General features: G+C 62.4%; 54 protein-coding genes, 2 tRNA genes, 1 pseudogene and 1 riboswitch (1 of these 58 only partly in view). Of the genes and pseudogenes, 17 read left to right on the plus strand and 40 right to left on the minus strand.

The window, feature by feature from the left end:
* On the plus strand, positions 1-273 hold a 273-nt coding region (locus AC56LV_RS22980), incomplete at its 5' end, for an IS30 family transposase (protein WP_499561109.1).
* Positions 274-756: 483 nt separating this feature from the next.
* Here AC56LV_RS22980 and AC56LV_RS22985 read toward each other — a convergent pair.
* From AC56LV_RS22985 to AC56LV_RS23015, 7 genes are all read right to left on the minus strand, one after another.
* On the minus strand, positions 757-933 hold the full coding sequence (locus tag AC56LV_RS22985) for a hypothetical protein (RefSeq protein WP_499561111.1): 177 nt from the start codon (positions 931-933) through the stop codon (positions 757-759).
* Between the two features lie 109 nt (positions 934-1,042).
* Positions 1,043-1,396, minus strand: a complete 354-nt coding sequence (locus tag AC56LV_RS22990) for a DUF6404 family protein (protein ID WP_258834981.1) — start codon at positions 1,394-1,396, stop codon at positions 1,043-1,045.
* Between the two features lie 309 nt (positions 1,397-1,705).
* Positions 1,706-2,116, minus strand: a complete 411-nt coding sequence (locus tag AC56LV_RS22995; RefSeq protein WP_499561112.1) for a hypothetical protein — start codon at positions 2,114-2,116, stop codon at positions 1,706-1,708.
* A 234-nt stretch (positions 2,117-2,350) separates the two neighbouring features.
* Positions 2,351-3,070: an arsenical resistance protein ArsH gene (arsH, locus tag AC56LV_RS23000; RefSeq protein ID WP_499561113.1), complete on the minus strand. Its 720-nt coding sequence runs from the start codon at positions 3,068-3,070 to the stop codon at positions 2,351-2,353.
* A gap of 15 nt (positions 3,071-3,085) precedes the next feature.
* Positions 3,086-4,366 (minus strand): arsenic transporter, encoded by a 1,281-nt coding sequence (locus AC56LV_RS23005; protein ID WP_499561115.1) that lies wholly within the window; start codon positions 4,364-4,366, stop codon positions 3,086-3,088.
* A gap of 56 nt (positions 4,367-4,422) precedes the next feature.
* Positions 4,423-4,902, minus strand: coding sequence for an arsenate reductase ArsC (locus AC56LV_RS23010; RefSeq protein ID WP_499561117.1), 480 nt, complete (start codon positions 4,900-4,902; stop codon positions 4,423-4,425).
* A 56-nt stretch (positions 4,903-4,958) separates the two neighbouring features.
* On the minus strand, positions 4,959-5,285 hold the full coding sequence (locus tag AC56LV_RS23015; RefSeq protein ID WP_499456810.1) for an ArsR/SmtB family transcription factor: 327 nt from the start codon (positions 5,283-5,285) through the stop codon (positions 4,959-4,961).
* A gap of 267 nt (positions 5,286-5,552) precedes the next feature.
* Between AC56LV_RS23015 and panB the strand changes: the two genes are divergently transcribed.
* On the plus strand, positions 5,553-6,440 hold the full coding sequence (panB, locus tag AC56LV_RS23020; protein ID WP_499455807.1) for a 3-methyl-2-oxobutanoate hydroxymethyltransferase: 888 nt from the start codon (positions 5,553-5,555) through the stop codon (positions 6,438-6,440).
* Positions 6,441-6,464: 24 nt separating this feature from the next.
* On the opposite strand, the gene AC56LV_RS23025 is transcribed toward panB, so the two are convergent.
* Positions 6,465-7,616, minus strand: coding sequence for an MFS transporter (locus AC56LV_RS23025; RefSeq protein ID WP_499561119.1), 1,152 nt, complete (start codon positions 7,614-7,616; stop codon positions 6,465-6,467).
* A gap of 185 nt (positions 7,617-7,801) precedes the next feature.
* On the opposite strand from AC56LV_RS23025, the gene AC56LV_RS23030 reads away from it, so the two are divergent.
* The 3 genes from AC56LV_RS23030 (at position 7,802) to AC56LV_RS23040 (ending at position 11,113) form a co-directional block, all read left to right on the plus strand.
* Entirely contained in the window at positions 7,802-8,857 is a 1,056-nt protein-coding gene (locus AC56LV_RS23030) for a sensor histidine kinase (RefSeq protein WP_499561121.1), read from the plus strand.
* Positions 8,858-8,859: 2 nt separating this feature from the next.
* Positions 8,860-9,594, plus strand: a complete 735-nt coding sequence (locus tag AC56LV_RS23035; RefSeq protein WP_499561122.1) for a LytR/AlgR family response regulator transcription factor — start codon at positions 8,860-8,862, stop codon at positions 9,592-9,594.
* A 76-nt stretch (positions 9,595-9,670) separates the two neighbouring features.
* On the plus strand, positions 9,671-11,113 hold the full coding sequence (locus tag AC56LV_RS23040) for a high affinity choline transporter 1 (RefSeq protein WP_499561124.1): 1,443 nt from the start codon (positions 9,671-9,673) through the stop codon (positions 11,111-11,113).
* 106 nt (positions 11,114-11,219) lie between these two features.
* Here AC56LV_RS23040 and AC56LV_RS23045 read toward each other — a convergent pair whose 3' ends face one another.
* Positions 11,220-12,590 carry a glutamine synthetase family protein gene (locus AC56LV_RS23045; protein WP_183556091.1) on the minus strand — a complete coding sequence of 457 codons (1,371 nt, stop codon included), beginning with the start codon at positions 12,588-12,590 and terminating at the stop codon, positions 11,220-11,222.
* Between the two features lie 55 nt (positions 12,591-12,645).
* A complete protein-coding gene (locus AC56LV_RS23050; protein WP_499561126.1) occupies positions 12,646-13,416 on the minus strand; it encodes a gamma-glutamyl-gamma-aminobutyrate hydrolase family protein in 771 nt (256 codons plus the stop codon).
* 252 nt (positions 13,417-13,668) lie between these two features.
* Between AC56LV_RS23050 and gabD the strand changes: the two genes are divergently transcribed.
* Complete coding sequence (gabD, locus tag AC56LV_RS23055) at positions 13,669-15,123, plus strand: NADP-dependent succinate-semialdehyde dehydrogenase (protein ID WP_499561128.1); 1,455 nt, start codon at positions 13,669-13,671, stop codon at positions 15,121-15,123.
* A 13-nt stretch (positions 15,124-15,136) separates the two neighbouring features.
* Here the strand turns inward: gabD and AC56LV_RS23060 are convergent, their stop codons facing one another.
* The 10 genes from AC56LV_RS23060 to AC56LV_RS23105 form a co-directional block, all read right to left on the minus strand.
* On the minus strand, positions 15,137-15,490 hold the full coding sequence (locus AC56LV_RS23060; protein WP_499561335.1) for a nucleotide pyrophosphohydrolase: 354 nt from the start codon (positions 15,488-15,490) through the stop codon (positions 15,137-15,139).
* A gap of 4 nt (positions 15,491-15,494) precedes the next feature.
* Complete coding sequence (gene can, locus AC56LV_RS23065) at positions 15,495-16,193, minus strand: carbonate dehydratase (protein ID WP_499504271.1); 699 nt, start codon at positions 16,191-16,193, stop codon at positions 15,495-15,497.
* 173 nt (positions 16,194-16,366) lie between these two features.
* Positions 16,367-17,494, minus strand: coding sequence for a molecular chaperone DnaJ (gene dnaJ / locus AC56LV_RS23070; protein WP_332533169.1), 1,128 nt, complete (start codon positions 17,492-17,494; stop codon positions 16,367-16,369).
* A gap of 120 nt (positions 17,495-17,614) precedes the next feature.
* Positions 17,615-19,567: a molecular chaperone DnaK gene (gene dnaK / locus AC56LV_RS23075; RefSeq protein ID WP_183556084.1), complete on the minus strand. Its 1,953-nt coding sequence runs from the start codon at positions 19,565-19,567 to the stop codon at positions 17,615-17,617.
* Between the two features lie 93 nt (positions 19,568-19,660).
* Positions 19,661-20,224 (minus strand): nucleotide exchange factor GrpE, encoded by a 564-nt coding sequence (gene grpE, locus AC56LV_RS23080; protein WP_499561130.1) that lies wholly within the window; start codon positions 20,222-20,224, stop codon positions 19,661-19,663.
* A 196-nt stretch (positions 20,225-20,420) separates the two neighbouring features.
* A complete protein-coding gene (gene hemH / locus AC56LV_RS23085) occupies positions 20,421-21,530 on the minus strand; it encodes a ferrochelatase (RefSeq protein ID WP_499561132.1) in 1,110 nt (369 codons plus the stop codon).
* Between the two features lie 147 nt (positions 21,531-21,677).
* Positions 21,678-22,106: an organic hydroperoxide resistance protein gene (locus AC56LV_RS23090; RefSeq protein ID WP_183556081.1), complete on the minus strand. Its 429-nt coding sequence runs from the start codon at positions 22,104-22,106 to the stop codon at positions 21,678-21,680.
* A 77-nt stretch (positions 22,107-22,183) separates the two neighbouring features.
* A complete protein-coding gene (recN, locus tag AC56LV_RS23095; protein WP_499561134.1) occupies positions 22,184-23,848 on the minus strand; it encodes a DNA repair protein RecN in 1,665 nt (554 codons plus the stop codon).
* Positions 23,849-23,924: 76 nt separating this feature from the next.
* Entirely contained in the window at positions 23,925-24,827 is a 903-nt protein-coding gene (locus AC56LV_RS23100) for an NAD kinase (protein WP_499561135.1), read from the minus strand.
* 130 nt (positions 24,828-24,957) lie between these two features.
* Positions 24,958-25,845, minus strand: a complete 888-nt coding sequence (locus AC56LV_RS23105; protein ID WP_499561137.1) for a DUF3667 domain-containing protein — start codon at positions 25,843-25,845, stop codon at positions 24,958-24,960.
* Positions 25,846-25,989: 144 nt separating this feature from the next.
* On the opposite strand from AC56LV_RS23105, the gene AC56LV_RS23110 reads away from it, so the two are divergent.
* The 4 genes from AC56LV_RS23110 to ribB all read left to right on the plus strand — a co-directional run bounded on the left by AC56LV_RS23110 (position 25,990) and on the right by ribB (position 28,249).
* Positions 25,990-26,331 carry a hypothetical protein gene (locus tag AC56LV_RS23110; protein WP_499561139.1) on the plus strand — a complete coding sequence of 114 codons (342 nt, stop codon included), beginning with the start codon at positions 25,990-25,992 and terminating at the stop codon, positions 26,329-26,331.
* Between the two features lie 3 nt (positions 26,332-26,334).
* Positions 26,335-26,766, plus strand: a complete 432-nt coding sequence (locus AC56LV_RS23115; RefSeq protein WP_183556076.1) for an OsmC family protein — start codon at positions 26,335-26,337, stop codon at positions 26,764-26,766.
* A gap of 93 nt (positions 26,767-26,859) precedes the next feature.
* A complete protein-coding gene (gene gloA / locus AC56LV_RS23120; protein ID WP_258835858.1) occupies positions 26,860-27,273 on the plus strand; it encodes a lactoylglutathione lyase in 414 nt (137 codons plus the stop codon).
* Positions 27,274-27,344: 71 nt separating this feature from the next.
* Positions 27,345-27,497: riboswitch (FMN riboswitch) on the plus strand.
* Between the two features lie 104 nt (positions 27,498-27,601).
* The gene (gene ribB / locus AC56LV_RS23125) at positions 27,602-28,249 is read left to right on the plus strand and encodes a 3,4-dihydroxy-2-butanone-4-phosphate synthase (RefSeq protein WP_499561141.1); all 648 of its coding nucleotides are present in this window, start codon (positions 27,602-27,604) and stop codon (positions 28,247-28,249) included.
* Positions 28,250-28,309: 60 nt separating this feature from the next.
* On the opposite strand, the gene AC56LV_RS23130 is transcribed toward ribB, so the two are convergent.
* The 4 genes from AC56LV_RS23130 to AC56LV_RS23145 form a co-directional block, all read right to left on the minus strand.
* Positions 28,310-29,668, minus strand: coding sequence for a TolC family outer membrane protein (locus AC56LV_RS23130; protein WP_499561143.1), 1,359 nt, complete (start codon positions 29,666-29,668; stop codon positions 28,310-28,312).
* 39 nt (positions 29,669-29,707) lie between these two features.
* Positions 29,708-30,031: a rhodanese-like domain-containing protein gene (locus AC56LV_RS23135; RefSeq protein WP_499503944.1), complete on the minus strand. Its 324-nt coding sequence runs from the start codon at positions 30,029-30,031 to the stop codon at positions 29,708-29,710.
* 10 nt (positions 30,032-30,041) lie between these two features.
* Complete coding sequence (locus tag AC56LV_RS23140; RefSeq protein ID WP_499561145.1) at positions 30,042-30,695, minus strand: protein-L-isoaspartate O-methyltransferase family protein; 654 nt, start codon at positions 30,693-30,695, stop codon at positions 30,042-30,044.
* 183 nt (positions 30,696-30,878) lie between these two features.
* Entirely contained in the window at positions 30,879-31,529 is a 651-nt protein-coding gene (locus tag AC56LV_RS23145; protein ID WP_499561146.1) for a TetR/AcrR family transcriptional regulator, read from the minus strand.
* Between the two features lie 183 nt (positions 31,530-31,712).
* On the opposite strand from AC56LV_RS23145, the gene AC56LV_RS23150 reads away from it, so the two are divergent.
* Entirely contained in the window at positions 31,713-31,997 is a 285-nt protein-coding gene (locus AC56LV_RS23150; protein ID WP_499455824.1) for a YkgJ family cysteine cluster protein, read from the plus strand.
* A gap of 10 nt (positions 31,998-32,007) precedes the next feature.
* On the opposite strand, the gene AC56LV_RS23155 is transcribed toward AC56LV_RS23150, so the two are convergent.
* Complete coding sequence (locus tag AC56LV_RS23155; RefSeq protein WP_499561148.1) at positions 32,008-32,415, minus strand: hypothetical protein; 408 nt, start codon at positions 32,413-32,415, stop codon at positions 32,008-32,010.
* Between the two features lie 183 nt (positions 32,416-32,598).
* Between AC56LV_RS23155 and AC56LV_RS23160 the strand changes: the two genes are divergently transcribed.
* Entirely contained in the window at positions 32,599-33,432 is an 834-nt protein-coding gene (locus AC56LV_RS23160) for an undecaprenyl-diphosphate phosphatase (RefSeq protein ID WP_258835866.1), read from the plus strand.
* A gap of 58 nt (positions 33,433-33,490) precedes the next feature.
* Positions 33,491-35,335 carry a DNA helicase RecQ gene (gene recQ / locus AC56LV_RS23165; RefSeq protein WP_499561150.1) on the plus strand — a complete coding sequence of 615 codons (1,845 nt, stop codon included), beginning with the start codon at positions 33,491-33,493 and terminating at the stop codon, positions 35,333-35,335.
* A gap of 2 nt (positions 35,336-35,337) precedes the next feature.
* Here the strand turns inward: recQ and AC56LV_RS23170 are convergent, their stop codons facing one another.
* The 3 genes from AC56LV_RS23170 to trmB form a co-directional block, all read right to left on the minus strand.
* Entirely contained in the window at positions 35,338-36,087 is a 750-nt protein-coding gene (locus AC56LV_RS23170) for a LytR/AlgR family response regulator transcription factor (protein ID WP_499561152.1), read from the minus strand.
* Positions 36,084-37,298: a sensor histidine kinase gene (locus AC56LV_RS23175; RefSeq protein ID WP_499561154.1), complete on the minus strand. Its 1,215-nt coding sequence runs from the start codon at positions 37,296-37,298 to the stop codon at positions 36,084-36,086. Before AC56LV_RS23175 ends, AC56LV_RS23170 begins: the two co-directional genes overlap by 4 nt.
* Positions 37,299-37,412: 114 nt before the next feature.
* Positions 37,413-38,093 carry a tRNA (guanosine(46)-N7)-methyltransferase TrmB gene (trmB, locus tag AC56LV_RS23180; RefSeq protein WP_499561156.1) on the minus strand — a complete coding sequence of 227 codons (681 nt, stop codon included), beginning with the start codon at positions 38,091-38,093 and terminating at the stop codon, positions 37,413-37,415.
* A gap of 154 nt (positions 38,094-38,247) precedes the next feature.
* Here trmB and AC56LV_RS23185 point away from each other — a divergent pair, with 154 nt between their 5' ends.
* Positions 38,248-39,363, plus strand: a complete 1,116-nt coding sequence (locus AC56LV_RS23185; protein WP_499561158.1) for a succinylglutamate desuccinylase/aspartoacylase family protein — start codon at positions 38,248-38,250, stop codon at positions 39,361-39,363.
* On the opposite strand, the gene AC56LV_RS23190 is transcribed toward AC56LV_RS23185, so the two are convergent.
* Positions 39,335-40,018 (minus strand): DUF6064 family protein, encoded by a 684-nt coding sequence (locus tag AC56LV_RS23190; RefSeq protein WP_499561160.1) that lies wholly within the window; start codon positions 40,016-40,018, stop codon positions 39,335-39,337. The two genes, AC56LV_RS23185 and AC56LV_RS23190, sit on opposite strands and share 29 nt — an antisense overlap.
* Complete coding sequence (locus AC56LV_RS23195; protein WP_499561162.1) at positions 40,015-40,944, minus strand: aldo/keto reductase; 930 nt, start codon at positions 40,942-40,944, stop codon at positions 40,015-40,017. The genes AC56LV_RS23190 and AC56LV_RS23195 overlap by 4 nt, the downstream gene beginning before the upstream one ends.
* Before the next feature lie 12 nt (positions 40,945-40,956).
* Here AC56LV_RS23195 and AC56LV_RS23200 point away from each other — a divergent pair, with 12 nt between their 5' ends.
* Entirely contained in the window at positions 40,957-41,292 is a 336-nt protein-coding gene (locus AC56LV_RS23200) for a hypothetical protein (protein WP_499561164.1), read from the plus strand.
* A gap of 27 nt (positions 41,293-41,319) precedes the next feature.
* Here AC56LV_RS23200 and AC56LV_RS23205 read toward each other — a convergent pair.
* Positions 41,320-41,401, minus strand: a tRNA-OTHER gene (locus AC56LV_RS23205).
* A gap of 727 nt (positions 41,402-42,128) precedes the next feature.
* On the opposite strand from AC56LV_RS23205, the gene AC56LV_RS23210 reads away from it, so the two are divergent.
* The gene (locus tag AC56LV_RS23210) at positions 42,129-42,782 is read left to right on the plus strand and encodes a PEP-CTERM sorting domain-containing protein (protein WP_499561166.1); all 654 of its coding nucleotides are present in this window, start codon (positions 42,129-42,131) and stop codon (positions 42,780-42,782) included.
* Positions 42,783-43,044: 262 nt separating this feature from the next.
* Here AC56LV_RS23210 and AC56LV_RS23215 read toward each other — a convergent pair.
* Positions 43,045-44,130, minus strand: a pseudogene (locus tag AC56LV_RS23215) (IS3 family transposase).
* A 77-nt stretch (positions 44,131-44,207) separates the two neighbouring features.
* On the opposite strand from AC56LV_RS23215, the gene AC56LV_RS23220 reads away from it, so the two are divergent.
* Positions 44,208-44,660: a tyrosine-type recombinase/integrase gene (locus AC56LV_RS23220; RefSeq protein WP_499561168.1), complete on the plus strand. Its 453-nt coding sequence runs from the start codon at positions 44,208-44,210 to the stop codon at positions 44,658-44,660.
* Between the two features lie 170 nt (positions 44,661-44,830).
* On the opposite strand, the gene AC56LV_RS23225 is transcribed toward AC56LV_RS23220, so the two are convergent.
* The 8 genes from AC56LV_RS23225 to AC56LV_RS23260 all read right to left on the minus strand — a co-directional run.
* The gene (locus AC56LV_RS23225) at positions 44,831-46,300 is read right to left on the minus strand and encodes an ATP-binding protein (RefSeq protein WP_499561170.1); all 1,470 of its coding nucleotides are present in this window, start codon (positions 46,298-46,300) and stop codon (positions 44,831-44,833) included.
* 112 nt (positions 46,301-46,412) lie between these two features.
* Positions 46,413-46,486: transfer RNA gene (locus AC56LV_RS23230), tRNA-Gly, on the minus strand.
* A 93-nt stretch (positions 46,487-46,579) separates the two neighbouring features.
* Complete coding sequence (locus AC56LV_RS23235; protein ID WP_499561171.1) at positions 46,580-47,797, minus strand: TraB/GumN family protein; 1,218 nt, start codon at positions 47,795-47,797, stop codon at positions 46,580-46,582.
* Positions 47,775-49,310 carry a UdgX family uracil-DNA binding protein gene (locus AC56LV_RS23240; protein ID WP_499561173.1) on the minus strand — a complete coding sequence of 512 codons (1,536 nt, stop codon included), beginning with the start codon at positions 49,308-49,310 and terminating at the stop codon, positions 47,775-47,777. Before AC56LV_RS23240 ends, AC56LV_RS23235 begins: the two co-directional genes overlap by 23 nt.
* The gene (locus AC56LV_RS23245; protein WP_332533217.1) at positions 49,307-50,536 is read right to left on the minus strand and encodes a putative DNA modification/repair radical SAM protein; all 1,230 of its coding nucleotides are present in this window, start codon (positions 50,534-50,536) and stop codon (positions 49,307-49,309) included. Before AC56LV_RS23245 ends, AC56LV_RS23240 begins: the two co-directional genes overlap by 4 nt.
* Positions 50,537-50,644: 108 nt before the next feature.
* Positions 50,645-52,195, minus strand: a complete 1,551-nt coding sequence (locus tag AC56LV_RS23250; protein WP_499561175.1) for an SEL1-like repeat protein — start codon at positions 52,193-52,195, stop codon at positions 50,645-50,647.
* Positions 52,196-52,202: 7 nt separating this feature from the next.
* The gene (locus AC56LV_RS23255) at positions 52,203-54,425 is read right to left on the minus strand and encodes a GGDEF/EAL domain-containing response regulator (protein ID WP_499561177.1); all 2,223 of its coding nucleotides are present in this window, start codon (positions 54,423-54,425) and stop codon (positions 52,203-52,205) included.
* Positions 54,426-54,433: 8 nt separating this feature from the next.
* On the minus strand, positions 54,434-56,055 hold the 3' portion of the coding sequence (locus tag AC56LV_RS23260) for an HDOD domain-containing protein (protein WP_499561179.1). The gene runs 550 nt beyond the window's last position; 1,622 of the gene's 2,172 nt are visible here — the last part of the coding sequence; its start codon lies beyond the right edge, outside the window; its stop codon occupies positions 54,434-54,436.

Below are 56,055 nucleotides of genomic sequence, written 5' to 3' on the forward strand. Positions count from 1 at the left end.
CGGGGCAAGGAAATGGCTGACCACAAGCGTTTTACTATGGCCACTGACATCGATGTCTACTTCTGTGACCCACACAGCCCTTGGCAACGCGGCAGTAATGAAAATACCAATGGGCTAATACGCCAGTATTTTCCTAAAGGCATCGACATCTCCGCGTACTCGCAGGCTCAACTTAACGAAGTAGCTCGCAAATTGAACGAACGGCCAAGGAAGACTTTAGAATACCAAACGCCCGCTGAACGATTCAGCAAACTTGTTGCATCGACCGGTTGAATCCAAGACCCAAAGCAGACAATGGTAATGAAGACCGCTTCAAATCCTCGATTGTCTTGGGCACGACGTTTTGGCTACTTGGTTCGCTCCAGTGCCTTGCTTTGTGGCGACAGGCTAAGAACGAGAAACCAACCGATGAAAGAAAGCCCGCGCTGTAGTCCTGTGAAGCACATTGCGCACAGTATCCATTGCGAAAAATTGAAAGGATACGTGATGCCAGCACTGCTTAAAAAATGTAGGGTCAAGATTGCCGCTAGGGCACCAACTGGCAGGGCGAACCACCATTTGCGTTCAAGCTTTGATGTCATATTTCCGTATCAGACTAACGTTGAATTCGTTTAGGCGAACCAGAGCTTTATGCCTGCTCTTGGCCGTACCCGGCTGTTAGCTCAGCATATCAGGCTGTCATTGACGAAAAGTCACTGACTGTCACGAAGGCCGGCACCGACCCAAACCGGACGTTCACTCCGGCGAACGCGCTATCTATCGATCCTGTTTCTTTTTCTGAGTAAGCGACGATAAGCCTGCTCCTGCGAAACCAACAAACAAGCCAACGAACAGTGCGCGACCCCAGTCAAATTCATGGGCGGCACTTAAAAGACCTGTAAAAAGCAGCGTGCCCACTGCCGTACCAAGTCCAAGACCAACAAAGTACTTCATAACATTTCCTTTTCGTGCAATTTGCATGGGGTAATTGTCCGCTTGTGGCCGATTTCGGAAGCTCTAGCTTGTACATCAGACCATCCTTGAACGTACGCGAGAACCTGCATTAGGACAGTATGGAATTCCACTTAGGCAAATGATACTTGCGGCGACCATAAGCGTAATAGCCTGCCATGCTGAGACCGAAAAACAAGCCGACGCCTGCGGTAAGCACGACAGCCAGTGCAACCGGAAAGCCCTGTTGACTCCAAACAAACAGCGACATAAAGGCTCCCCAAAAAGAGCCAAACCATATTCCAGCGACTGGAAGGGTGCGCCAGAACGGCACGAAGTGAGGCGGGGCTGCATCGACACCAAGGCGCCAGAGCAAACGCAGATACGGAGGTTCATAATTGCTGCGCCACATGCCAGTATCGGCCAAGATTGCGAGCGCTTTAGTACGGCGAGTATTGTTGGACATGGAAAACGATTAACGGATGGAGTTCAATCTTACCGCAGTCGGAGCAGGGAAAAAGGCGCGCTTTTTCACATTACGCTAGACGACCGCTCTTGGCCGAACCCGGCCGTTCACATCAGCTTAGCAGTTTGCACGGCTTGAAAAAGCACTGACTGTCACGACAGGCCGCTACCGACCCGGCGCGGAGATGGCGACCTTATGCGCTCTATCTAATCCGCTGCCAGACTCACTTCGTTGGGACCGAAGATAACGCTGGATGATTGAATTCGCATTTATGCATGAGCCAGAGTGAAATGCACAATGCGACAAGGTTTATGCGATGGCGAAGCGCGCACCCGGTTGTCCCAGGTTGATACTGAATTGCGCACCAAATCCCGAACCGAAAAAGCCGACTTGAAATGGTGACAGCTTGGCGAAGACCTGAAGTTGCGCACCGCAAAACACTGTGTAGCCGAGAAAGGGTGTCTGTAGCAGAGGTGTCTTTATAAACCAGAAAATCACATTTCGGTATAGGGCGTGCCGAGTGCCTTCAAGCATTTGCACGCCACACCATATACCCCATAGAAAAAACCCCATGCCGAGTGCGAAGGGAACGATATTTGTTGGGGCGAGCTCCTGACCTTGCAGAACTGCGGTCATGCTTGAGCCGAATCCAAGTGCCCCGCCACCGATGGACAGGACGCCAAGTCCACGACGTTGCCAGTTACTCAAGGAGCCGATCATGTGAATCTGCGCATTGTTTTTTGTTGAAGATGCGCGAGATTACCAGACGACAGCTCGGAGGAAATGCTCGGATTCTCACCACGACAGATAGGAAACGATATATCAGCGCTTATGCCTTCTCGAGAAGTCCGCTTTTGGCCGATAGCGGAAGTTCGTTAAAGCATGTCCGTTCTGGCCCCTTGTGTCGAACTTTATTGCTCCTCCACAGCTGCGCCCGGCTAATACCGATGTCGTTCAAATTTTCCCGATCTGCCGGTCAATCGCCTTGAGCGCACGCTCGTTACGCTCGCTATACCGGTCGGTCAGGTAATCGCTCCGCCCCCTGGTCAGCAGCGTGAACTTGACCAGCTCCTCCATCACATCGACCACACGATCATAATAAGCCGAGGGCCGCATCCGGCCTTCCTCATCGAACTCCTTATACGCCATCGGTACCGACGACTGGTTCGGAATCGTGATCATGCGCATCCAGCGTCCCAGCAGGCGCAGCGTGTTGACGACGTTGAACGATTGTGAACCGCCGCAGACCTGCATCACGGCCAGCGTCCGGCCCTGGCTCGGGCGCACGGCGCCCTGCTCCAGCGGGATCCAGTCGATCTGGTTCTTCATCACGCCGGTCACCGTGCCATGGCGCTCGGGGCTGCACCAGACCTGGCCTTCCGACCACAGGCACAACGCGCGCAGTTCGACGACTTTCGGGTGCGTCTCCGGCACGCTGCCCACCATCGGCAAGGTCATCGGATCGAAGATTTTCACCTCGGCGCCGAAGTGCTCGAGAATGCGCGCGGCCTCGAAGGTGAGAAAGCGGCTGAACGAGCGCTCGCGCAGCGACCCATACAGCAGCAGGATGCGCGGCGGGTGATTCATGTCGCCCACCGGCTCGAGCTTGTCGATAGTCGGCATGTCCAGCAGCTTGGGCCGGATATTCGGCAGGTTCGGGATGGTGTCGTTCATGGTGGGCAACCTTTCTTAGCTCAGGCGCAGCGCAAGCGCGCACAGGGTAACGAACAGGACCGGCAGCGTCAGCACGATGCCGACCCGGAAGTAGTAGCCCCACGAGATCCGGATATCCTTCGTCGCCAGCACATGCAGCCACAGCAGGGTGGCCAGGCTGCCGATCGGGGTGATTTTGGGGCCGAGGTCGGCGCCGATGACGTTCGCGTACACCATCGTCTCGCGCACCACGCCAGCGGTCGTGGTGGCGTCGATGGCCAGGAGGCCCACCAGCACCGATGGCAGATTGTTCATGATCGAGGACAGGATCGCCGTGATGAAGCCGGTGCCAAGCGCGGCGCCCCAGACACCGTATTGCGCGCACCAGTTCAACAGCTCGGTCAGATAGACCGTTAGCCCGGCATTCCTCAGGCCATACACGACCAGATACATGCCAAGCGAAAAGACCACGATTTGCCACGGCGCATCGCGCAGCACGGCGCGCGTCGAGATGCGGTGCCCGCGCGCAGCCACCGCCAGCAGGAGTGCTGCGCCGGCCGCCGCCACGGCGCTGATCGGTACGCCCATGTCGTCAAGCCAGAAGAACCCGACCAGCAGGATCCCCAGCACCCACCAGCCGGTGATGAAGGTTGCCCGGTCATGGATGGCGTCGCCTGGATGCTTCAATTGCGCCATGTCGTAGTTTGCCGGAATGTCCTTGCGGAAGAACCAGATGAGCGCGCCAAGTGTTGCCGCCACCGCGACCAGATTGACCGGCACCATCACCGACGCGTAGCGGGCGAAGCTGATGCCGAAATAGTCGGCCGAGACGATGTTGACGAGGTTCGACACGACCAGCGGCAGGCTGGCCGTATCGGCGATGAAGCCGGCCGCCATGACGAAGGCCAGCGTGGCCTTGGGCGTGAAGCGCAGCGCCAGCAGCATCGCGATCACGATCGGCGTCAGGATCAGCGCTGCGCCATCGTTGGCAAACAGAGCCGACACGGCGGCGCCCAGCAGCACGAGCAGGATGAACAAACGCAGGCCATTGCCCTTGCCCCAGCGCGCAACGTGCAGGGCCGCCCATTCGAAGAAGCCCGCCTTGTCCAGCAGCAGGCTGATGATGATGATGGCGACGAATGCTCCCGTCGCGTTCCAGACGATGCCCCACACCACCGGGATGTCGGCGACGTGGATGACACCGGTCAGCAGCGCGACCGCAGCGCCGGCCGTGGCGCTCCAGCCAATGCCCAGCCCACGGGGCTGCCAGATGACCAGAATGAGTGTTGCGAGAAAAATCAGCGATGCGATCAGCACAAAGGGTCCTAGTGAACAGGTCAATCAAATACAGCGTCGGCAGTGCCGGATGCCGCTCAGGGCAAGAGGGTGCCGATGCGGTCGAGCTCGGCCTTGAACCGGTTGCGGTCGGCTTGCAGTTCCTCCAGCGGCAGGGCCAGGAAGGCCTGCGTGCGGGCCAGGATGATGGCATAAGTACGCTCGAACGCCGCTTCGATTTGTTCGTCAGTGCCGACGACGTGGCTTGGGTCGTCCAGGCCCCAGTGCGTCCGCAGCACCGGGCCGAGGTAAGCAGGACAGGTCTCGCCCGCAGCGCTGCCGCAGACGGTCACGACGATATCCGGCGTGACCGGCAAATCGTCCCACGACTTGCTGTAGTAGCCCTCGGTCGAGATGCCCTTGCGGTGCAGGAGCGCAACAGCGCGCGGATGCAGCGAGCCCGTTGGCTGGCTGCCAGCACTGATTGCCTGCCACCCCTCGGGCGCCAGATGGTTGAACGTGCCCTCGCTGAGGACGGAGCGGCAGGAGTTGCCAGTGCAGAGAAAGAGAATGTTCATGGGATGGCTGTTTTAGTTAAAGGGTCAATTTGGCGTGGTACCGGTCGTGTGTAACGTCAGTGCGGCTTGCAGGCATCGCCCGTGGCCGCGTCGCACGGCACGCCACCGCAGCAGTTCTCGGTCAGAAAGCCGACCAGGCCATTCATCGTCGCGATGTTGGCCGAATAGATCACGAAGCGCCCGTCCTGCCGGGACGACAGCAAATCTGCGTGCGACAGTTCTTTCAAATGAAACGACAGCGCCGAAGGCTGCACATCGAGGTGCTCGGCAATCCGGCTGGCCGCCAGCCCCGCCGGCCCCACCTGGACCAGCAACCGGAAAATCGCAAGGCGGCTCCCCTGCGACAAGGCGGAAAGGGCTGCAAGTGTTGCTTTGGTATCCATGGCGTTCCCGATCGGTGCATTACAAGACATGAGAATGATATCCCAACGGTACAACGATTCAAAGAATATTGAAGTATTTTGACGGCTTGATGACATGGGGCCGACCAGGCTCCTGGGGTAGCCGTGTCAGGAAAGGCAGGCTGCAGTAGAATGCGCGCTTGAACGAACCGAGCGCCACAGGCTTCATTTTTCGTTCGAGATCCTGCAGCTTCGCAGGGGCCGCATTACACTACGCGGCCAGGACGCATTGTTTTAAAGGATTTCTTCATGAGTGGTTATTTGCAGGGTAACGAGATGACGGCTGGCGCAGGTGCACCCGTGCCTGCCGCTGTGCCCGCGCCCGCGGCCCCCGTACCGGCAACCCCGAAAGCCGTCACCGTGCCATCGCTGCTGGCCATGCGCGCAGCCGGCAACAAGATCGCGATGCTGACCTGCTACGACGCCAGCTTCGCGTCGCTGATGGACCGCTGCGGCGTCGAGATCCTCTTGATCGGCGACTCGCTCGGCATGGTCTGCGCCGGGCACGATTCGACGCTGCCGGTGACGGTGGCCGACATGGTCTATCACACAGCCTCGGTCGCACGCGGCAACAAGCACGCACTGGTGCTGGCCGACATGCCGTTCGGCGCCTACGGCAACCCGCAGCAAGCCTACGACAGCGCCGTGCAACTGATGCGCGCCGGCGCGCAGATGATCAAGATCGAAGGCGGCGCCTGGCTGGCCGACACCGTGCGCCTGCTGGTCGAACGGGGCATTCCGGTGTGCGCGCACATTGGCCTGACGCCGCAGTTCGTGCACCAGCTGGGTGGTTTCCGCGTGCAGGGCAAGACCGACGCGGGCGCCGACAGCCTCAAGAATGATGCGCTGGCGCTGCAGGCGGCCGGCGCGGCGCTGATCCTGATCGAAGCGGTGCCGGCGGCGCTGGGCAAGGAAGTCACCGAGCTGCTGTCGGTGCCGACGATCGGCATTGGCGCCGGCCCGGATTGCTCGGGCCAGGTGCTGGTGATGCACGACCTGCTGGGCGTGTTCCCGGGCCGCAAGGCGCGCTTCGTGAAGAACTTCATGGACGGCCAGACCAGCATCGATGCAGCCGTCACGAGCTATGTGACTGCCGTGAAGGATGGCAGCTTCCCGGCTGCCGAACACTGCTTCTGATCGTGATGACGCCCTGGCGCCGGCTTAGCGTCGAATCACACGGGCGCTCAGGGCGATCACGAGGCCCGACAACGACAGTCCGCCCAGCGCCACCATGATGCTCGAGTGCATGGCGACCCAGCCGAGCACCGGTGGCGCCAGCAGCAAGCCACCGTAGCCGAGCGTGGCCACCGCCGCCACGCCGTTCCCGGCGCTCATGCCGGGAATGCGCCCTGCGGCCCCGATCAGCAGCGGCACCACATTCGCCGCGCCCAGTCCCACCAGCGCAAAACCAACAGCCGACAGCACGAAGTGTGTGCTGGCCACTGCCAGCGCCAGCCCGGCGAACATCGCCAGGCCGCCGATGACCATGATGCGCAGCGCACCGAAGCGCACGATCAGCCGGTCGCCGGCAAAGCGGCACGCCGCCATCGCAATCGAAAACGCCGAGAAGCCCAGCGCCGCCGATGCCGGCGTGGCGCCGGTGCGCTCCTGCATCAACAACGCGCTCCAGTCGACCAGCGCACCTTCGACCGCAAAGCACAGCAACGCCAGCAGGCCCAGGCCGAGCGCCGCGCCGCGCGGCAGCGAGAAGTGGCTGCCGGCATCGTGGCTGGCGGCAAAGCCCATCACGCGTGGCGCAGACAGCGCCAGCACGACCGCCGTGACCACGCCGACCATCAGCGCGCCCTGACCATGGCCCAGGCCCTGCCCGACCAGCAGCCCGCCAATACCGGCACCGAACAGGCCGCCGAGGCTGAAGAAGCCATGGAACGACGACATCGTCGGCAAGCCGCGCGCGGTTTCGACTTCGCTCGCGTTGGCGTTCATCGCGACGTCCAGCGCGCCGTTGCTGACGCCGAACAGGAACGCGGCAATGAACAGCAGCGGCAGACTCGGCGCGCCCATGATCAGGGGCGTCATCGCCGCAAAGGCAAAGCCCGACAGCAGCACCATACGGCGCGTGCCCCAGCGCCCGGTCAGCCCGCCCATCAGCGGCATCGCCAGCAGCGCGCCGGCGGCGACGGTCAGCAGCACCATGCTCAGCATGCCGGTATCGATCCCCATGCGCGCCTGCACGGTCGGTACGTGCGCGGCCCACAGGCCGATGCCGGCGCCGTTGAGCAGGAACACGGTGGAGATGGCCCAGCGCGCCGCGTCGATGCTGCGTCGGTCGAGGGTGGATGCGTGGGTCATGCGATACCTTTCTGGTTCAGTACGGCTACTTCAGTACAGCTACTGTAGTGAGGTGTGTCAACCCTGGCAAGGGTGCCGGCATCATCACCTCGTGGCCACGTTCTTGCAGTTCGCGCCGGATTTCTGTATTTCGGCGCAAGACCCGCCGCAACCCAGCCGTTCTGCGCGATACTCGACAGATGACCATGACCAAGTCTTCCTTACTGTCACCCATGTGGCGCCTGTACATCGCCGCCTGGCTGAGCTACATGCTGGTGATCGCGCTGGTGATGCAGGCCGACACCCTGCTGGCGGGCCGGCTCGACCCATCCCTGTTCTGGCGAGCCTTTGTGAGCATTGCGCCATCGGCTGCGATGCTGGCCCTGCTCTGGCCGCTCAGTGGCCGGTTCGAACGGCGCGCCGTGCCCGGCGTGCAACGCTTCATCATCCATGTCGTGGCGGCAGTGGCGTTTGCCACCTACGCGCACACGGTGCTGGTGGTGACGCAGAACCCGCCACCCCATCCGCTGTCCTGGCACCTGTGGCCCTTCCTGTACAACATGATGAGCTACGCCGTGGTGGCCGGCGTGTTTCACCTGGTGCGCGCCAATGCCGCGACCCAGCGCCAGGCGCTCGCCACGCAGCAGGCGCAGACGCTGCTGGTGGCGAGCGAACTGGGCGCGCTGCGCAGCAAGCTCAATCCGCACTTCCTGTTCAATACCCTGCACTCGATCATCGCCCTCACCGGCCGCAATCCGGAGGCGGCCGAAACGGCACTGTTCCAGTTTTCGAACATGCTGCGCTACGTGCTCGACACCGAGCGCGCCGGCATTGACCGCGTCACGCTGGACGCCGAACTCGATTTCGTGCGCGACTACCTGGAGCTGGAAAGCCTGCGCCTGGGCGAGCGCCTGCGGGTCGAGTGGGATCTCGACCCCGACCTGGGCGATTGCCTGGTGCCGGCCCTGAGCCTGCAACCGCTGGTCGAGAACAGCATCAAGCACGCCTTCAATCCATTCACCCGCCATGGCGTCCTGCGCATCGAGAGCCGGCGCGAACCCGCTACCGGCCTGCTGCGCGTGACCGTGCGCGACGATGGCCCCGGCGCCACGCCGGCCACGATCGAGGCCTCGCCCGGCCTGGGCATCCGCACCATCGGCCGGCGCCTGGACCTTGACTACGCCGGCCGCGCTGCGCTGCGCATCGACTCCCAACCCGGCGCCGGCTTTGCCGCCTGCGTCACCGTGCCCACGACGCCATGACCATGAAGACCGTATTTTTCGCCGAAGACGAACCGCTCGCGCGCGACGTGCTGCGCGACGCCATCTACGCCCATCCGGGCCTGCGGCTGGTGGGCGAAGCGGCTGACGGCGCGAGCGCACTGGCACGCATCGAAACGCTGCGGCCCGACGTCGTGTTCATGGACATCCAGATGCCCGAGATGACGGGGCTCGAGGTGCTGCGCCAGCTCGACTACCTGCCGCAGATCGTCTTCACGACCGCTTATGATCACTATGCGGTGGCCGCGTTCGAACTGCACGCCGTCGACTACCTGCTCAAGCCGTTCACGCGGGCGCGCTTTGCCGACAGCGTGGCGCGCCTGCTCGATGGCGCGCGGCCCGAACGCGCGGCCGTCGAAGATGCGCTGGTGCGTGCCAGCACCGGGCCGGCGCCGCTCGATCGCATCCTCGTGCGCGACCGTGGCCGCATCTTCCCGCTCGCGGCGCACGAGATCGAATACATGAAAGCCGATTCGAAGTACACCGTGATCACCGCGCGCGGCCAGCATTTCCTGGTGCGCATCGGGATGTCGGAACTCGAAGCGCAGCTCGATCCACGGCGTTTCATCCGCGTGCACCGCTCGGCGCTGGTGAACCTGGACTTCGTCGAATCGATGCGCGCCGACGACCAGTCGCAGTTGCAGATCTTCATGCGCGACGGGACCTGCATCGGCGCCAACCGCGAGGCATCCAGACTGCTGCGTGAGATGGCAATTTAGGCCGCCGGCCAGGTTTCGGATTTATAATCGCGGAATTTTCCGCTCATAAATTTCCTGGCCTCGGAGCACCTACTGCATGAACCTCACTTTGATCACCTTCGTCGTGCTCTATCTGCTCGGCACGCTGGCTCTCGGCATGTGGGCGGGCACGCGGATCAAGAACACCAGCGACTTCGCCGTGGCCGGCCGCAGCCTGCCGCTGATCATGGTGATCACCACCACGTTTGCGACCTGGTTCGGCGCCGAAACGGTAATGGGCATCCCGGCCAAGTTCGTGCAGGGCGGCCTGAACGCCGTGATCGAAGACCCGTTCGGCGCCGGCATGTGCCTGGTGCTGGTGGGCCTGTTCTTCGCCACCAAGCTGTATAAACTCAACCTGCTCACGATCGGCGACTACTACCGCCAGCGCTACGGCAAGGGCATCGAGATTTTCTGCTCGGTCGCGATCATCATGAGTTATCTCGGCTGGGTCGCGGCGCAGATCACCGCGCTGGGGCTGGTGTTTAGTGTCTTGACGGCCGGGGCGATGTCGCCGGCCGCCGGCATGATCGTCGGCACGCTGACGGTGCTGATCTATGTGGTGGTGGGGGGCTTCCTGGCCGTGGCGATCACGGACTTCATCCAGATGATCGTGCTGGTCGTGGGCATGAGCGTGATCGCCTGGTTCGCGGCCGACCTGGCCGGGGGCGCCGGCAACGTGATGGCGATGGCGCAGAACGCCGACCTGTGGCGCGTGTGGCCCGAGCCAAGCTTTACCGACATCATGTTCTTCATCGCTGCGGCCGTGACGATGATGTTCGGCTCGATCCCGCAGCAGGACGTGTTCCAGCGCGTGATGTCGGCCAAGGACGCGCCAACCGCGCGCACCGGCGCCGTGATTGGCGGCGTCAGCTACATCCTGTTCGCTTTCGTGCCGATGTTCATCGTGGCCGCTGCCGTGGTGGTGATGGGCAGCCAGGCGCTCGAGATCGCGCAGAACGACTACCAGCGCCTGCTGCCCACGTTCGTGATGACCAAGATGCCGCTGGTGATGCAGATCCTGTTCTTCGGCGCCCTGCTCTCGGCGATCAAGAGCACGTCGTCGGCCACACTGCTGGCGCCGTCGACGAGTTTTGTCGAGAACATCCTCAAGAACATCCGGCCCGGCATGACCGACCGCCAGCAGCTGCTGGCGATGCGCATCACGATCGTGATCTTCGCCACGCTGGTGCTACTGTATGCAATCGCGATGGAAGGTACGTCGATTTACGAGCTGGTCTCGAGCGCGTATCAGGTGCCGCTGGTGGGCGCGTTCGTGCCGCTGGTGATGGGGCTGTACTGGAAGCGCGCGACGACCCAAGGTGCAATCCTGTCGATCGCGGGCGGCTTGCTGACGTGGGTGCTGTTCTTTGAGCAGATCACCGGGTGGGGTGTGCATTTCCCGGGGCAGCTGGCCGGGTTGATCATGGCGTTTGTCGGCATGGTCGTCGGGTCGCTGGCGCCGCAGGTGCTGGTCAATCGACGCGAAGTGGCGGCGTAAGCCTTGGTTGGACGCGTGGACGGCAGAGCCGTCCACCCTACGTCGATAATCAGCCCAAGTGGTAGGGTGGACGGGTTCCCCGTCCACGCGTTCAACGATCACTCGATCAGACGTGCAGCAACAAATGCTCGCGTTCCCACGGGCTGATCACCCGCATGAACTCCTGGTGCTCCAGGTCTTTCACCGCCGTATAAACGTCGATGAAGCGCTCGCCCAGCACGTCGCGCAGGCGGTCTTCGCGGCGCAGTACGGTGATCGCTTCGGACAGCCCTTGCGGCAGGTCCACCGGCATGTCGTAGGCGCTGCCTTCGACCATCGCTGATGGCTCGATCGCTTCGACCATCCCCAGGTAGCCGCAGGCCAGCGTGATCGCCAGCGCCAGGTACGGGTTGGCGTCGGCGCCGATCACGCGGTTTTCCACGCGCCGATCCTGCGAACCCGACACCGGCACCCGGATGCCCACGGTGCGGTTGTCGATCCCCCACTGCAGATTGATCGGCGCAGCCGTGTGGCGCACGATGCGGCGGTACGAGTTTACATACGGCGCGACGATCGCCATCGCCGATGGCATGTAGCGCTGCAGGCCGCCGATGTAATGGTGGAACAGCTCGGACGGCGCGCCGTCTTCGGTGCTGAAGATGTTCTTGCCCGTTTCGCCATCGATCACGCTCTGGTGCACGTGCATCGCCGAGCCCGGCTCATTGGCCATCGGCTTGGCCATGAAGGTCGCGTACATGTCATGCTTGAGCGCTGCTTCGCGCAGCGTGCGCTTGAAGTAGAACACCTTGTCGGCCAGGCCCAGCGGCTCGCCATGCTGAAAGTTGATTTCCATCTGGCCGGCGCCGATCTCGTGGATCAGCGTGTCGACGTCCAGGTTCATCAGCTCGCAGTAATCGTAGATGTCCTCGAACAGCGGATCGAACTCGTTGACCGCGTCGATGCTGTAGACCTGGCGGCTTGTTTCAGCGCGGCCGCTGCGGCCGATCGGCGGCACCAGCGGCAGGTCGGGATCGATGTTCTTGGCCGTCAGATAGAACTCGAGTTCCGGCGCCACCAGTGGCTTCCAGCCGCGCTGCTCGTACAGCTTGAGCACGCGGCGCAGCACGCTGCGCGGCGCGAAGTCGACCAGGCGGCCGTCGGCGTAATAGCAGTCATGGATCACTTGCGCAGTTGGATCGACGGCCCATGGCACCATCGTGATCGTGGTCGGGTCGGCCTTGAGGATCATGTCGCGGTCGATGCTCGAGATGGCGCGCTCGTAGGCGTCGTCACGTTCCGGCGTGTTGCCGGTCACGGTCATGCCCAGCACGACTTCAGGCAGGCGCATGCCACGGTCGTCGGTGAACTTCACGCGCGGCAGGATTTTGCCACGCGCAACGCCGGTCAGATCGGGCACCAGGCATTCGATTTCGGTGACCCGCTTTGCATCGAGCCACTCGTCCATATCGGTATAACTGAAATTTTCGCGTATTGCCATTATTGCCTCATGTCGGTAATCGATTGCGCGCCCGCTTCACGCCGGGCGCGCCGGGTCATTTCAACAGCGAGCCGCCGTCCAGGCGCTGCTCGCGGTAAGCGCGGCAGGCGTCGCCAAAGGCGCGGAACATCTTCATCGAGTACGGGTTGTGCTGGATGCGCCATTCGGGATGCCACTGCACGGCCAGCGTGAAGCCGGGCGACGTCGACACGGTGAACGCTTCCACCAGACCGTCTTCGGCCACGGCTTCGACCGACAGGCCCGGCGCCAGTTCATTGACGCCCTGCCCGTGCAGCGAGTTCACGGGGATCTCGGCCGCACCAAGAATGCCCTCGAGCATGCCGCCGGGAGTGACCGTGACGTTGTGCGCGTCGCCGTATTGCTCATCCATGCCGAGCTCGGCTTTTTCGCGGTGATCAAATTTGCCCACGACCGTCTGCACCGCCTGGTGCAGGCTGCCGCCAAGCGCCACGTTCATCTCCTGGAAACCGCGGCAGATGGCGATGATCGGCACACCGCGGCGCACCGCTTCGCGGATCAGCGGTAAGGTGGTCTGGTCGCGCGCCGGGTCTTGCGGCAGCGATGGATCCAGCACTTCTTCCGAGTAGTAGCTGGGATGCACATTGGAGGCTGAACCGGTCAGCATGATGCCGTCGATGGTGCCGAAGATGGTTTCCAGGTCCAGCGATTCGCCGGACGATGGCAGGATCAGCGAGGCGCAATCGGCGCCCAGGGTGACGGCGTCGACATACTTGTGCTGGGCGGCGTGATACGGATGTTCGCCGAAATCACGCGTGCATGCGGGGACGATTACGATAGGGCGCATGGTGGTTGTCCTTCTCTTTGAGGCGCGCGACCACAAGGCAGTCAACGGGTCGGGCGCGGGGGAAATTTCATGTCAAAAGCTTAACTTCATTCGGCTGAGGCAGCCCACACGTTTCCAAAAGTCATCACAATTTCGAGAATTTCAGTATGCAGTAATCGGGCGCGGTGGCACGTTCGTTTGCAAATGGGTCTACCATGACGGCTTGCATCCGCGCTCTGCAGCCGATGCTCGACATGAATTGACGAGGACACTATGCCGAATTTGAAAGACCCTTCCCTGCTGCGCCAGCAGGCCTTTGTAGGCGGCGCCTGGTGTGACGCCGACGACGGCCAGACCATTGCCGTGACCAATCCCGCCAATGGCGAAACCGTGGCCAGCGTGCCGCACATGGGCGCTGCCGAAACCAAGCGCGCCATCGATGCCGCCAACGCCGCCTGGCCTGCCTGGCGCAAACTGCCCGCAAAAGAACGCGCCACGATCCTGCGCAAGTGGCATGACCTGATGCTGGAAAATGCCGACGACCTGGCATTGCTGATGACGCTGGAACAAGGCAAACCGCTGGCTGAAGCCAAGGGCGAAGTGGCCTACGCCGCCTCTTACTTCGAGTGGTTTGGCGAAGAAGCCAAGCGCGTGGCCGGCGAGACGCTCGCTTCGCCATGGCCCGATAAACGCATCGTCGTGACCAAGGAGCCGATCGGCGTGTGCGCCGCGATCACGCCGTGGAACTTCCCGGCTGCGATGATCACCCGCAAGGTCGCGCCGGCGCTGGCCGCCGGTTGCCCGATCGTGCTCAAACCGGCCGAACTCACGCCGCTGTCGGCGCTGGCGCTGGCCGTGCTGGCCGAGCGCGCCGGCGTGCCGAAAGGCGTGTTCAGCGTCGTGATTGGCGACTCGAAAGCCATCGGTGGCGAGATGACGAGCAATCCGCTCGTGCGCAAGCTGAGCTTCACCGGCTCGACCGCCGTGGGGCGCCTGCTGATGGAGCAGTGCGCACCGACGGTCAAGAAGATTTCGCTCGAACTGGGCGGCAATGCGCCGTTCATCGTGTTCGACGATGCCGATCTGGATGCGGCAGTCGAGGGCGCAATCGCCTCGAAATTCCGCAATGCGGGGCAGACCTGCGTCTGCGCCAACCGCCTGTACGTGCAGGATGGCGTGTACGACGAATTCGCGCGCAAGCTCGCCGTCGCGGTGGGCAAACTGAAGGTGGGTGATGGCCGCGAAGAAGGCGTCACGCAAGGCCCGCTGATCGAAGAAAAAGCCGTGCGCAAGATCGAGCAGCACATCGAGGATGCGCAGGCGAAGGGCGCCAAGCTGCTCCTGGGCGGCAAACGCCACGCACTGGGGCACAGCTTCTTCGAGCCGACGGTGCTGACCGATGTGACATCAAGCATGCTCGTGGCGCGCGAAGAAACCTTCGGCCCGCTGGCGCCGCTGTTCCGCTTCACGACCGAAGACGACGTGATTGCCATGGCCAACGACACCGAGTTCGGGCTGGCGTCGTACTTCTATGCGCGCGACATCGGCCGCGTCTGGCGCGTGGCCGAGGCGATCGAGAGCGGGATGGTGGGGGTCAATACCGGCATCATCTCGACCGAGGTCGCGCCGTTCGGCGGGGTCAAGCAATCAGGCCTGGGGCGTGAAGGCTCGACCTACGGGATGGATGATTACCTGGTCGTGAAGTACATCTGCATGGGCGGCATGTAAGCGGCGCCGGCGATCACGTTTTTTTGTACTCTTTGTACTCGTAGTACTTGCGTGCATCGCCGCGCACCAGCTCGGCCGGGTACTTCGCCCGGTTGAGCACCATCTTTTCTTCGACCGCCGCGACCAGGTCGACGTCGAGCTTGTCTGCCAGCCGCACGAGATACACCAGCACATCGGCCATCTCGTGCCGCACTTCGACCAGCTTATCGGCGCCGAGTTCTTCGGCACGGCCCGACTGCAGCCACTGGAAATGCTCCAGCAACTCGGCCGCCTCGACCGTCAAGGCCGCCGCGAGGTTCTTCGGCGTGTGGAACTGATCCCAGTCACGCTCGTCGACGAACGCGCGCACCAGCGCGCGCAGTCGCATCAAATCACTGTCCACGCCGCTCTTCACGCACGACGCCGCCTTCGACGTAGCCGTCGAGTACCCGGCGCAGCTTCGGCTCGATCTCTTCGAAGCTGCTCACGGTGATGCCCAGGTCGCGCAGCAGGCCGTCGTGTACGCCGTACACCCAGCTGTGGATGGTCAATGGCTGGCCACGTTCCCACGCATCGCGCACGATGGTCGTGTGGGCCGTGTTCATGACCTGTTCGGCCACGTTCAGCTCGACCAGACGATTGGTGGCGGCGCGGCCGCTCACGTGGCCCAGGTACTTGCCATGCTTGTCGCGCACATCGCGCACGTGGCCGAGCCAGTTGTCGGCCAGGCCCACACGCGCATCGGTCAGCGCCGCGTGCACGCCCGAGCAGCCATAGTGGCCGCAGATGATGATGTGCTTGACCTTCAGCACGTCGATGGCGAACTGCAGCACACTCAGACAATTCAAATCAGAGTGCACGACGACGTTGGCGATATTACGGTGAACGAACAGTTCGCCCGGCGCCATGCCCAGCAGTTCGTTGGCGGGGACGCGGCTGTCCGAGCAGCCGATCCACAGGTATTCCGGCGCCTGCTGTTCCGACAGCGCCTTGAAGAAGTTCGGGTCCTCGGCCACCATCGTGGCGGCCCACGTGCGGTTGCGTTCGAACAGCTCTGCCGCGGTCAATCCCTTGGTCTTGTATTTGTCCATATTGGTTCCTTATGTTTATTACCGTCCCAGAAGGGGCGTTGCCAGGCCTGTTCTGGAGCAGGCTTCAAAGGCGGGTAGGTCTCGAAACAGGGGGAGTATAACCGTGTTGGCGGGCCAACCGAACAGGCAAAAAAAAACCGCTGAAGGCATATGCCGTTCAGCGGTAAGTGGACTTACTCGAAGAAGTCCTTGACCTTGTCCATCCAGCCCTTGCTCTGCGGGCTGTGCTTGGCGCCGCCCTCGATCGTCAGGCGTTCGAACTCGCGCAGCATGTCCTTCTGCTTGTCGGTCAGCTTGACCGGCGTCTCGACGATCACGTGGCAGAACAGGTCGCCCGTGTAGCCCGAACGCACGTTCTTGATGCCCTTGCCCTTGAGGCGGAAGGTCTTGCCGGTCTGGGTGCCTTCAGGCACCGTGAACGAGACCTTGCCGGTCAGGGTCGGCACTTCGATTTCACCGCCCAGAGCCGCTTTCGAGAACGAGATCGGCATTTCGCAGTGCAGGTCGTCGCCTTCACGCTGGAACACGGTGTGCGGCTTGATGTGGATCTCCACATACAGGTCGCCTGCCGGCCCGCCATTGGTACCCGGTTCGCCATTGCCCGACGAGCGGATGCGCATGCCGTTGTCGATACCGGCCGGGATCTTCACTTCCAGCGTCTTGTTGCGCTTGATGCGTCCGGCGCCACCGCAGGCCGCGCACGGCTCAGGGATGATCTTGCCGCTGCCATGGCATTTCGGGCAGGTCTGCTGCACGCTGAAGAAGCCCTGCTGCATGCGCACCTGACCGTGACCGGCGCAGGTGGTGCAAGTCACAGGCTGGGTGCCCGGCTTGGCGCCGCTGCCGTGGCAGGTGTCGCACTTGTCCCAGCTCGGCACGCGGATCGTCGTGTCGAAGCCGTGAGCGGCCTGTTCCAGCGTGATCTCGAGGTTGTAGCGCAGGTCGGCGCCGCGGTACACCTGCGGGCCAGCGCTACGGCCGCCACGGCCACCGCCAAAGATGTCGCCGAAGATGTCGCCGAACGCATCGCCGAAACCACCGGCGCCGCCGCCCATGCCGCCCATGCCACTGTTCGGATCGACGCCCGCGTGACCGTAACGGTCATACGCTTCGCGCTTCTCCGGGTTGGTCAGCATCTCGTAGGCCTCTTTGACCTCCTTGAACTTCTCTTCCGCTTCCTTGTTATCCGGATTGCGGTCAGGGTGGTACTTCATCGCAAGCTTGCGATAAGACTTCTTGATCTCGTCTTCCGACGCACCCTTCGCGACCCCAAGGATCTCGTAAAAATCACGCTTCGCCATGGTCGGCACCTAAAGTTATCTTGAAACTGAATTCTTTAAACCAAAAAAACCGAGCCGAGTACCTGGAAGGTGTCGGCTCGGCCTGTACGCGAAGGCACAAGGCCTTCGCGCCGGAGACGCTTACTTCGCGTCTTTGACTTCCTTGAAGTCGGCGTCGACAACGTCGTCGTCCTGCTTGCCCGACTGCTCGCCACCGGCTGCACCGGCGCCAGGGCCACCGGCCGCGCCAGCACCACCAGCCTGCTGCGCCTGCATGTCGGCGTACATCTTCTCGCCCAGCTTCTGCGACGCGCTCGACAGTGCTGCAGTCTTGGCATCGATGTCCGCCTTGTCGCCGCTCTTGATCGCGCCTTCGAGGTCGGTGATTGCCGCTTCGATCTGCTCTTTCTCACCGGCTTCCAGCTTGTCGCCGTATTCGGTCAGCGATTTGCGGGTCGAGTGCACCAGGGCGTCGCCCTGGTTGCGCGCTTCCGCCATTTCCTTGACCTTCTTGTCTTCTTCGGCGTTCAGCTCGGCGTCCTTGACCATCTTCTGGATTTCTTCTTCCGTCAGACCCGAGTTCGCCTTGACGGTGATCTTGTTCTCTTTACCGGTGGCCTTGTCTTTCGCGCCGACGTGCAGAATGCCGTTGGCGTCGATGTCGAAGGTCACTTCGATCTGTGGCGTACCACGCGATGCTGGCGGGATGCCTTCGAGGTTGAACTCGCCCAGGCCCTTGTTACCGGCCGCGATTTCACGCTCGCCCTGGAACACCTTGATGGTCACGGCCGGCTGGTTGTCGTCGGCAGTCGAGAACACCTGCGAGAACTTGGTCGGAATCGTGGTGTTCTTGTGGATCATCTTGGTCATCACGCCGCCCAGGGTTTCGATACCCAGCGACAGTGGCGTCACGTCCAGCAGCAGCAGATCCTTGCGCTCGCCCGACAGGACCGAACCCTGGATCGCGGCGCCGACAGCGACGGCTTCGTCCGGATTGACGTCCTTGCGTGCTTCTTTGCCGAAGAATTCTTTAACTTTCTCCTGCACCTTCGGCATACGGGTCATACCACCGACCAGGATGATGTCGTCGATATCCGAAACCTTGACGCCGGCATCCTTGATGGCCATGCGGCATGGCTCGATCGTCTTGATGATCAGCTCTTCCACCAGCGACTCGAGCTTGGCACGGGTCATCTTCAGGTTCAGGTGGACCGGCGCGCCGTTCGCCATGGCGATGTACGGCTCGTTGATTTCGGTCTGCTGCGACGACGACAGTTCGATCTTTGCGCGCTCGGCCGAAGCCTTGATGCGCTGCAGGGCGATCGCGTCTTTCGACAGGTCCAGGCCGTTGATCTTCTTGAACTCGTCAATGATGTAATCGATGATGCGCTGGTCGAAGTCTTCGCCGCCCAGGAAGGTGTCGCCGTTGGTCGACAGCACTTCGAACTGCTTTTCGCCATCGACGTCAGCGATTTCGATGATCGAGACGTCGAACGTGCCGCCGCCCAGGTCATACACGGCGATCTTGCGGTCGCCCTTGTCGGTCTTGTCCAGGCCGAATGCCAGTGCAGCAGCGGTCGGCTCGTTGATGATGCGCTTGACGTCCAGGCCCGCGATACGGCCGGCATCCTTGGTTGCCTGGCGCTGCGAGTCGTTGAAGTACGCCGGCACGGTGATGACCGCTTCGGTGACTTCTTCGCCCAGGTAGTCCTCGGCGGTCTTCTTCATCTTGCGCAGCACTTCAGCCGAGATCTGCTGGGCAGCCAGTTTCTTGTCGCGCACGCCAACCCATGCGTCGCCGTTGTCGGCCTTGACGATGGCGTATGGCATCAGCGAGATGTCTTTTTGTACTTCTTTTTCATCGAACTTGCGGCCGATGAGACGCTTGACTGCGAACAGCGTGTTCTTCGGGTTGGTCACGGCCTGGCGCTTGGCCGGCGCGCCGACGAGGATCTCGCCGTCTTCCTGGTAAGCGATGATCGATGGCGTGGTACGCGCACCTTCAGCGTTCTCGATCACTTTTGGCTGACCGTTTTCCATGATGGCCACGCACGAGTTCGTGGTGCCAAGGTCGATACCGATAATTCTGCCCATGATGTATTCCTTTTTATATGCTGAGTTTCTGATGGATTCAATATTGGGAAAAACGGCGTGCTTTCAAGAGCATTACGCGGCACGCGGCCATTCTTATTTTGGTGCTGCTGCCGTCACGATGGCTGGCCGCAGCAGGCGGTCGGCAATCATGTAACCCTTTTGCAGCACGGTGACCACGGTATTGGCTTCCTGCTCCGCTGGCACCACGGCAACGGCCTGGTGCTTGTTCGGATCCAGCTTGTCGCCCACTTGCGGCAGCACCTCAATCAGGCGGTTCTTTTCGAACGCGCTGGTGAGCTGCTTGAGCGTCATCTCGACGCCTTCCTTGATCGACTCGACCGTCGGCGCTTCGACCTTCAGTGCCATCTCCAGGCTGTCGCGCACCGGCACCATGGCCTCGGCGAAGCTTTCGATGGCAAATTTGTGGGCCTTGCTGACGTCTTCCTGGGCGCGGCGGCGGATGTTCTCCGCGTCGGCCTTGGCGCGCATGAAGGCGTCGTGCATCTCGGCCAGCTTGGCTTCGGTGGCGCTCAATTGTTCTTCGAGGCCCGGCGTACCAGCCTGCGCGGCGCCAGCGGTAGCACCATCGTTGATGTCAGCGCCGGGCGCCTGTACATCCTGCTCGTTGCTCATCTCTTTGTTTTCTTGGTCTTGCATCGGAAAAACTCCTGGAATCAAGGACTTGGCTGATTTAAAAACGTATCCTGATTGATACACAGCGCACCAGATGGGGCGATCTCCTACAATTTCAAGGGGAATTGCAGGAAAGCCATCTGAAATTCAGGCAAATGCGGCCCTGCAGCGCCAACAACCCGCTATTTTAGCAGGTTGTCAACAGGCAAGTCGGTATGGACTAGTTGGCGGCGCCGAGACTCTTGGCGCGCGCAGCGCCACGTTCGGCATCGATGCGGCGCGCTTCGCGCTGGGCCGGCGTGAGGATGGTCGGCCAGCCGATCAGGTGCTGCTCGGCGATTTCGGCCAGGCCGCGAATCCAGGCGGGCGAAGCGTTCAGGCACGGGATGTAATGAAACTCCTTGCCACCGGCCGCTTCGAAATCGTGGCGCACTTCCATCGAGATTTCTTCCAGCGTTTCCAGGCAGTCGCTGGTAAAGCCCGGACAGATCATGTCGATGCGTTCGAGGCCATCGCGCGCCAGTTGCGCGACGGTGGGCGCGGTGTACGGCTGCAGCCACTCGGCCTTGCCGAAGCGCGACTGGAACGTGACCATGTACTCGTCCTGCGACAGGTCGAGCGCGGTGGCCAGGAGGCGCGCGGTTTTATAGCACTCGCAGTGGTACTGGTCGCCCAGCAGCAGGGTGCGCTTGGGCACGCCGTGGAAGCTCATCACCAGCTTCTGGCCGCGGCCATGGTTGTCCCAGTGCGCCAGCACGTTGTCGCGCAGCGCGTGGATATAGCCTTCGTGGTCGTGGTAATGCTTCACCAGGCGCAGCTCGGGAATGTTGCGCACCTTCGCGTAGTGCTGGAACACGGCATCCCAGATCGATGCCGTGGTGGTGCCGGAATATTGCGGGTAGGCGGGCAGCACGACGATGCGGTCGACGCCCTCCTCTTTCAGGCGATCGAGCACCTCGGGCATCGATGGCGAGCCGTAGCGCATCGCCATCGCCACACTCACGTCTTCGTGGCCGCGCTCGGTCAGCATCGCTTGCAGGCGCGTGGCTTGCAGGGCCGTGTTCACGCGCAGGGGCGAACCGTCGCGGGTCCAGATCGTGCGGTATTTCGCAGCCGACTGGCCCGAGCGGAACGGCAGGATGATCAGGTGCAGGATGCACCACCAGACCAGGCGCGGCACCTCGACCACGCGCGGGTCGGACAGAAACTGCTTCAGGTAGCTGCGCACCTTGCCGCGCGTGGGCTCGTCAGGCGTGCCAAGGTTGACCAGCAGGACCGCGCTGCGCGGGATGGTACCGTGGGTGTAAGGCGGTTCAGGGCGAAATGACATGGGGGCGTAGTGAAGACAGGATCTGGCCATTATAAGTCTGGCATGTCCTGCCCGCAGGACCCAACAGCGGGTCAGTGCGCTTTGGGTTGCCGGTCCGTGGTGTTCGAGCCACGGACCGGCAAGGCTAGCGCAAGATCAGGATCAGAATCAGGTGCTCACGTGCAGGCGCACGTCGATGTTGTTGCGGGTGGCGTTTGAGTACGGGCACACGATATGGGCCTTGTCGACCAGCTCCTGCAGCTGGGCCTGGTCCATGCCCGGGCCCTTGATGCTCAGGTCGACTTCGATGCCGAAGCCCGTCGGGATCTGGCCGATGCCGACGTCGCCCGTGATGGTCAGGTCGGCCGGCAGCGTGACCTTGGCCTGGCCCGCGACAAATTTCAGCGCGCCCAGGAAGCAGGCCGAATAGCCGGCTGCAAACAGCTGCTCGGGATTGGTGCCCGCGCCGCCACCGCCGCCCAGTTCCTTCGGCGTGGACAGCGTCACGTCCAAGGCGCCGTCCGAACTTTTCGACGTGCCTTCACGGCCGCCTTGCGACGTGGCTTGTGCGCGATACAGGACTTTTTCGATGCTCATGCGAGTTCCTTCCGGAGTGGTTGATGGGGGTGTTTACTGTGCCACAAAAACACCCGGACCCCGCGCCATGCAAACGATCACGACGCCAGCAACTCCCTTGCATGCTTGCGCGTGGTCTCGGTGATCTCGATCCCGCCCAGCATGCGCGCCACTTCTTCGACCCGCGCGCGCTTGTCGAGCACGTCGATGCGCGAGACCGTGCGGCCGGCATCGGTCGTGCCCTTGGCCACCTGAAAGTGCTGGTTTGCCTGGCTGGCCACCTGCGGCAAGTGCGTCACGCACAGCACCTGGCGTTGCTGGCCCAGGCGCTTGAGCAGGCGCCCCACCACCTCGGCCACGCCGCCGCCGATGCCGGTGTCGACTTCATCGAAGATCAGGGTCGGCACCGTCGTCGCATTCGACGTGATGACGGAGATCGCCAGCGAGATGCGCGCCAGCTCGCCGCCCGACGCGACCTTGGCCAGTGCACGCGGCACGACGCCTGCGTGGCCGGCCACCAGGAACTCGATCTGCTCCAGGCCATGCGCGCCCGGCTCGCCGCGGTTCAGGCCGATGGCGAAGCTGCCGCCGCTCATGCTCAGTTCCTGCATCGCTGCGGTGACCTGCGTGCCCAGCTCGTGGGCCGCTGCCGCGCGCCGCACCGACAGGCGCCCGGCCACATCCATGTACGCAGCCTCGGCTTTTTCTTCCTGCTTGCGCAGGCCGTCGATGTCGGTGGCGTCGGCCAGCTGGCGCAGCTTGGTGGCCAGCTGCGCGTGTTCGTCCGGCAGTTCTTCGGGCGTGACGCGGTACTTGCGCGCCGCCGTGTGCAGCGCTTCCATGCGCGCATCGACTTCGCGCAGGCGCGCCGGGTCGAGCTCGACCTTGTCGATATACGTGTTCAGTTCGGACACCGCTTCTTGCAGCTGGATGCGCGCCGGCTCCATGCAGTCGAGCACCGACTGCAATTGCGTATCGACGTCGACCAGTTTGCCCAGCTTGGCGTTGAGCGTGGACAGTTGCGACAGGATCGGATGGTCGGATTCGGAGATCGCGGCCAGCGCTTCCTGCGCGCCTTCGAGCAGCGTCGCGGCATGCGACAGGCGGCTGTGCTCGTTGCCGATCTCGAGCCACTCGCCGGTTTTCGGCGCCAGCTTGTCGAGCTCGGCCACTTGCCACTCGAGGCGCTCGCGCTCGATCAGCACGTTCTTGGCATCGGCTTCGTATTCTTCGCGCTGGCGCACCAGCGCGCGCCAGGTACGCCAGGCTTGCGAGACTTCCTGCGCCTCGATGCGCGCGGCCGGATCGCGCACGCCGATCTGGTTATCGAGCAGCGCGCGCTGGGCGTCGGGCTTGAGCAGGCTCTGGTGCGCGTGCTGACCATGGATGTCGACCAGCAGGTCGCCCAGCTCGCGCAGTTGCGCCGCCGTGGCCGCAACACCGTTGATATAACCCTTGGAGCGGCCGGCGTTGTCGATCACGCGGCGTAGCAGCGCCCCACCCTCGTCAGCGCTGAAGTCGTGCTCGGCCAGCCAGACACGCGCCACCTCGGTCGGTGCGAAGTCAGCGGTGATGTCGGCTTTGGCAGCGCCTTCGCGCACCATGCTGGCGTCGCCGCGGCCGCCCAGCGCCAGCTGCAGCGCATCGATCAGGATCGACTTGCCGGCGCCGGTTTCGCCGGTGAACACCGAGAAGCCGTTCGAGAATTCCAGTTCGATGGCGTCGACGATGACGAAGTCGCGGATGGTAAGTGTGCGCAGCATGAAAAATCGGGTCTCCGGCGGTTAGGGCGATTCTTTGACGACTCTGTAGCAAATGCGGGCGGCTGCGATGGATAGCTTACTTGAGCCTGCCGTCGTTGGTGGGATACTCGTTCCAGTGCAGTTTCTGGCGCAGCGTGTGGTAATAGCTCCAGTCGAGCGGATGCAGGAACGTGATCGTGTGCGGCGAGCGCGAGATCACGATCTGGTCGCCCAGTTGCAGGCTCGTGAAGGTCTGCATGTCGAAGTTCACGCTGATGTCGCGCCCGCTGACCAGTTCGACCACGATCTCGCTCGTGTCGGGCACCACGATCGGCCGGTTCGACAGCGCATGCGGCGCGATCGGCACCAGCACCGTGCCGCCCAGGCTCGGATGCAGCAATGGCCCGCCGGCCGACAGCGCGTACGCCGTCGAGCCGGTGGGCGTGGAAACGATCAGGCCGTCCGAGCGCTGGTTGTACATGAATTGACCGTCGACACTCAGTTTGAGTTCGACCATGCCGGCGCCGGTGCCGCGCGCCACGACCACGTCGTTGACGGCCACGCTGGAAAAGATCAGCACGCCATCGCGCATGACGCGCGCTTCGAGCAGCGTGCGCTCTTCGCGCCGCGCGCAGCCCTGCAGGATGCTGCTCAGTTGCGGCAGCATGTCGTCCAGCGCAATGTCGGTGATGAAGCCCAGGCGCCCCAGGTTGATGCCGATGAGAGCGATATCGTATTCGGCCAGCTGACGCGCGATGCCAAGCATGGTGCCGTCGCCGCCGAGGACGATGCCGATCTGCGCTTGGGCGCCGATCTCGGCCACGCTCATCGATTCGAGGTTCCCGAGCGCGAGATTGGCAGCGGTATCGGCCTCGAACACGACGCGGTAGTCGGCCCCGGCCAGAAAATCGCGGATGCGGCTGACCGGCTCTTCGACGCCTGGCGTGTTATGCCGCACCACGAGCGCGATGATCTGTTGCGGTTGGGGCGAAGCGGGCATAGCGATCTCGGCAGTAGTAGGTTAACAACACGCTGGAGATTAACCGATAATTCCTGCGGCTGCCATAGCAGCGCTCGGCAAACACTGTACAGATGCACAGTATACCGGTCGCCGCCCCGGTCCCGCAAGTTCAGCCCACCAGTGCCGCGCCCATGGCAACCATCACCGCCAGGATCAGGCTCAGTACATGAAGCAGGCTCAGCACGATCCAGCGCAGACCCGTAGCCAGGCGCGCGCCGCCATACACCCTGTGCATCGCCAGCGGCAGATACAACAGCAGCCACAGCGACAGTGGCAGCTCCAGAAAGTCCAGCATCGGCGGCAGCGTCAGCAGCACGCTGAACATCAGGAAGGCAAACGCATTGGTGTGCAGCGCAAACAGGAAATGCTCGCCATATCGCCGCCCCGTGCGCACGTACAGGATCCGCAGATAAAAGGCGAACACCGGCATCAGCGCGAATACCGCATACGGGGTATAGCTGAAGAACGCCCCCTTGAGCGCCACTTCCTGATCGCGCCGCGGCAGGTCGAGGAAGTGCTGGACTTTCTGGCCCAGGGTAGCGTTGAAGGATCCGGCCCCAGTCACGAGTGGCGCGACGGCGCGGTTGAATTCAGTGGCAGGCTTGGCGGTTTCTTGCCTGTCACCGGAAATGGCGATCGCCGAAGGCGGTATTTCTTCGCCGAGATTAATTACTTCCATCCCGCTGAACTTGAACAGCGCAAAAAAGATGATGCTGAACGTCAGGTACAGGCGCAGCGGCTGCAGGTAGCGCGCGCGCCGGCCTTCGATGTATTCGCAGGTGAGAAAGCCTGGCTTGAAGACCAATCCGCCAAGCGACTTCCACAGCGCGCCTTCCAGCGCCACGTAGTGCGCGATGAATTCGTGCAGGAACTCGCGCGCGCTCGGCACGTGCAGGTGCGTGGCCTGGCCGCACTGATGGCAATAGTTGCCATCGGTGGCGGCGCAGCAGTTCTTGCAGACCGAGGTGGCGTGCTGCGGCAGGGTGTCAGGCGTCACGGTACATCTTCCGAAAAAACATTCAGAATCCTATCTTAGCCATGTAATTGCAAAAAAGCATCATATTTACAAAGTTCAATTGAGCGACCGTTTTGGGCGTGGGCAGTTAGGATGAGGATGACGAAAATACAAAAGGAGATCGCGATGGCGACCAATGCAAAAGACCGCGCCGTGAATACGGACGAACCGATGGGCAACGATGGCGTCAAACGCCAGCCGCACGAACGCGATGAAACGCCGGATGGCCAGGACACCGAGCCACGCGGCATCATGAAGCAGGCCGCCAGCGACCTCGAGCAAGGTCTGGTCGACACCGATGCCCGCAATACGCCGGGCATTTCCCAGGCAGTCGATGCGGCGCCGGGCGCGAGTGGCCAGGCCACCCCGCTGCCGGACCGCCATCGCGACATGCGCGACCACGAGGCCGAACCGGCGCCCGAGGCAAAAGACGACGACGATACTGACAACACCAACGAAAGGAAATAAGACATGACAATCAAACGCGACGGCAGCGCCGTATGGAGTGGTGGTATCAAGGATGGCAAGGGCCAGGTGTCGACCGGTAGCGGCGCACTGAAGGACCAGCCATATGGCTTCAACACCCGCTTTGAAGATGCACCAGGTACCAACCCGGAAGAACTGATCGGCGCGGCGCACGCAGGCTGCTTCACGATGGCACTGTCGGGCCAGCTCGGCCAGGCCGGCCTGACCGCTGACGAACTGCGCACCAAGGCCACCGTGTCGATGGAAAAAGTCGAAGGCGGCTTCTCGATCACGGCGATCCACCTGGAGCTGCGTGCGAAGATTCCGGGCGCGAGCCAGGAAGCCTTCGACAAGGCAGCGACCACGGCAAAAGAAAATTGCCCGGTATCGAAGCTGCTGAACGCCACCATCACGCTCGACGCCAAGCTCGAGAGCTGATAGCAAGATCGGATGCGCATCGGGCCCTGTCCGGCAAGGAAACTGTCAAAGGCATAAAATGACGGTCTTTCCGAACCACATAAGGCACACACGATGCGCATCCTGCATACCATGTTGAGGGTCGGCGACCTGCAACGCTCCATCGACTTCTACACCACCGTGCTGGGCATGAAACTGCTGCGCACGAGCGAGAACGCCGAGTACAAATACAGCCTGGCCTTCCTCGGCTACGGCAGCAATCCCGATCACGCCGAACTCGAGCTGACCTATAACTGGGGCACCGACAGCTACGACATGGGCACGGCCTATGGCCACATCGCCATCTCCACCGCCGACATCTACGCGACCTGCGACCAGGTGCGCGCAGCCGGCGGCAACATCTCGCGCGAGCCAGGCCCGGTCAAGGGCGGTACCACGGTGATCGCCTTCATTACCGACCCGGACGGCTACAAGGTCGAGCTGATCGAACGCGCCGACAATGCCAGCGGCGGCGGCCTGAGCAAGTAAGCCTGCCGCCTGCAGGGATCGCGCAGCGCTGCTACAATCGCCGCGCCTGCATCCTGCAGGCAACTACAAAATTACGTCTTCGGGGCGGGGTGCGATTCCCCACCGGCGGTATGACCGGCAACGGTCGAGCCCGCGAGCGCCTGCCCGGCATACTACTGGGCAGGGTCAGCAGATCTGGTGCGATGCCAGAGCCGACGGTATAGTCCGGATGAAAGAAGATGTGCGCGTTCACGCGCCCGGCCTGCCCTGCCTTGCGTGGGGGCAGACGGGCGCGCGGCTGCGCTTTGCCCTGATGCGTTTTTCGCCCACTTTGCGAGGAGCGTTTCACATGCTGGTTTCTACCCATACCCTTTTCAGTCACGACCTGGAAGGCCGCATCGCCGCGGCGCTGGACGCCATGCGCGCCGGCATTCCGGTCATCCTGCTCGACGATTTCGATCGCGAGAACGAGGCCGACCTGATCGTCGCCGCCGAACACATCACCAGCGACACCATGGCCCTGATGATCCGCGAATGCAGCGGCATCGTCTGCCTGTGCCTGCCTGACGAGAAGGTTCGCGCACTTGAACTGCCGCCGATGGCGCCGGACAACGGCAGCCGCTACGGTACGCCGTTCACGGTCTCGATCGAGGCGCGCCATGGCGTGACCACCGGCGTCTCGGCCGCCGACCGCGTGACCACGATCCGGGCCGCCATCGCGCATGACGCCCGGCCGGACGACGTGGTGCGCCCGGGCCACGTGTTCCCGCTGCGCGCCACACCAGGCGGCGTGCTGGCCCGCGCCGGGCACACCGAAGGTTCGGTCGACCTGGCCCGGCTGGCCGGTCTGCAGCCGGCAGCCGTGCTGTGCGAATTGATGAACCCCGATGGCACGATGATGCGCGGGGAGCAGATCGAGCAGTTCGCCGCAGAGCGCGATTTTCCGATCCTGACGATTGCTGAGTTGATTCAGTGGCGCAAGGCGCGGGCGCTGTAAAACAAAAAGCCCGGTCGCCAATGACATTGGTCGACCGGGCTTGCGTGATGCAGCAGCAGATTACTCTACCAGCAAACTGTTCACCGGCGTCAGGTCGGTCTCGCGCAGCGAACCTGCCGCCGCTTTCAGACGCAAGCCATTGACGATCACGTCATAGCGCGCACGCGACAGGTCGGTGCGGGTCTGGTACAGCTGGCGCTGCGCATTGAGCACGTCGATATTGATCCGCACGCCCACCTGGTAGCCGAGCTTGTTCGATTCGAGCGCCGACTGGCTCGACACTTCCGCCGCTTCCAGTGCCTTGACCTGCGCCAGGCCACTGCTCACGCCGAGGAACGACTGACGCGCCTGCAGCGCTGCATTGCGGCGCGTTGCTTCCAGCTCGTTGCGGGCGCGGTCTTCCAGTGCGATCGATTCACGCACGCGGCTGGTGACCGCGTAGCCGCTGAAGATCGGCACGCTCCACTGCAGGCCGATCGCATTGTTCTTGGTATCGCCCGAGCTGCCGGTGCGGCCGTTGATGTCGCGGCGCGTCGAGCTGGCCACGAGATCGAGCGTCGGCATGTGCCCGGCGCGGTTGCGCGAGATGTCGCGCGTGGCGATTTCCACCTGGAGCTGGCTGACCGTTACGCCATAGTTCTGGTTCTCGGCCGACGACACCCACGGGTCGACCGTGGCCGGCTGCGGCACGGCCAGCGTCGTGCCGGGCTTCAGAGCCGCCAGGTTGCCCGGTGCGGTGCCGATGATGGCCTGCAGCGCATTGCGCTTGTTGTCCAGGTCATTAACGGCAGCAAATTCCTGCGCCAGCACCAGGTCATACGCGGCTTGCGCCTCGTGCGTATCGGTGATGGTCTGGGTGCCGACTTCAAAATTGCGCTTGGCCGATGCCAGCTGCTCGGTGGTTGCATCCTTCTGGGCACGGGTCGATTCCAGCTTGTCCTGCGCCGCCAGCACGTCGAAGTAGGCCTGCGCCACGCGCGTGATCAGGTCTTGCTGCGCCTGGGCAAACTGGGCTTCGCCGATGGCTTGCTGCAGCTTGCTCTGCTGGTACGTTTCCCAGCGATCCCAGCGATACAGCGGCTGCTGCAGCGCCAGCGTGTATTCGTTGGTGCGCAGGTTCGAGCCGCTGCTGCCGACGATGCCCGGCTGGCCGTTCGGCAAGGTGCCGAGCTGACCGACATTCCATGGATCGAAGTCACTGTCGTTCTTGCTGAGCGCACCGCTGATGCCAACGGTCGGGAGTAGCCCTGCACGCCCCTGAATGATGCGCTCGCGGCTCGCCGACAGCGAAGCACGCGCACTCGCATACGTCGCGTCATTGGCCAGTGCCTGCTGATACACCTGGATCAGGTCGGCAGCACCGGCGTTGAGCGAGAAGCACGCGCTCGCAAGCAGCACGGCGATAAGGGGTTTCTGCATTGCTATCTCCACAGGGGTCATCAAGTTTTTGGAATCAGGTCAATACGTCGGCATCGACGGATCGACTTGCAAAGCCCAGGCGTGTATCCCGCCCGTCAAGTTGGTTACATTGTCAAAACCATTGCGCTCGAGGAAGGCAGCAACCTGCATGCTGCGCGCCCCGTGATGGCAGATGCAGACGACCTCGCGGTCGTCGTCGATCTCGGTCACGCGCACCGGAATCAGGTTCATCGGAATCTGGGTCGAGCCGGCGATCCGGCACGTCTCGAATTCCCAGTTCTCGCGCACGTCGAGCAGCAGCGGCTGCTCGCGCGCCGGATCGGCCAGCAAGGCAGCCAGTTCGGGAGCAGTAATCTGTTGCATTACGATTCCCTCAGAACGTGAAGCCGGACGGCTTCGTTGCGCCCGTCAGCGGTTTGGCGACGGTTTCGAACACGGTGACCGCGTCATGCGCGGTGGCCGAGGTGCGGGTGATCCGCTGGCACGTCATGGCCGGCGCAGTGCCGACAATCGCGATCATGCGGCCACCAATTTTCAGTTGCTTGATCAGCGACTCCGGCAGCAGCGGCAGCGCGCCCGAGACGACGATCACGTCGTAGTCGGTGCCGGTGGCCCAGCCCTGGGCGCCGTTGCCCACTTCAACCGACACATTGGTGATGCCGGCAGCGTCCAGGTTCTGCTTGGCCTGGGCGGCAGTTTCCGGCAGGATTTCAACGCTCGTCACATGACGCGCCTTGCTCGCCAGCAGCGCCGCCAGGTAGCCCGAACCGGTGCCGATCTGGAGCACGTTGTCGCCCTGCTTGACGGCGGCTTCTTGCGCCATGCGCGCTTCGACCTTCGGGTTAAGCATGGCTTCACCACCCGGCAGCGGGATTTCGGTGTCGGCAAATGCCAGGTTCTGGTAGGCCTGTGGCACGAATTGTTCACGCTTGACCACGTGCAGCAGGTCGAGGATGTCCTGGTCCAGCACATTCCAAGGACGGATCTGCTGTTCGATCATATTGAAGCGGGCTTGTTCGATATTCATTTCAGTTCTCGGTGGAAAAATAAACAATCCGATATTCTAATCCGTGAACGGTGCTGGAACCTACCTGAATAGGTATCTCGAGGCACATCTTATCGACGCACGCCTTCCCCAGAGGAAAATTGCGACAGTCTGCAGTTTGGAGGGGATGAACGCCAGAAAACCGTCCCTGGCGTGAACGGGCGTTCAGCGGGCCGGTTGGCCAGCCGGCACGAGGCCATTGAGGGTGATGTCGAGGAAGGCGTCGAGGAAGGCTTCGGGATGCAGGTCGCAGCGCTCGCACGGGGCGATGGTGTGTTTCCAGGTGGACAGCATCAGCATCGGCGCGATCAAAACCTGGGTGGTCTGGGGAATATCGATCGCGCGAAACTCGCCGCGCTGCACGCCGCGCTCTAGCATGCTGGAGATCATGCGCATGCCGCGGCTCATGACTTCGGTCTGGTAAAAGCGCGCCAGCTCAGGGAAATTATCGGCTTCCGCAAAGATCAGCTTGCTGATGCCGGATGCCTTGGTCGCGCCTACCCGATGCCACCACGACAGGATCACACTGCGCAACAGGTCGGCGCTGTGGCCTTCGAATTCAGCCACCGAGATTTCTGCCTGCCCCAGCATCGGCACGATACTCTGGCGCACGACGGCCTTGAACAGGTCTTCCTTGTTGGTGTAATACAAATACAAGGTGCCCTTGGACACCCCGGCGCGCTTGGCCACGTCTTCCAGGCGGGTGGAGGCAAAGCCGCGCTCGACGAACAGCTCGATGGCAGCCGCGAGCAGTTCTTGCGGACGCGCTTCCTTGCGACGTTCCCAGCGTGGCTTACTGTCTGTTTGGCAGTCCATGTCACCCACCCAGAAAATTATCTAAGGAACAACCAATATAGACCCGCCATGTTGCTGCCGTCAAGCGACCGTTGTGCAATCGAAACTATTCCTGCTGGAATTGTACGAGAAGGAGACAATGCATCATGTCATACCTGCAGCGCAGTCCGATGTATACTTGCGGTCCGCTACTTTCTAACCACCATGCTGTCCACTCCCGCCCCCTTCCAGTGCCGGCCGCAATGCGGCGCCTGCTGCACCGCCCCGTCGATCACCAGCCCGATCCCTGGCATGCCCAATGGCAAGCCGGCAGGCGTGCGTTGCGTGCAATTGGGAGAGGACGAGCGCTGCCGCATTTTCGGGCAACCCGAGCGACCGGCCTTCTGCGGCGGCCTGCAACCGTCGCACGAGATGTGTGGCGATACGCGGACGCAGGCGATGGTCTGGTTGGGTGAGCTGGAACGGCTGACGGCGCCCGAGCCCGTGTGAATACGGTGGCTTAGACCGCTGGCTTGCCGCGCGCCTGTTGCACGCGCTGGAACAGTCCGCCGAGTGTCAGGCCGTCGTGCCAGATGTCGCCCAGCAAGACGCCATAGCGTTCGCGCAGTGCGCGCGCCAGTGGTTCGATGTCGGTGGCGTCGGGCATCCAGCGCGTTGGTTTGGCAGCGCGCACGACATTGAGCAACGGATCGTCAGGGCGCAGATGCAAGCGGTCGCAAGCGCCAAAGGCGCAGGCAGAACCGAACACGGCGAGGAAATCGCGGATGTCCTTGCGGGATGCGGAAGGGAAAGAACTGCGCCACGCCCGGCCCTGGAAAGGCCGGTAACGCAAGGCGTTGGGCAACTGCCAATCATGAAATGCTACCCAGGCCAGCGCAGCAAGAATGAGGACAAGAAAAAGACTCATGGGCTTGAGTGTAGCACGCGTTTTTACGCATGACACATCTTTACAGCGAGATTAAAACGGCCCCGATGCCGTCCGCGGCAGCTCGTACGGTTCAGTTAGCCCAACGGCAGCCGCCCCGCTCATGGTAAGCTGTGCCCCCTCGCATGTACCTCCCACAGTTCACTTCCACAGCACAAAAACACCATGGATATCGTTCTCGCCATTAAGGCAATCATCATGGGCCTGGTCGAGGGTTTCACTGAATTCCTTCCGATTTCGTCGACCGGCCACCTGATCCTGATGGGCAGCTTGCTCGATTTCACGGGCACCAAGGCAACCGTTTTCAAGATTGTCATCCAGGCCGGCGCCATGCTGGCCGTGGTCTGGGAATATCGTGATCGCATCGCGAAGGTGTTCGCCGGGCTGGGCGCCGATCCCGTCCAGCAGCGCTTTGCGCGCAATGTCGTGATCGCATTCTTCCCCGCCGCCATTGCCGGCGTGCTGTTTAGCGCGGCCATTACCGAAGTGCTGTTCCACCCGATTCCCGTGGCCGTTGCCCTGGTGCTCGGCGGTATCGTGATCCTGTGGGTCGAACACCGCAACCGCCAGAACCCCAAGCCAGCGCGGGTCGAAACGGTCGACGACATGAGCATGCTCGATGCGCTCAAGGTCGGCTTCGCGCAAGCTTTTGCACTCATCCCCGGCACCAGCCGTTCGGGCTCGACGATCATCGGTGGCATGCTGTTCGGGCTGTCGCGCAAGGCGGCCACCGAATTCTCGTTCTTCCTGGCCATGCCGACGATGCTGGGCGCCACGGTCTACTCGATCGCCAAGGAGCGCGACCTGCTGTCGATGGCCGATGTGCCGCTGTTTAGCCTGGGCTTTTTCTCAGCGTTTATTTCCGCATTCCTGTGCGTGCGCTGGCTCCTGCGCTACATCAGTACGCACGACTTCACGATCTTCGCCTGGTACCGTATCGTATTCGGTATCCTGATCCTCGTGACCGCCCAATTCGACCTGCTTACCTGGGCGGACTAAACTTGCAGCATCAGCCGGTCCAACACACAGCGTGAACACTCTGTCCGACATTGATCGTATGAATTCAGACACCGGCGCCGAACCTGGCGCCGACCTCAGCGCACGTGCGCTTCACGTGCTCGAGACCGTCTTCGGCTACCCCGCCTTCCGCGGCCAGCAGGGCGAAATCGTCGAGCACGTGGCCAGTGGCGGCGATGCGCTGGTGCTGATGCCCACCGGCGGCGGCAAGTCGCTGTGCTATCAGATTCCCGCGCTGCTGCGCGACGGCGTCGGCGTGGTCATCTCGCCGCTGATCGCGCTGATGCAAGACCAGGTCGACGCGCTCGAAGAAGTCGGCGTGCGCGCCGCGTTCCTCAATTCGACCCAGACGTTCGAAGAAGCGATGCGCATCGAGCGCCTCGTGCGCACCGGCGAAATCGACTTGGTCTACGTGGCGCCCGAGCGCCTGATGACGCAGCGCTGCCTCGAGCTGTTCGATGCCTCCAAGATCTCGCTGTTCGCGATCGACGAAGCGCACTGCGTCTCGCAGTGGGGCCACGACTTCCGCCCCGAGTACATCCGCCTGTCGATCCTGCACGAGCGTTTCCCGAACGTGCCGCGCATCGCCCTCACGGCCACGGCCGACCAGCAAACGCGCGCCGAGATCGCGCTGCGCCTGCAACTGGGCGAAGCGCGCCAGTTCGTCTCGTCGTTCGACCGCCCCAACATCCGCTACTCGATCGTCGAGAAAGCCAACGGCCGCAAGCAACTGCTCGACTTCATCGCCGGCGAGCACTCGGGCGACTCGGGCATCGTCTACTGCCTGTCGCGCAAGAAGGTCGAAGAAACCGCCGACTTCCTCAACGAAAACGGCATCCGCGCGATGGCCTACCACGCCGGCATGGAATACGCGGTGCGCGCCAAGAACCAGGCGCGCTTCCTGCGCGAAGAAAACATCGTCATGGTCGCCACCATCGCCTTCGGCATGGGCATCGACAAGCCCGACGTGCGCTTCGTGTGCCACCTCGATCTGCCCAAGAGCATCGAGGGCTATTACCAGGAAACCGGCCGCGCCGGCCGTGACGGCGGCCCCGCCAGTGCCTGGATGGCCTATGGCCTGCAAGATGTGGTGCTGCAGCGCCGGATGATCGACGAATCCGAGGCCGACGAAACGTTCAAGCGCGTGCTGTCGATGAAGCTCGACGCCATGCTGGGCCTGTGCGAAACCCTGTCGTGCCGGCGCATGCGCCTGCTCGACTACTTCGGCGAACGCTCCGGCCCGTGCGGCAACTGCGACACCTGCCTGATCCCGCCGGTGAGTTTCGATGGGTCGGTGCCGGTGCAAAAGCTCCTTTCCACCATCTACCGGGTCGACCAGCGCTTTGCCGGTGGCCACGTGATCGACGTGCTGCGCGGCGCGACCACCGAGCGCATCACCCAGTGGCACCACGACAAGCTCACCGTGTATGGCGTTGGCGCCGACCGCAGTGAACAGGAGTGGCGCGCCATTCTGCGCCAGGCCATTGCGCTGGGCCTCGTCACGGTCGACCACGATGCCTTCAGCTCACTCAAGCTGACCGACGCCGCGCGCCCGGTGCTCAAGGGCGAGCAGACGGTACAACTGCGCCAGTACCAGAAACCAGTCAAGGCCAAGCGCCCTTCCACATCGCGCTCGACGTTCGAGGAAGTGGAGCTGTCGCGCTCCGAGCAAGGCATCTTCGAGCGCCTGCGCTCATGGCGCATGGGCACCGCGCGCGAGCATGGCGTGCCGGCGTATGTCGTGTTCCAGGATGCGACGCTGCGCGAGATCGCCAAGGTCAAGCCGACCTCGATCGACCAGCTGCGCGGCGTGACTGGCGTGGGCGAGAAAAAGCTCGTGTCGTATGGCGACGCGATCGTCGCCATCATCAACGAGATGCTGTAACGCTATTCGCGAAACAGGTGCGTGAAGCTGCGGCTGACGGGCAGCACTTCGCTGCTGCCGCGCAGCAGCACCTGCATGCGCTCGGCGTCGATGCGCTCGGCGGCGCGGATTGCCGTCACCTTTACGACCGTGCCGCGATGGATCTGCCAGAAGCGGTCGGCATCGAGTCCGCCCAATAAATCCTTCAACGGGATGCGCACCAGCGCCTCCGACCCTTCCAGCACCACGCGCGTGTACTTCGTATCGGCCTGGAAGAACAGCACCTCCTCAACATCGATCAGGCGGATCTGCTTGCCCACGCTGGCTTTCAGCCACTTCAGTTGTTCGCGCGCTGGCGCAAGTGACGCCGCTTTTACTTGCCGGACGACTGCGCTCACATCCATCGGCTGACTGTCGAGTTTTTCGCGCAGCCGCGCCAGCGCTTTGTCCAGGCGCCCCGGCTGGATGGGCTTGAGCAGATAATCGACCGCGCCAGCGTCGAACGCATCGACGGCGTACTGGTCGTAGGCGGTGACGAACACCACGTGCGCCTGGCGGCCGATGCGCTCTGCCACTTCCAGGCCCGACAGGCCGGGCATGCGGATATCGAGAAACACCACGCGCGGCGCATGCTCCAGATAGGCCTCCCAGGCATCGAGGCCATTGTCGACCGCCGCGACTACCTGCGCGTCGGGCCAGGCCAGCGCCAGCATGCCGAGCAGGCGCTCGCGCATCAGCGGTTCGTCTTCGGCGACCAGAATCGTGACGGTCATTGCGCGTCCTTGCGGGGGGTGAAGAGTTCGGCCAGCAGGCCCGGTTCGGCTTCGCTCAGCGCCAGGCTGGCGCTCTCGCCATAGGCCAGGCGCAGGCGGCTGCGCACATTCTCCAGGCCCGTGCCGTTGCCAGGCGTGTCGCTCATGCCCACGCCGCTGTCATGCACCGCGATGCGAATCCGGCCGGCGTCTTCCTGCGCGGTGACGGTGATGTCGCCGCCGCGCAGGGACGGCTCGATGCCGTGCTTGATCGCGTTCTCGGCCAGGGTCAATACCAGCATGCTCGGGATCCGGGTGGCGGCCAGGCCGGTGGGGAGGTCGATCCGGAACCGCAGGCGCTCACCCATCCGGATCTGCATCACGGCCAGGTACGATTCGACCAGGCCGAATTCGGTGGCGAGACTCACCTGCTCGCAGCGCATGTCGCTCATGCTGGCGCGCAGAAAATCGATCAGGTGCACCGTGAGTTCGGCGGCGCGCGGCGCGCCTTGCTCGGCCAGTTGCTGCACGGCACCGAGGGTGTTGAACAGGAAGTGCGGTTCGATCTGGGCGCGCAGCAGGCGCAGCTGGGTTTCGCTCAGTTCGCGGGCCAGGCGCGCCTGCTCTGCCTCCTGCGCCAGCCGGACGGTGAGAATGTCATAGTGACGGCTGCGCAATACGGCCACGGCAATGGTCGGCGCCGCGATCAGCACGATCATGGCAACGGGCGCCCCCAGCATAATCTTGGGCAGGATATCGAAGAACGCTTGCCACGAATCTCCCCGCAACAACGTGGTGCCAAGCGCACTGACGAAGCCAATGAACATCCCGACAACGGCGACCTTCAACAGGACACGATACTTGAAGCGGGCAGTCTTGCTGTAGTTGAACCAGACTGCAACGATCGACATCGCCATCGCCAGGCCGATCCCGTTGGCGGCGACGAGTATCTGCAGCCAGGATTTCTCGGGAAACAGGGCCAGCTTGACCAGAACCCCGACCACACAACATGTGGCGCTCAACTTGGCCAGCGCCAGCCACAGATCACGGCCGTGATAGTTAAGCAAAAAACGATACAGTTCCTGTCGCTCGATCACCGAAAAGTCCGCCAGCGTTTTTGCAACGAGGCGACGATAACCGGCAGGCGCGTCCTTTACCAGGCAAGGATCACGGAGTACGCCGATACGCTCCTGGTCCAGCTCTTTCTGCCATTTGACGATGCGCTTCCACATGATGTCCTCCGTGTTCTTGAATGTAAAACAATGGAGACAGTCTAGGAAGCATCGGCGTTCATGCCCAGCGCCGGGCGACGAACGACGCAGGGAATGGTGTGAACGACGACTTCTTTATTTGCGCGTGAAAACCAGATCCCACACACCGTGACCGAGCTTGATGCCACGGTTCTCGAACTTGGTCAGCGGACGGTAAGCCGGTTGCGGCGCGTAGCCGTCGGCGGTATTGGTCAGTTCGGGCTCGGCGCTCAATACCTCGAGCATCTGCACTGCATAGTCTTCCCAGTCGGTTGCCAGGTGCAGGTAACCGCCAGGGGCCAGCTTCTGGCACAGCAGCTTGACGAACGCCGGCTGGATCAGGCGGCGCTTGTTGTGGCGCGCCTTGTGCCACGGGTCGGGGAAGAACACGTGCACGCCCTCGAGCGAGCCGTCCACGATCATGTGGTTCAGCACCTCGAACACATCGTGCTGGATCAGGCGCAGGTTGGCGATGTCCTGCTCGCCGATCTGCTTGAGCAGGCTGCCGACGCCCGGCGTGTGCACTTCGACGCCGATGAAGTCTTTCTCGGGCATCAGCTTGGCGATATGGGCGGTGGTGTCGCCCATGCCGAAGCCGATTTCCAGGATCACGGGCGCGGTGCGGCCGAAGGCCTGCGCCACGTCGAGCGGTTCTTTCTTGTACCCGATCAGGAACTTGGGGCCCAGTTCATCGAAGGCCCGCGCCTGCGCGGTCGACAGCCGGCCCGCGCGCGTGACAAAACTGCGGATGCGGTGTTCGGTGGGATCGTACAGCATGGACCGCGCCGGGCCATTGTTGGGCTTATCAAGAGACATGGGATGTGGGGACGAAGAAAGTGAAGAGGAAAATGCGGCTGTCATTATAGCCGACGCGCCGCGCCGCCCGGATCGGCCATAATCGCGTCTTCATCCAGCTTGCCGGAGTCTGTCCATGCATTCCACGAAACACCCGATCGCCATCGACGAGCATATCGCCGCCGTCAACCTGACCTCGTTCCATTACGGCGCGCCAGGCAGCGGCAAGAAGGTCTATATCCAGGCCTCGCTGCACGCGGACGAAGTGCCGGCCATGCTGGTCGCGCACGTGCTGCGCCAGGAACTCGAGCGCCTCGATGCCGAAGGCCGCATCAAGGGCGAGGTGATCCTGGTGCCGGTGGCCAATCCGATCGGGCTGGCGCAGGTGATTCATGGCGCGCCGTTTGGCCGCTACGACCTGGCGACCGGCACCAACTTCAATCGCGCCTACCGCCACGTGGAGCAGGATGTGATGGAGGCAGTGGCCGGCCAGCTGGGTCAGGACGCCGCCGCAAACGTCGCGCTGATCCGCGAGCATGCACGGCGCTCGGTGGCAAGCTGGGAGCCTGGCAACGCGACCTCCGTGCTCAAGAAAACGCTGCTCACGATGGCGATCGACGCCGACATCATGCTCGACCTGCACTGCGACACCGAGGCGGTGCTGCACATGTACGCCGGCACGCCGCTGGTCGAGGCAGTGCTGCCGCTGGCCGCGCTGATGGAAGCGCGCGTGCTGCTGGTGGCAACGGAGTCGGGCGGCGAACCGTTCGACGAAGCCTGCGGGCGCCTGTGGTGGGACCTCGCGCGCCACTATCCGGATGCCGCGATTCCTCCGGCCTGCGTGGCCGTCACGGTCGAACTGCGGGGCGAGAACGACGTCAATTACGACTACGCGCGCAAGGATGCCGACGCGCTGCTGCGCTACCTGGCGCACCAGGGCGTGCTGGATATCCCGGTTGGCGACATGCCCGCCTACGCCTGCGCGCCGACACCGCTCGACGCCGTCGAACCGCTGACCGCGCCGCATGCCGGTGTGCTGGTGCTGCGCAAGACGCTGGGAGACCGGGTCGAGGCGGGCGAGCCGATCGCGGACATCGTCAATCCGGTCAGCGGGCAGGTCACGCCGGTGGCGGCGAGCCGGCCCGGGTTGCTGTTTGCGTGCACGGCGCACCGGCATCTGCTGCGCGGGATGCACGTGTGCAAAGTGGCCGGGACGGACTCGTTCAGGATCGGGGATTTGCTGTCGAGTTAAGGTCCCGCGGTTTTTTGCTGCCCACGACTCGGGCAAGTATGGCTGTCAATGCGAGCGCTGGCAGCAGCCACGCGTGGCCGATCTTCAACTCCATCAGCGTCGCGCCGCTGACCAGGCACCAGCTTACCGGGATCAGCCAGAAGATCGCGGGCGCACGCCATGCGAGCAGCATGCCCAGGGTGGCAACGGCCGTGGGATCGGGTGCGATCCCGAAGACTTCTGCCTGACGCCATGAGCCGCCATCGCGCGCCAGCGTCAGCACGGGGTAGGCGAAGATGGCCAGGCCAGTCAAACCGAGTGCTACAGGTTGCGGCGCTGGCACCGCGTTTCCTGGCCTGTACGCGAGCCAGCCCAGTAGCAGCGCCTGCAGGGCAAACGCCGCAGCAAAATACGGCGCTGCCGTGTTGATCTCGGCATAGCGCTCCAGGTGATACGCCCATGCGACCCAGCCCCAGGCGGCTGCCAGCACCAGCGCCGCTGATCGTTGCAGGTGCTGGCGTGGCCGAGCGATGGCGCCGAGCACGATGATGCCCGCCACCAGCGCCAGAAAATGTGCAGGCCAGATCGCTGCGTTGTAGCTCTCGATGAGCCGGTAGTAGCTGCGGCTTGAAAACATCAAAAAGTCGGACAGCGAATACGTCCACCACTCGCTCATGCCAGCCTTTCGACATCCAGCGCGATGCGCTTGCGCAGCGCCTCGTCCGGCATGCGGCCAGTGCCGGCCAGCAGATTTTCGCGCACGTGCGCGACGCTGGACGTGGCCGGAATCGCGCACGTGACAGCCGGATGCGACACGATGAACTTGAGCAGCGCCTGCGCCCACGTCGTGCAGCCGATATCGGCCGCCCACCCCGGCAAGGGCTTGCCGGCCAGCGCCTGCGTCAGGTCGCCCTGGCGGAATGGCCGGTTGACGATCACGCCGAGCTTGCGCTCGCGCGCCAGCGGCAAGATGCGCTGCTCGACGTCGCGATCGAGTGCGTTGTACGAGATCTGCACGAAGTCGATCGGCTGCGACGCCATGATTTTTTCGATTTCGGCATGCCTCCGGCCTTCGGACGTAGTGATGCCGACGTAGCGCAGCCGCCCTTCCCGCTTCATCGCCAGCAGCAGCGGCAGGTGCTCTTCCCACGACAGCAGGTTATGCACCTGCAGCAGATCGAAACGCGGCACGCGCCACAGCTTGCGCGACGCCTCGACCTGCGCCACGCCACGCGCGCCGCCGCTGACCCAGACCTTGTCGGCCGCAAACAGCCGCGCAGGTTTGATCGCTTGCACGGCCTCGCCGATCACGTCCTGGGCCGAGCCGTACATGGGCGACGAATCAACCAGCCTGCCGCCACCGGCGAAGAACTGGCGCATCACGTCGACCGATTCGCGGCGGCCCTGCGGGTCGCGGCCGACGTTGAACGTGATCCAGCTGCCAAGGCCGATGACGGGGAGTTGTTCACCGCTTGAAGGAATCGGACGCGTGAGCAAGGGCGCGTGCGGTGCAGCAGCGAGCAGCGGTGACAGGGCCAGGCCGCCCGAGGCGGCAATCATGGACGTCAGCAGATGACGGCGTGATGGGGAGGTCGGTGGCACGCAGAGCGCTCCTTGCTTGGACGGGTGAAACGCAAGGCTACATGGGCGCGACTGAACGTGGCGCAGCGCTACACGGTGGGATGCTGGGTCAGGCATCGTCTACACTACATCATCGCCGTGATCCGACAAGCACATGCCGCATCCAGTTTGAAGGCAGCAAATGTCCAGGAAGTCAATGCCACGCCGAATCTCAGACCTGGAACGATGGTTCCAACACCGGAAGAAGATGCAGAAATTACAGCCGCAGCGCTGGATGACCCTGACGCGCGTCCATTGTCCGATAATGAGTGGGAGCTGGTGAAGCCGATACGTAGCGGCGATGTGCCTGTCGATTCGGGAAAGTCTTGAACCCAGGCGTTCGCGTCAGGTCATGATTGGAGCGGGTGAAGGGAATCGAACCCTCGTCGTAAGCTTGGGAAGCTAGTAGAAGAATGGCTTAACCATGCGGGTCACCCGCTGGTTTTAGCTCCACAAAACAGGTGTTTTCTATCGCTTTAGAACCACTATCCATGCGGGACTATTTCGTTTTGTGGAGCATATTTTGTATTAAGATCACCCTTCCTTCCGACAATTCCATGAGGTAGAAAATGCCTGTAATCGCACAAACTGGCAACGAGAAAACAGTGTTTTAGGTCCAGTTGTACAACATCGCAACTGATGAATTCCAGCTCTCACGACGGTACGGTACACAACAGGCGATTGAGCGTATCGGGGCCGTCATCACGGGCCAACCTGCCCAAGTACCCAACGCAGATGTGAACGATGACGGCCTCACCAACGTTGGATACACGCCAAATCAGGAGTAATCGAACGAACCATACTCTGCGGCAAGGGACTCAAAACCCCGCGCCGGGAGGCGTGCCGGTTCGATTCCGGCTCCGGCACCATTAGTATTCATGCGGGTTTCAGCTGCTCATCTACCCAATCAAGCTTTTCCGCAATTCCTCATTCGTTCCGCAAATCCGGCGTATCAGTTCAACGGTCATCGGCTGAGAAACATGTTGCTATTCTTCAATAATCATGACCTCTCAGCGTGCTACGGTAAGCGCCGTCGACAAACCTTACACTTCTCGATAAACGTCTCGCTCGACTTTTGGTAAGCCATTGATCTAATACAACCATTTTCATTGGGCACGATTATTGCTACATAGACCAGCGATTCGCTACCCTCACTAGGAAATAAAATGATCAAGAAAATTATTGCTATTGCAGCGACCGCTTTTTTCTCGGTTAATGCATCGGCGGGTTATGTTAAATACAACTTCAATTCAGGCACAATTCATGGCTCTTTTATCCAACGAGATGATAATCAAGCCATAGCGGACTACAACTTCTCGTTCTTGGCCCCAGGCTTGCCTACGCAAGCCTATGCAAGCTTTTACCCTATGATTGCGCCTGGCTACGTTATCGGAGGAATCACGGACGAGAGTACGTATTTCCGAAATAATGGGCCGACAAATTTCAGCGTCTTTGAAAACTTCGACGACGGTGGTTATTCAACTGCCAGCATCAATTTCTCACGGACAAATAATGGCGAATTCGTCTACACCGGACAATTCACTCATAAGCAAAAATATTACGATCTTGTTGGCGACCGATATCAATTTGTGTTCTATACAGTCTCAGGAACGCTTGCCGGTACCGTTGTTAAAGGTCTCGTAGATGTGAATACAGCACATGATTTAGATGCATCGGGAGGCTACGAATACGGCGTAGCTCCCATCGTGCCTACGTACCTCGGACCTAATAACGTGCCGGAACCCGCCAGCCTCGCTCTGTTAGCTGTGGGCGCTCTCGGCGCAGCTGGCATCTCCCGTCGCCGTAAAAAGTCGCGCTAAAGATATCCCGTTCTGTTTTACACACGGCGCATGTCACATCCTGCGGCCGCATATTCGGATCCACCGTAAATACTAATGATGCATGGGGGGGTGTAGCTATGGGGACGTAGCACTAACTCAGGAAGCTACGCCAGAAGTTACGCCTTGGGTCATTTATGCTCAATGCGCCAGTCTTACGACTTCCCCTGCTCTTTGATCACTGGTTCCTCTTCGAGCATTGTCTGGGTGATCCCCCATTTTTAGAGCATGCTAAAAGTAGAGGTTAAGCGGCGAGCGCCAGTTTCTGTTTTAGCGTAATACCACCGAGCGCCATGTTGGGCCGGTCGTGATTGTAGGTCCACAACCAGCTGGTGGCAAATTCCTGGATTTCGTCGAGCGTCTCGAACAAGTGATGGGCGAGCCAGTCGTAACGAACCGTCCTGTTGTAGCGCTCAACGTAGGCATTCTGTTGAGGCTGGCCGGGCTGGATGAAATCGATACGGATGCCGCGTTTTGCGGCCCACGCCAAGGTCACTGCGCTGATGTATTCAGGACCGTTGTCGCATCGAATGGATTCCGGCTTGCCGCGCCATTCGATGATTCTGTCGAGTGACCGGATTAGCCGCTCGGACGGCAGCGAGAAATCGACCTCGATCCCCAAGCCCTCGCGGTTGAAGTCATCGATTACATTGAACAAACGGATGCTGCGCCCATCGGCAAGCTGGTCATGCATGAAGTCCATCGACCAGCTCTGATTGATCGAACTCGGCACTGTCAACGGCAGCGGGTTCTCCCGCACCAGACGATGACGCGGTTTGATCTGCAGGTTCAGCTCGAGTTCGCGGTAGATTGTGTAGACGCGCTTGTGGTTCCATTTGAAGCCTCTCACGTTGCGCAGGTACAGAAAGCACAGGCCGAAGCCCCAGTTGCGCTGGTTGTTCGTCAGCCGTACCAGCCAGTCGGCAATGAGGTTGTTTTCCGCATCCAGCTTCGCTTTGTATCGGTAGCAGGTCTGGCTAATGCCAAATGCCCGGCACGCCAGCTTGACCGTGGCTGACCGCTCCAACACGGCCCATTGCGCCATCTCCCGCCGCTGAGATGGCGCTACCATTTTTTTGTGAGTGCCTCCGCGACTATCTCGGCCTTGAGGCGCTCCTCGACATACGTCTTCTTGAGGCGACGGTTTTCCTCTTCTAACTCCTTCATGCGTGCCATCAGCGAGGCATCCATGCTACCGAACTTGGAGCGCCACTTGTAGAACGTAGCGTTGCTGATGCCATGCTCGCGGCAGCTCTGGTACAGGGCTGCCGGCTTCGGCTTGCTTTAGAATGGCGATGATCTGGCTGCCGGTAAAGGGGGAGGCCTTCATGCAGAGCTTTCTGTGTCTTAAGTAGAGAATTCTACTTCTGATCGCGCTCTTTTTGTGGGGGGATTACCCAGGACGCGATGGATCTGGCGTACCTAACCGGCCAGCGGCCAGCGGATGCGCTGAAAATGACGGTGCATGACATGGTCGATGGCCATCTTATCATTACCCAGGAAAAAACCAAGCAGCCTCTACGCATCAGACTGGTCGGCGAACTGGCCACTCTACTCGAGCGCATTGAGGCCCGGAAGGCCGGCCACAATGTTGTGACTGCCGCGCTTCTGGTTAATGAACATGGAAGCGGCTTACCGCGCCGACGCTGCGATCACAATTTGACAAAGCCAAGACGGCTGCGGCGACGAAGGCTCCAGGGTTGGCCAAGGAGATTAAGGAATTTCGTTTCTATGACCTTCGTGCGAAGGCGGCAGACGATACTGCTGACGGCCGGGGCGAAGAAGCTGCCCGTGACTTATTGGGTCATGAAAGCGTTCGAACTACCCAGCGGCACTACTTGCGCCGCGGCAAGATCGTAACTCCAACCAAGTAAACGAAGTGTTGACGGCATCGTCAATTAACCATCAAGAAGCGGTCTAGACCTGGTTGTGGGTAAGCCTTTGATTTACAACGGTAAATTAGTACGTACCTACGAAGGAAGGATGGTACGTAGTGATCCGATCAAATAACCATCAAATAAGATGTTGTGTCATGCCCAGAACGGCACGTAGCTTCCGTGTTTACCCCGCATGTCCCCATACGGCTTGATCATGTTGGCTTCCTTCGCATCGCCAAGGATACGTGAAGCAATTGCGCTGTTCTTTGCATCAATGCCGAACCGCTCACGTAAAGATGTATTCGTCATCGGATTCCTCATCACCCAGCGAAGACATGCATGCAAGTAGCATGCATGTACTTTCGATGCCTTATCCATATCACGGAATTCCTTATGAGCAAAGAGGACCACCCGCATAGAGTGATCAGGGAGTTCCCACACAGGCGCTGGTAGTTGGTATGCCTCTGTTTCTGAGACGACTTTGTCTACACCGCTACCGCGCTCTTCACAAATGCCAGCACGGCGCATGAACGAAGCAAGCGCTTCGTTCCGCGAACGCGGTGGACTGTCAAGCAATCGTTCGACTACAACGAAAGGACCACCGGGATTTGTAATTTCCATGCGATCGCTGAAAACTTCGACCATCGGGCCCGCACCAGAAATTGAAAAGTCCTGATGTATCAGTGCATTCGCAATCAGCTCTCGGACTGCCAGATTTGGATACATTGGCACTTCTCTTCGAAGCGCCTTGCCGATCACCTCATTGCGAGGAAGTAGTGCAGTGAGAAACTCAATCAGTCCTTCGAATCCAGCAGCATAACCCTTCTGACCTACCTGCTCTCGAACTGTCTTGAATCGACCAGGTCCTTCCCAAACGATCAGTCGTAAGCCCTTCCGAGCTAACCTCTTGAAGGAATGCAGATCGCGTGCGAACAAAATGGCGCCAAGATTTGTGATCTCCCATCGGCCTGATCCATCTGCACGAATCATCAGATCCGACTCAAGTGCGGCGGTAAGCCCAGTGGGAGTTGATGGAAGCGGCAAGCCTAAAAGCGAGAAGTAGGCCGGGTAGTCGAGCAGCGCGAGTACCTCTTCACTACCAAGATTTCCTAAAGCGCTAAGCTCTTCAAAAGGCGTCTTGTCGAATGCGCGCCATAGACTCCGTTCATGCTCGGGGAAATCCTTAAGCGGCTTCTTGTAGCTGCCCACTCTTGTGTATTCAACACCTGAAAACGACGTGGGCTTTGCACTCGCTGCAGGAATTTCCAAGATTACAATCGGCTTTTCCTCAACAACCAAACTGAAGAAGCTAAAGTGCAACCGCGGACTAAGCAAACGGAGCAACCAACTTTCCAAGTCCTCATTGCCCCTTTTTGCCGTGCTGGGATCAAACTCAGTTCCAATGACCTCATGGGTCTCGTTCTCAATCCCCCAAACAAGATACCCATGCCCCTTGCCTGCCAATGTGGCTGCATTTGACAATGAAGAAATGTACTCGCCGATCTCCTGCTGATCCTTATTGTTGACCTTGAATTCAACCCACCCTGTCTCAACAGGAAGCTTGCGCAGCTCATTGACGAGCCCTACAAGATAGGCGTCACTGCGATGGATTGGAGTAGTCATCTAGAACGAAGATTGCAAGCAAAGGCGCTCCGCAGAAACAACCTAAACTGCATTTTGTGGAGCAATCTATTTTTTGTGGAGCGGCAAATGTACTTCTGTGGCCGTTTCTCATTGGAGCGGGTGAAGGGAATCGAACCCTCGTCGTAAGCTTGGGAAGCTTCTGCTCTACCATTGAGCTACACCCGCGTTGCCAGCATTCTACGCGCGTTTGCGAAGGTTTGACAAATTCTCAACCGAAGTACGCGCATGCTGCTCGTTAGCCATGCGCGCGGCATCACATCATTCAGGCGACTCGACTTCATACCCCTTCGCCACCAGCGCCGCGATCACGCCTTTCGGATCGAAAATATCGTCCATCGACAACAGCGCAAAGGTCGATGCATTGGCAGCAAGTGCTTTCTCGGCCGATGCGATCCACTTCGCATGCGAGCGCGCCTTCACGTTCTTCCATTCAGGCTCCGTATCGAGCGCGGCGCTGTTCATCAGCGCACCGAAACACGCCTCCTCGCGTTCGGCGTAGTTCAGCTTGCGCATCTCATCCACGTCGCCCTTGGCCCAGGCATTGGCGCGCGCTGTAGCGCCGTCGAGATCCTGCTTCAGTATGGCCATCGTTGTCCTCAGGCAGGCGGCATCAGCCAGATTCGACTTCTTGAAGTTCTTGATCAACGCGCGCGCATTGTCCGTCGGTAGTTCAACCTCCGTCGATGTCTGTTTCAGCTCACTCTTCTTGATCAGGGCGAGCACCTGCTTGCGCACGGCGTAGCCGTTCACCAGCCCCGCTTCCTTGCGCGCCGCTTCTGTCAACGCCTGCGCGGCAAAGATCGGCCGCTCGCGTTCGACGTCGCTGTTTTCGGGCAGGTAAGTTGCCTTGAGCGTGCTCCACTGTGCGTAGTCTGCCTGCGGCAGCACGTCACGCAGCTGCGCGCCATCCGGATTCTTGCGCACGCCGATCAGACTTGGCAGCAGCGTGACCATTTTGAAAAAACCCGGCTTGGCCGTGGCACCAGGCGGTGACAGGTACTCCTGCGAATGCTTGATGACGTTTTCTACCTGCTGCGAACGCCATGTCATGTTCTTCGGCAGCGGCGCATAGGTGCCAAACACCCACAGCACATGGTCGCCCTTCTTCACTTTCCACATGCCGGGACCGGGCCGCTGGGCGACGACGTGGATCTGTTCCGGCGCAGGTTCGACCGCGTCCGTGGCAACGACAGCGGCAGGCGGGGCACCGGCCCCGTCAAGCGACTGTGCCCATCCAGGGGCAGCCAGCAACGACAAGCACAGTGCGGGAACGACGAGTGGGCGCATGAAGGTATCCTGTTGTGAAAGTAGCCAGCGTGCGCCGATTATGAGGCGGCCATCGCGGCGATCACAAGGACTTTCGAATGCATATGCAAGGCGCAGTGTGCGGATAAGGATGGCCTGGGAGGGGTGCCCGCCCGCCTCCGCACGCGTCACGATATCGCGACGTGGATCAGTTCTCGCCAGGCCGCTCAAGCAGCGACTGCGCCACACGCAAGCCCTCGACCATCACGGCAAACGCTTCGTGCTTGGTCGCCTCGTCCGGCACGCGCAGCACGTACGACGGGTGATAGATCGTCACCACCCACGCGTCGCCATGGCGCACCGGTTGGCCGAGATTGTCCCTGAGCGTCACGTTCCCCTTCTGCAGCACCGATTTCAGCGCAGTAGCGCCCATCGCCACGATCACCTTCGGCTTGCGGGTGGCGATTTCCTTTTCGAGCCAGTAGTGGCAGGCCTCGATCTCTTTCTGCGCCGGCGTCTTGTGCAGGCGCCGCTTGCCGCGCGGCTCCCACTTGAAATGCTTGACGGCGTTGGTGATGTAGACCCCCTTGCGGTCTACCTCCGCCTGCGCGAACACGCGATCGAGCAGCTGGCCGGCTGGCCCGATGAACGGCTGGCCGGACAAATCCTCCTGGTCGCCCGGCTGCTCGCCGACAAGCATGATCTGCGCGTGGTCCGGTCCGATGCCGCCGACGGCCTGCGTCGCGTGCTGCCACAGTTCGCAGCGCCGGCATTCGTCGAGCTTCGATGGCTGTTCGCGGTCGGGCTGGGCTTTTTCGGCGGCGATCGGGATCGTCGTGCCGCGGCGCTGGCCCACCTCGGCGACCTGGCCGATGCGGCGCGCGCCCAGGCCGGCCTGGCTGACCATCGACGGCACCAGCGCCCCCTCGGGCAGGTTCTTCCAGAAGCGCGACGGCACATGGCTTTGCATGACCTTCGTGTTCAGGCGCGCGGGGTTGAAGATGCTGCGGTAATAGGTCAGCCACAGCGCCTCGCCGTCGTCCTCGAGGTGGGCGGGGCCGGACATCAATGGCCCGGCGTCGTGCAGCGTGGCGCCATCCCACAGCACGCTGGCCTCGGGCGTGGCGATCATCCAGGTCATCTTGCCCATGCGGGCGACGAAATGTTCGGCCACCTGCGGCAGCACGTCGTGCGCGGGTTCGAACCAGGCGACGAACTGCGGCGGCCCGGCCTCGATCGGCCGTTCGCGAAAGCGGATATACGCAAACATGTCGTGCACCTCGCGCCGCACGGCCTTGACCATCGACGCCAGCCGCGCGCCATCGGGGTCGGCGGGCGACTGCACATCGTGCTCGCCCTGCTGCCAGCGCCAAACCACGCGGTACAGGAAGGCCCAGCGGTCGTGGTCGCGGTAGCAGGCGGCCGTCTGCAGCATCTCCATCAGGGAGCGCGGCACCTGCGGCCTGGGCGTGGCTTGTGCCACCCGTTCGATAGGCGGGGCAGCGAGAAGGTCGCCAGTCGGTTGCACCGTCTCCAGGGCCGATGCGGGCGCTGACGGCGCGCTCGAAAACAGGTCGGCGCCCGGCTCGCCCCACGTCACTGCCTCGGGCGGCACGCCGGCGCGCAACAGGGCGCGGGCCGTAGCGCGCCACTCGACGAACGAGGCCACCAGCAGCGGCTGGCCCGCGCGGACTGCGGCGACGGCCTCGCTGGCGACGACGGCTGCGCTGGCCGCGGGGGTCATGCTGCCTGCAGCTCCGGCCACAGGTTCATCTGCTGCGGCGCGTCGGCCATGTGCTTGCGCAGCAGGTCGGAGCTGGTCGCGCCCTGCGCCGGCTTGTAGTCGGCGGTGACGACGAACGGCGCCAGTTTTTTCAGGCTGCAGCGCAGCCGCGATAAATCTTCCCAGCGGATGCGGCGGATGCGGCGCAGGTCGGCGATGCGCTTGGCGTTGCGCAGGCCGATGCCGGGGATCCGCGCGATGAGGGTCGCATCGACGCGGTTCAGGTCCATCGGAAACTGGTCGCGGTTCGACAGCGCCCAGGCCAGCTTGGGATCGATGTCCAGCGCCAGATTGCCCGTTTGCGGCATGATCTCGCCGGCCGTGAAGCCGTAACTGCGCAGCAGGAAATCGGCCTGGTACAGGCGGTGCTCGCGCAGCAGCGGCGGTGGCGCGAGCGGCACGCTCTTGGGGCTTTGCGGGATCGGGCTGAAGGCGGAGTAGTACACGCGCTTGAGTTTATAGCTGCCGTACAGCGTCTCGGCGGTGTTGAGGATCGTGTGGTCGTCGCTGGCGTCAGCGCCGACGATCATCTGCGTGCTCTGGCCGGCCGGCGCAAACGCGGGCGACCTTGGCTCTTCGGCTTTTTCATCGAGCTTGCGCCGGATGGAGCCCATCGCCAGCTTGATCGTGTGGACGCTCTTTTCGGGCGCCAGTTTGGTCACGCTGTCGTGCGTCGGCAGCTCGATATTGACCGACAGGCGATCGGCCCAGCGCCCCGCTTCGGTAATGAGCAGCGGGTCGGCATCGGGAATCGTCTTGAGGTGGATGTAGCCGCGGAAGTTGTGCACCTCGCGCAGGGTGCGCGCCACGGCCACCAGCTGCTCCATCGTGTAGTCGGCCGACTGGATGATGCCGGAGCTGAGGAACAGGCCGTCGATGTAGTTGCGCAGGTAAAAATCCTGCGTCAATTTGACCACTTCATCGACCGCAAAGCGCGCGCGCGGGACGTTCGACGTGCGCCGGTTGATGCAGTACTGGCAGTCGTAGATGCAGAAATTGGTGAGCAGGATCTTGAGCAGCGAAACGCAGCGGCCATCGGGCGTGTAGCTGTGGCAGATGCCCATGCCGGTGGTGGCGCCCAGGCCGTCCTTGCCCTCGGAGCCGCGCTTGGGCGCACCGCTGCTGGCGCAGGATGCGTCGTACTTGGCCGCGTCGGCCAGGATTTCGAGCTTGTCGTTGAGTTCCATCGGACGCCCGTGGCTGTATGGGCATACAGTATAGCGTGGCGTGTCATGACAGAGGGTGCGGCAGCGCACCCGTGCGCGGGTGGCGCCGGGTCAAAGACGGGACGCAGATTAAGCTAGCAGCAAGCCTTCGGCCAGCGACAGCTGCTGCGCATCCATGCGGCGCGCGGTGCGGGCCAGGTAGTCGCGTGCGGGCCCGATCCCGGCGCCGCCGGCCCGATGCAGCCACGCATAGGCTTCGACCAGATCGCGCGGCGCGCCCTGCCCCGCCGCATACATCACGCCCAGGTTGAACTGGGCGCGCGCGTGGCCCTGGCGCGCCGCGCACAGGTACCAGAAATGGGCGGCTTCGTAATCCTTGTCCGCGCCCTTGGCGCAGTCGTAGCGCAGCCCCAGCTCGAACTGCGCCAGCGCGTGCTTCTGGTCGGCCGCCTTGTGCAGCCAGTCGGTGGCTTCGGCCGGGTCGCCCAGATCGAGCCGGTCGAGCAGCGTGGCCACCATGTACTGCGCCGCCGCGTAACCCTGCGCTGCGGCGCGCCGGTACCAGCCGAGTGCCTGCACGCTGTCCTGCGCCGCGCCGATGCCGTTTTCGTGGCGCAGGCCCAGGTCGAACTGCGCGCGCAGGTGGCCCTGGTCAGCCGCCTTGCGGTACCAGGCCGTGGCCTCCACTGGATCGCGGTCGACGCCATTGCCCGTGTCGAGGAGCTGCCCGAGGTGGTACTGCGCCACCGGCAAGCCCTGCTCGGCCGCGCGCCGGTACCAGATGGCGGCCTGCGCTGCATCCTGCACCACGCCCTGGCCGTGTTCATGGCGCATGCCCAGGCTGTCCTGTGCGCCGGCGTGGCCCTGCTGGGCAGCGCGCCGGTACCAGATGGCGGCCAGCGCATCGTCCTGCGGCACACCGTGGCCGGTGTCATACATCAGCGCGAGGTTGAACTGCGAACTGGCATGACCCTGGATGCCCGCGCGGCCGTACCACAGCATCGCCTGTTCGCCGTCCGCTTCCACGTCCTGGCCCTTGTCGTAGCGCAGGCCCAGATTGAACTGGGCCGGCGCATAGCCCTGCAGCGCGGCCTTGCGCAGCCACTCGAGCGCCTGCGCCGGGTCGCGCGCCACGCCCTGGCCGCTGTCGTAGCGCAGGCCCAGGCTGTACTGCGAACGGGCGTAGCCCTGGCTGGCCGCGCGCCGGTACCAGTCCAGCGCCGCATCCTGGTCCTGCGCCACGCCCTTGCCGGTGTCGTACATCATCCCGAGATTGTGCTGGGCGCCCGGCTCGCCCTGCTCTGCGGCGAGGCGAAACCAGTGCAGGGCGCGGCCCACGTCCTGCGCCACGCCCTGTCCTTTGGCGTACAGCCAGCCCAGGTTGTACTGGGCCAGCGCGTAACCCTGGCTGGCGGCGCGCTCGTACCAGTGGGCGGCCAGCATGAAGTCCTGGGTCACGCCCTGGCCCTTCTGCAGCATCACGCCGAGGTTGTACTGGGCCTGCGCCAGGTTAGCCGTGGCCGCGAGCCGGTACCAGCGCACCGCCAGTTCATCGCTTTGCGCCACGCCCTGGCCGTTCACGTACATGAAGCCAAGGCTGTGCTGGGCCTCGGCCACGCCACGTTCGGCAAGGCCTTTCACACGCAGGAATTCGGCGCTGTACAACGACGTGTCGGGCATGCCCACTTCAGGCCAGAACGGCGCGCAGGTTCGATCCGGGCCGGCTGCACAGCGCCACCATGAAGTCGCCCAGCGAAATCGGGCGGTAGAACAGGTAGCCCTGCATCGTCATGCAGCCGTTGGCACGCAGGTAGCGCGCCTGTTCTTCGGTCTCGACGCCTTCGGCGATCAGGTTCAGGCCCAGGCCGCGCGCGATCGAGATGATCGCCAGGATCACCGGATAGTGGCCGTCTTCCTCGTGGATCTCCTTGACGAACGACTGGTCGATCTTGATCGTGTGGATCGGGAAGCGGTGCAGGTACGACAGCGACGAGTAGCCGGTGCCGAAGTCATCGATCGCGATCGACACGCCCAGCTCGCACAGTTTGTTGAGCTGCTCGATCGCATACTGCGGGTTGCGGATGCAGATGTTCTCGGTGATCTCGACCTCGATCTGCTGCGGCGAGATCGCGTAACGCGCGAGCGCCCCGCGCATCTTCTCGAAGAAGTCGCCGCGGTCGAGGTATTGCGGCGACAGGTTCAGCGAGAGCCGGATGTCGCTGCCGCCGACGGCGTTCCAGCGCAGCATGTCGCGGCACAGCGCGCCGATCATCCAGTCCGATATCGGCAGCATCAGGCCGTTTTCTTCGGCGAACGGCAGGAATTCACCGGCCGACAAGCGCCCGCGGGTCGGATGGTTCCAGCGCATCAGCGCTTCGGCGCCCGTGATGTTGCCGGTCATGGCGTCGATCTGCGGCTGGTAGAACATTTCCAGCTCGTCGTGCTCGAGCGCGCGGCGCAGCGCCTGTTCCAGCGCGATCTTCTGGTGCGACACTTCCAGCATCGAGTCGTGGTAGAAGCTGTGGCCATTCTTGCCCAGCGCCTTCACCTGGTACATCGCGATGTCGGCGTGGCGCAGCAGTTCGTCGATCGATTCGCCGTCCTTCGGATAGATCGCGATGCCGATCGAGGCCGAGATGTGCACTTCGTGGCCATCGAGGTCGAACGGCAGCTGCAGGCAGGCCAGGAATTTGTCGGCAACCATGCGCGCGTCGTCGTGGCTGACCAGTTCGGGCAGCACGATGGTAAATTCGTCGCCGCCCTGGCGCGCCAGCGTGTCGCCCTTGCGCAGGCATTCCTTCAGGCGGCTGGCCGCCTGCTGCAGCAGTTCATCGCCCTTGACGTGGCCGAGCGTGTCGTTCACCAGCTTGAAGCGATCGAGGTCGATGAACATCACAGCGAGTTCGGTCTGCTTGCGCTTGGCCTGGATCACGGCCAGGCCCAGGCGATCCTTGAACAGGATGCGGTTCGGCAGGTCGGTCAGGATGTCGTGGTAGGCCTGGTAGGCGATGACTTCTTCGGCGCGCTTGCGGTCGGTGATATCGCGCGCCACGCCATAGGTGCCGAAGAACTCGAGCTTTTTCACTTCCTGGTCCGGCACGTGCATGCCGATCGCGTTGAGCGAAATCGTCATCAGCGTCGTGTTGAACGTGCGGTCGTTGCTGGTGTTGCCATTCCCGCCCCGGCACTTCAGGCGCAGTTCGACGTTGCGCGACGCGCGTTCGTCGATGCGGCGCTCGTTGAACACGTAGCGCGCGCGTTCCAGGTCTTCTTCGTGCACGACGATCGAGTAATGCTTGCCGATCAGCTCTTCGCGCGTGTAGCCGAGCAGCTGGTAGGCGCGGTCGTTGACGAACGTGAAGCGGCCCTCGTGGTTGAGCGTATAGATGATGTCCGGCGACGAGTCGACCAGGTAGCGGTACATCTTCTCGGAGTTCTCGAGCTGGTTCGCGATGCGCGCGTTTTCCAGCGCCAGGCGCCGGCGCCCCAGTGCATTGCTGACGGTCGAGAGCAGCTCTTCGCGGCTGTACGGCTTGCGCAGGTAGCTGTAAGCGCCGCGCTTGAGCGCGCCGATCGCGGCGTCGATGCCCACCTCGCCGCTCATCACGATCACGTCGGCGTCGATCCCCTTGTCGTTGATGAAGTCCATGATCTCGTGGCCGCCGATATCGGGCAGGCGCAGGTCGAGCAGGACCAGGTCGAAGCGCTGGCGCGACAGCTGCGCCAGCGCTTCCGTGCCGGATGGCGCGGTCGTGAGGCGGTAGCCGCGCCCCTGCAGCAATTCGTACAGCGACGCCAGCAGGCGGGGTTCATCGTCGACCAGCAGCAGGCGTGGCTGGCTGTCGGCGTCAAGTGTCGGGGAAAATGGGGAGGGTTCACCAGGGAGCATGGTGGCAGGGTGCGCGTGCATGGTGAGGGTCAGGCGGAACCGAGCGCGCGCGCCGGCAGCGCGAGCGCCGTGCCAGCGCCGGTGTACGCCGGCAGGAGTATTTCAAACGAAGTGCCGGAACTGGCGCTGCGGCAGGCGATATGGCCACCCATCTTCTTGACCAGGCCATGGACGATCGACAGGCCCAGCCCGCGCTTGCCGCCATCGAGCGCGCCTTCCTTGCTGCTCTTGACGGGCATGAACAGGTTGGCCAGCACTTCGCGCGACAGGCCCGGACCATTGTCGTTCACGCCAAGTTCGACGTACAGGTGGCGCTCGCGGTTGACGTGGCCGCGGTTGACGACCTCGATCCGGCCGCTGTTCTTGTGCTGTGGGCCGAATGCTTCGACCGCATTCTTGATCAGGTTCACCAGGATCTGCTTGAGCACATCGGGGTCGCCCTCGATCGCGCTGTCGCCGTCCATGTGCGCCGCGATCTGCACGCCGCCCGGCACGAAGCCGCTGGTGCGGAACAGGCGCAGCACATCGTCGACGACACGGGCGGCATCGACCGGCCGCGGACCGGTCTCCGGCACCTGCGGTTCGGCCAGGGAGCCGATCAACTGGCCGACGCGGTCGATCTCTTCGTTCAGGATCGACAGCTCGCCGCCCACCGGTTCCTGGCGCGCCAGCTTGCCATCCAGGATGCTCAGGTAATTCTTGATGATCGCCAGCGGGTTGTTCACTTCATGTACCACGCGGCGCGACGCATCGCGGAATTCTTCGGCCACATTGGCCAGCTGGCGGCGTGCGTGACCACGTTCGAGCAGCAGGTTCTCGAGCGCGCCGGCGGCCTGCGCGCCAAAGGCCTGCATGAACCGCTCGCGGCGCTGGCAATGCGGCAGCTGCCAGGCCGGCACGCCGCCAACCAGCACGCCCAGACAGCGCGCGCCGGCCACCAGCGGCACCACCACCAGGCTGTCGGTGCCAAGGATGCGCAGCAGCTGCTCTTCGGCCAGGCCTAGCTGCTGGCGGTTGCCCCCCACGAACGCGGGCCGGCGCTCCAGCGCGCTGCGCGCCACAGGGCCGCCCTTGGCCAGCGACACCGAAAAATCGGCGATGCGCGCCACGCCCGGCGCCGGGGCGCCCGACAACAGATGGCCGGTGGCATTCTCGAGCAGCACGACCGCGCTCTCGAAATCGAACAGGATGCGGGCGGTGCGCGTCATCGCGTCGAGCAGGCCCGACTCGCCCTGCTGGCGCGCCAGGGTCTGGCCGACCTCGGACACCAGCACCATATTGCGCACTTCTTCGTTCAGGCGCTTTTGCACCGGGTCGACCGGCGGCGGCGGCGCATAAGCCGATGGCTGCGGGATGTCATCGGCGCCCGCCAGGTCGATGCCCAGATGCGCGGCGGCCTGCTCGACCTGGCGCGCAGCGCCGTCGATCAGGTGCGTCGTGCGCACAGCGTCGATCCCGCACAGCGCGCAGGCGTCGTGCACCATCTCCTCGTCGTGCGCATGGCAGGTCAGCACATGCGCCAGGCGCACGATGCGGATCAGGAGATGGCTGCCTTCCAGGCGGTCACCCGGCTCGTGGTGGTACAGCACTGCATCGGCCAGGAACGAATCGAGCTGCCAGCGTTCGATCAGCCAGGCGCCCGCTTCGGCGT

The organism is Telluria sp. RB2R28, assembly GCF_059685835.1.

Excerpts from the sequence above, each read along its gene's own strand:
- AC56LV_RS22985 (WP_499561111.1), bottom strand. The coding sequence starts at position 933 with ATGAAGTACTTTGTTGGTCTTGGACTTGGTACGGCAGTGGGCACGCTG.
- AC56LV_RS22990 (WP_258834981.1), bottom strand. The coding sequence starts at position 1,396 with ATGTCCAACAATACTCGCCGTACTAAAGCGCTCGCAATCTTGGCCGAT.
- AC56LV_RS22995 (WP_499561112.1), bottom strand. The coding sequence starts at position 2,116 with ATGATCGGCTCCTTGAGTAACTGGCAACGTCGTGGACTTGGCGTCCTG.
- arsH (WP_499561113.1), bottom strand. The coding sequence starts at position 3,070 with ATGAACGACACCATCCCGAACCTGCCGAATATCCGGCCCAAGCTGCTG.
- AC56LV_RS23010 (WP_499561117.1), bottom strand. The coding sequence starts at position 4,902 with ATGAACATTCTCTTTCTCTGCACTGGCAACTCCTGCCGCTCCGTCCTC.
- AC56LV_RS23015 (WP_499456810.1), bottom strand. The coding sequence starts at position 5,285 with ATGGATACCAAAGCAACACTTGCAGCCCTTTCCGCCTTGTCGCAGGGG.
- panB (WP_499455807.1), top strand. The coding sequence starts at position 5,553 with ATGAGTGGTTATTTGCAGGGTAACGAGATGACGGCTGGCGCAGGTGCA.
- AC56LV_RS23025 (WP_499561119.1), bottom strand. The coding sequence starts at position 7,616 with ATGACCCACGCATCCACCCTCGACCGACGCAGCATCGACGCGGCGCGC.
- AC56LV_RS23030 (WP_499561121.1), top strand. The coding sequence starts at position 7,802 with ATGACCAAGTCTTCCTTACTGTCACCCATGTGGCGCCTGTACATCGCC.
- AC56LV_RS23035 (WP_499561122.1), top strand. The coding sequence starts at position 8,860 with ATGAAGACCGTATTTTTCGCCGAAGACGAACCGCTCGCGCGCGACGTG.
- AC56LV_RS23040 (WP_499561124.1), top strand. The coding sequence starts at position 9,671 with ATGAACCTCACTTTGATCACCTTCGTCGTGCTCTATCTGCTCGGCACG.
- AC56LV_RS23045 (WP_183556091.1), bottom strand. The coding sequence starts at position 12,590 with ATGGCAATACGCGAAAATTTCAGTTATACCGATATGGACGAGTGGCTC.
- AC56LV_RS23050 (WP_499561126.1), bottom strand. The coding sequence starts at position 13,416 with ATGCGCCCTATCGTAATCGTCCCCGCATGCACGCGTGATTTCGGCGAA.
- gabD (WP_499561128.1), top strand. The coding sequence starts at position 13,669 with ATGCCGAATTTGAAAGACCCTTCCCTGCTGCGCCAGCAGGCCTTTGTA.
- AC56LV_RS23060 (WP_499561335.1), bottom strand. The coding sequence starts at position 15,490 with ATGCGACTGCGCGCGCTGGTGCGCGCGTTCGTCGACGAGCGTGACTGG.
- can (WP_499504271.1), bottom strand. The coding sequence starts at position 16,193 with ATGGACAAATACAAGACCAAGGGATTGACCGCGGCAGAGCTGTTCGAA.
- dnaJ (WP_332533169.1), bottom strand. The coding sequence starts at position 17,494 with ATGGCGAAGCGTGATTTTTACGAGATCCTTGGGGTCGCGAAGGGTGCG.
- dnaK (WP_183556084.1), bottom strand. The coding sequence starts at position 19,567 with ATGGGCAGAATTATCGGTATCGACCTTGGCACCACGAACTCGTGCGTG.
- grpE (WP_499561130.1), bottom strand. The coding sequence starts at position 20,224 with ATGCAAGACCAAGAAAACAAAGAGATGAGCAACGAGCAGGATGTACAG.
- hemH (WP_499561132.1), bottom strand. The coding sequence starts at position 21,530 with ATGTCATTTCGCCCTGAACCGCCTTACACCCACGGTACCATCCCGCGC.
- AC56LV_RS23090 (WP_183556081.1), bottom strand. The coding sequence starts at position 22,106 with ATGAGCATCGAAAAAGTCCTGTATCGCGCACAAGCCACGTCGCAAGGC.
- recN (WP_499561134.1), bottom strand. The coding sequence starts at position 23,848 with ATGCTGCGCACACTTACCATCCGCGACTTCGTCATCGTCGACGCCATC.
- AC56LV_RS23100 (WP_499561135.1), bottom strand. The coding sequence starts at position 24,827 with ATGCCCGCTTCGCCCCAACCGCAACAGATCATCGCGCTCGTGGTGCGG.
- AC56LV_RS23110 (WP_499561139.1), top strand. The coding sequence starts at position 25,990 with ATGGCGACCAATGCAAAAGACCGCGCCGTGAATACGGACGAACCGATG.
- AC56LV_RS23115 (WP_183556076.1), top strand. The coding sequence starts at position 26,335 with ATGACAATCAAACGCGACGGCAGCGCCGTATGGAGTGGTGGTATCAAG.
- gloA (WP_258835858.1), top strand. The coding sequence starts at position 26,860 with ATGCGCATCCTGCATACCATGTTGAGGGTCGGCGACCTGCAACGCTCC.
- ribB (WP_499561141.1), top strand. The coding sequence starts at position 27,602 with ATGCTGGTTTCTACCCATACCCTTTTCAGTCACGACCTGGAAGGCCGC.
- AC56LV_RS23130 (WP_499561143.1), bottom strand. The coding sequence starts at position 29,668 with ATGCAGAAACCCCTTATCGCCGTGCTGCTTGCGAGCGCGTGCTTCTCG.
- AC56LV_RS23135 (WP_499503944.1), bottom strand. The coding sequence starts at position 30,031 with ATGCAACAGATTACTGCTCCCGAACTGGCTGCCTTGCTGGCCGATCCG.
- AC56LV_RS23140 (WP_499561145.1), bottom strand. The coding sequence starts at position 30,695 with ATGAATATCGAACAAGCCCGCTTCAATATGATCGAACAGCAGATCCGT.
- AC56LV_RS23145 (WP_499561146.1), bottom strand. The coding sequence starts at position 31,529 with ATGGACTGCCAAACAGACAGTAAGCCACGCTGGGAACGTCGCAAGGAA.
- AC56LV_RS23150 (WP_499455824.1), top strand. The coding sequence starts at position 31,713 with ATGCTGTCCACTCCCGCCCCCTTCCAGTGCCGGCCGCAATGCGGCGCC.
- AC56LV_RS23155 (WP_499561148.1), bottom strand. The coding sequence starts at position 32,415 with ATGAGTCTTTTTCTTGTCCTCATTCTTGCTGCGCTGGCCTGGGTAGCA.
- AC56LV_RS23160 (WP_258835866.1), top strand. The coding sequence starts at position 32,599 with ATGGATATCGTTCTCGCCATTAAGGCAATCATCATGGGCCTGGTCGAG.
- recQ (WP_499561150.1), top strand. The coding sequence starts at position 33,491 with ATGAATTCAGACACCGGCGCCGAACCTGGCGCCGACCTCAGCGCACGT.
- AC56LV_RS23170 (WP_499561152.1), bottom strand. The coding sequence starts at position 36,087 with ATGACCGTCACGATTCTGGTCGCCGAAGACGAACCGCTGATGCGCGAG.
- AC56LV_RS23175 (WP_499561154.1), bottom strand. The coding sequence starts at position 37,298 with ATGTGGAAGCGCATCGTCAAATGGCAGAAAGAGCTGGACCAGGAGCGT.
- trmB (WP_499561156.1), bottom strand. The coding sequence starts at position 38,093 with ATGCTGTACGATCCCACCGAACACCGCATCCGCAGTTTTGTCACGCGC.
- AC56LV_RS23185 (WP_499561158.1), top strand. The coding sequence starts at position 38,248 with ATGCATTCCACGAAACACCCGATCGCCATCGACGAGCATATCGCCGCC.
- AC56LV_RS23190 (WP_499561160.1), bottom strand. The coding sequence starts at position 40,018 with ATGAGCGAGTGGTGGACGTATTCGCTGTCCGACTTTTTGATGTTTTCA.
- AC56LV_RS23210 (WP_499561166.1), top strand. The coding sequence starts at position 42,129 with ATGATCAAGAAAATTATTGCTATTGCAGCGACCGCTTTTTTCTCGGTT.
- AC56LV_RS23220 (WP_499561168.1), top strand. The coding sequence starts at position 44,208 with ATGGATCTGGCGTACCTAACCGGCCAGCGGCCAGCGGATGCGCTGAAA.
- AC56LV_RS23225 (WP_499561170.1), bottom strand. The coding sequence starts at position 46,300 with ATGACTACTCCAATCCATCGCAGTGACGCCTATCTTGTAGGGCTCGTC.
- AC56LV_RS23240 (WP_499561173.1), bottom strand. The coding sequence starts at position 49,310 with ATGACCCCCGCGGCCAGCGCAGCCGTCGTCGCCAGCGAGGCCGTCGCC.
- AC56LV_RS23245 (WP_332533217.1), bottom strand. The coding sequence starts at position 50,536 with ATGGAACTCAACGACAAGCTCGAAATCCTGGCCGACGCGGCCAAGTAC.
- AC56LV_RS23250 (WP_499561175.1), bottom strand. The coding sequence starts at position 52,195 with ATGCCCGACACGTCGTTGTACAGCGCCGAATTCCTGCGTGTGAAAGGC.
- AC56LV_RS23255 (WP_499561177.1), bottom strand. The coding sequence starts at position 54,425 with ATGCACGCGCACCCTGCCACCATGCTCCCTGGTGAACCCTCCCCATTT.